Origin of the sequence: Streptomyces sp. NPDC014889, from assembly GCF_043081205.1 — a bacterium.
GTDB lineage: Bacteria > Actinomycetota > Actinomycetes > Streptomycetales > Streptomycetaceae > Streptomyces.
Map to the genome: position 1 here is coordinate 1 of NZ_JBIBWH010000003.1, position 57,671 is coordinate 57,671.

A 57,671-nucleotide genomic window follows, 5' to 3' on the forward strand; every position below is an offset into this window, starting at 1 on the left:
TAGTCTGAGACCTGATGCCGAGCCGATTGTGGTGAAGTGGATGATCCTATGCTGTCGAGAAAAGCCTCTAGCGAGTTTCATGGCGGCCCGTACCCTAAACCGACTCAGGTGGTCAGGTAGAGAATACCGAGGCGTTCGGGTGAACTATGGTTAAGGAACTCGGCAAAATGCCCCCGTAACTTCGGGAGAAGGGGGGCCACGCCTGGTGATCCGTTTTACACGGTGAGCTGGGGGTGGCCGCAGAGACCAGCGAGAAGCGACTGTTTACTAAAAACACAGGTCCGTGCGAAGCCGTAAGGCGATGTATACGGACTGACGCCTGCCCGGTGCTGGAACGTTAAGGGGACCGGTTAGCTCCATTTCGGTGGGGCGAAGCTGAGAACTTAAGCGCCAGTAAACGGCGGTGGTAACTATAACCATCCTAAGGTAGCGAAATTCCTTGTCGGGTAAGTTCCGACCTGCACGAATGGCGTAACGACTTCTCGACTGTCTCAACCATAGGCCCGGTGAAATTGCACTACGAGTAAAGATGCTCGTTTCGCGCAGCAGGACGGAAAGACCCCGGGACCTTTACTACAGTTTGATATTGGTGTTCGGTTCGGCTTGTGTAGGATAGCTGGGAGACTTTGAAGCGGCCACGCCAGTGGTTGTGGAGTCGTCGTTGAAATACCAGTCTGGTCGTGCTGGATGTCTAACCTGGGTCCGTGATCCGGATCAGGGACAGTGTCTGATGGGTAGTTTAACTGGGGCGGTTGCCTCCTAAAGGGTAACGGAGGCGCCCAAAGGTTCCCTCAGCCTGGTTGGCAATCAGGTGTTGAGTGTAAGTGCACAAGGGAGCTTGACTGTGAGACCGACGGGTCGAGCAGGGACGAAAGTCGGGACTAGTGATCCGGCGGTGGCTTGTGGAAGCGCCGTCGCTCAACGGATAAAAGGTACCCCGGGGATAACAGGCTGATCTTCCCCAAGAGTCCATATCGACGGGATGGTTTGGCACCTCGATGTCGGCTCGTCGCATCCTGGGGCTGGAGTCGGTCCCAAGGGTTGGGCTGTTCGCCCATTAAAGCGGTACGCGAGCTGGGTTTAGAACGTCGTGAGACAGTTCGGTCCCTATCCGCTGTGCGCGTAGGAGTCTTGAGAAGGGCTGTCCCTAGTACGAGAGGACCGGGACGGACGAACCTCTGGTGTGCCAGTTGTTCTGCCAAGGGCATGGCTGGTTGGCTACGTTCGGGAGGGATAACCGCTGAAAGCATCTAAGCGGGAAGCCTGCTTCGAGATGAGGACTCCCACCCACTTGATGGGGTAAGGCTCCCAGTAGACGACTGGGTTGATAGGCCGGATCTGGAAGCACGGTAACGTGTGGAGGTGACCGGTACTAATAGGCCGAGGGCTTGTCCTCAGTTGCTCGCGTCCACTGTGTTGGTTCTGAAACCACGAACAACCGTCGTAGCCGTTGCTGCGGCTCCGGTTGATTGTTTCATAGTGTTTCGGTGGTCATAGCGTGAGGGAAACGCCCGGTTACATTCCGAACCCGGAAGCTAAGCCTCACAGCGCCGATGGTACTGCAGGGGGGACCCTGTGGGAGAGTAGGACACCGCCGAACAAATTGTGAGAAAACCCCCGTGCCATTCGGCACGGGGGTTTTCTGCGTTTACGACAAAGTCGGTGCTACGGCATGCGGGGAGGGGTTCACGCTCTCCGTGCCCCGCCCCGGTCCTTCGTACTTTTAAAGTCTTCCCGCCGTCTTCAGCGCCAGATACGCGTCTGCCAGCGCCGGCGCCAGGTCGTCCGGCGTGGCGTCGACGACGGTGACACCGTGACGCCGGAGTTGCTCCGCGGTGCGGTGGCGTTCGGTCTGCGCCTGGGCCGCGGCTGCGGCCTCGTAGACCGCGTCCACGTTTCCGCGGGCCCCGGCCATCCGTGCCACCAGCGGATCCGCCACCGAGGCCACCAGGACCGTGTGGCGCTGGGTGAGTTGAGGGAGGACGGGCAGCAGGCCTTCCTCGACCGGTGCCGCGTCCAGGCTGGTCAGCAGAACGATCAACGAGCGGCGCGGTGCCGTGCGCAGGGCTGTGGCCGTAAGGCCCCGTGCGTCCGTCTCGACGAGTTCGGCTTCCAGCGTCGCCATGGCGTCGACCAGCGACGGCAGCACGTCTCCCGCGGAGCGGCCCTGGACCAGGGCGCGCACCCGGCGGTCGTAGGCCAGCAGGTCGACGCGGTCGCCGGCGCGGGAGGCCAGAGCCGCCAGGAGCAGGGCGGCGTCCATGGAGGCGTCCAGGCGCGGTGCGTCGCCCACCCGCCCGGCGGAGGTGCGGCCGGTGTCCAGGACAAGCAGGATGTGCCGGTCGCGCTCGGGGCGCCACGTACGGACGGCGACCGCGGACTGGCGGGCCGTGGCGCGCCAGTCGATGGAGCGGGTGTCGTCGCCGGGGACGTACTCGCGCAGGCTGTCGAACTCCGTTCCCTCTCCGCGCATGAGCACACTGGTGCGGCCGTCCAGTTCCCGCAGCCGGGCCAGCTTCGAGGGCAGGTGCTTACGGCTGGTGAACGGGGGCAGCACCCGTACCGTCCACGGGACGTTGTGGGTGCCCTGGCGGGCGAAGAGCCCGAGGGGGCCGTAGGAGCGGACGGTCACGCGGTCCGCCCGGCGGTCACCGCGGCGGGTGGGGCGCAGGCGGGTGGTGACCCGGCGGCGTTCGCCCGGAGGCACGGTCAGGCGGTGCCGGGAGGCCGCTGTCTCGGTGCCCGGCTGCCAACTGCTGGGCGGCCAGGCGTCACGGAGCCGGGCGCGCAGCGGGCGGCGCGAGGGGTTGGTGACCGTGAGGGTGACGTCGGCGCTGTCGCCCAAGCGCACGGAGCTGTCCCCCGAGCGGGTCAGGCCGAGGCTCCGCACCGGCGCCGCCAGGGCGTAGTCGCAGGCGCAGGCCACGGCCAAGGGGGCGTTCACGGCGAGAATGCCCGACCAGCCCGGGTCCCAGATGCCGACGGGCAGGGAGCCGAGGGCCGCGAGGAGCGCGGCGCGTCCGGTGAGGGCCATCAGCGGGGGACCGGGACGTGAGCGAGGATCGCGTTGATCACCGAATCGGCGGTCACGCCTTCCATCTCGGCTTCCGGGCGCAGTTGTACGCGGTGGCGCAGGGTGGACAGGGCCAGGGCCTTGACGTCGTCGGGGATGACGTAGTCACGGCCGGTCAGCCAGGCCCATGCACGGGATGTCGAGAGCAGTGCCGTCGCTCCGCGCGGGGAGACGCCGAGGGCCAGGGACGGGGATTCCCGGGTGGCCCGGCAGATGTCGACGACGTAGGCCGTGATCTCCGGGGAGACCGTGATCCCGGCGATCGCGGCGCGGGCCGCGTCCAGGTCGGCGCGGCCGGCCACCGGGCGTACGCCGGCGGCGCGCAGGTCGCGCGGGTTGAAGCCGTCGGCGTGGCGGGTGAGGACGTCGATCTCGTCCTGGCGGGAGGGCAGCGGGATCGTGAGCTTGAGCAGGAAGCGGTCCAGCTGCGCCTCCGGCAGGGGGTAGGTGCCCTCGTACTCGACCGGGTTCTGGGTCGCGACGACCAGGAAGGGGTCGGGGAGCGGGCGGGGGGTGCCGTCGACGGTGACCTGGCGTTCCTCCATGGCCTCGAGCAGCGACGACTGGGTCTTGGGCGGGGTGCGGTTGATCTCGTCGGCGAGGAGGAGGTTGGTGAAGACCGGGCCGGGCTGGAAGGAGAACTCGGCGGTGCGGGCGTCGTAGACCAGCGAGCCGGTCACGTCGCTCGGCATCAGGTCGGGGGTGAACTGGACGCGCTTGGTGTCGATGTCGAGCGCGGCGGCGAGCGTGCGGACGAGGAGGGTCTTCGCCACTCCGGGGACGCCTTCGAGGAGTACGTGTCCGCGGCAGAGGAGGGCGACGACGAGACCGGTCACGGCGGGATCCTGGCCGACCACGGCCTTGGCGATCTCGGCGCGCAGGGCCTCCAGGGAGGACCGGGCGTTGCCCGTGTCCCCGGTGCGCCCGGCGATGTCAGTGGTCGGGTCCATCATGGACGGCGTACCTCTCTTTCGAGGGCGTCGAGTCGGTCGGCGAGGGTGACGAGGGCCGCGTCGTCGCCGGGCGGCGGGCCGAAGAGCAGGTCGTGCAGGGCCTGTTCCGCGCCGTGGAGGCGGGTGGACAGGGCGGGGAGGAGGGCCTCGGGCGTGTGCGCCTGGATGACGGGGACGCCGACGAGGGGGGCCAGGCGGGTGCGTGTGGTGGAGCGGAGAGCGGCGGCGGCGCGGTCGCGGGCGTTCGCCTTGCGGTAGAGGCGGGCGCGGCCCTCGACGGTTTCGGAGGCGCGGATCGCCACGGGGAGTTTTTCGGGCACGAGGGGGCCGAGCCGACGTGCCCGCCACAGGGCGGCCAGGGCCGCGGCGATGAAGAGTTGCAGGGTGCCCCAGAGCCAGCCCGAGGGGAGCAGATCGAAGAAGCCGCGCTCGCCGGTGTCGGCGGCGGACGCGTCGGAGAGCGAGGGGAGGTACCAGACCAGATGGGGGCGGGAGCCGAGGAGTTGCAGGGCGAGCGAGGCGTTGCCCTGTTTGGCGAGGCGGTCGTTGAAGAGGATGCCGGGGGCGCCGAGGACGACGGTGTCGCCGCCCTTGGTGCTCTGCGGTATGCGCAGCAGGGTGGGCAGGCCGTCGCTGGGGTAGCAGGCCTCGGCGTTCTTGACGGTGGTCGCGTAGCGGATGCCGCCGCCGGTGTCCGCGGTGCCCGCGCGCCGGGCGGCCGGCAGGGAGCAGCGGGGGGAGAGAGTGGTGTCGAAGCTGCGCGTGTGAGCGGCGGTCACGCCCGGGGCCAGGCCGCTGACGGAGGGAAAGTTGGGGGCGACGAGGACGGTGCGTCCGCCGGAGGCTTCGGTCGCGCGGCGCAGCCGGGACTGCTGCCCGTCCGACAGCAGGTCGGGGACGGCGACCAGCACGGTGGTGTCGGGGCCGGCGGCGGCGCGTGCCTCGTCGAGGGTGGTGACCACGCGTGTGGAGACGCCGTGGCCGGCGAGGAGCGCGGCGATGGCGCGGCTGCCGTGGGGGGCGGCGGAGCGTGGGTCAAGGCGGCCGTGCCGGGTGCCCGACTGGACCGCGGCGATCGCGATGCCGGCGGCGATGAGGAGGACGAGGGCGAGCAGGATCCCGCGCGTGCGGGTCCACACCTGGCGGCCGGTGGGCGAGACCGAGGTGGACGGGAGCGTGGCCTCGGTGGTCATCCGGCGGCCCCCTGGGAGCCTGCGGCCGTGCTGGTGCCGGTGCCGGTGAGCTGGGGCTTGGTGCGTTCCAGGTCGCGGTCGAGTTCGGCGATGCTCCGGTACGCCGCTTCGGTTGCCCTGCGGCCGCCGTATGTGACGTCGTCGAAGTCCCGGGCGGCGGCGCGCAGCCGGTCGGTGTGCGCGGGGAGGGCGCGGCCGGCCTCGGCGGCGGCCTCGTCGGCGGTGCGGCCGGGGCGTATGTCGTGCAGGGCTCGTTCCTCCAGGGAGCGGACGATCGCGCGCATGCGTTCCTGGACGGCCTGGTTCCAGTGGCCCTGGGCGGCGTGCGCCTCGGCGGCAGCGCGGTGTTCGGCGGCGCTGCGGGGGCGGTCGTCGAACAGGATGGCGGAGGACTTGGGTTCCCTGCGCGGGGTGCCCAGGCGCCACCACAGGGCCCCGAACACGGCGAGGACGGCCACGATGACGACGATCAGTCCGACGCCCCCGCCCGGGGTGGCGCCCGAGGCGGAGTCGAACAGCTTGCCGAGCCAGTCCCAGAGGGCGTTCAGAGCGCGTTGCAGCAGGCCCGGGTCGTGCTCGTGGTACATCGGCTTGGACAGTTCGCGCCCGGCCGCCTCCCGCGCCGGGTCGCGTGGGACGGTCACCGGCGGTTCGGCACCGGAGCGCGACTGCGCCACGACCGCGCCGTGGGTGCGCAGAGCGGTCCGCAGGACTCCGGACACGGCGCGTGGGAACGCCGGCAGTGCTGTGAGAACTCCCCCCGCCAGGCTCACGGCATCAGCTCCCGGAGGCTGGTGCGTCGGAGCCGTGGCCCTGGACGCCGGCGGCCCGGGCCAGGTCGAGGTCGAGCGCCTCGCGGCGGATGCGCAGGTCGACGTAGAGCAGCACGGTGACGCCGGCCGTGATCGGGAAGGTGACGGTGGAGCCGATCACGGACCCGATCCCGGTGATGATCAGGTAGGCCCAGCCGATGTTCGATGTGCCGTCGAGCAGGCCGGACATGCCGCCCCCGCCGAAGGCCGTGGCAAGGGCGAGGAAGGGGATGGCGATGACCGCGGAGATGAGGCCCGCGATGAGTCCCGCCAGGAGCTGGATGCCGAAGACGCGCCACCACGAGCCGCGGACCAGCTTGGCGGAGCGGCTCATCGACTGGCCGATGCCCTGCTTCTCCAGCATCAGGGCGGGCGAGGCGAGCGAGTAGCGGACCGCCAGCCATACGGCGGCCAGAAAGGCGCCCAGGCCGCCCAGGGCGGCCAGTGCTATGCCGCCCGCGGGGGACCCCGTGACGGCGACGAGGATGCCGGGCAGCATGCCGACGGCGAAGACGCCGAGGCAGATGACGAGGAGCAGGAGGACCAGCCCGAACAGCTTGAGCACCTGGGGGCGGGCGTCCCGCCAGGCCTCCGCGGTGGTGACGGGCTTGCCGAGGACCGCACGGCTGGTGACCGTCGTGAGCAGCGCGGTGGCGATGACGGTGAAGACCAGGGAGATGACGAGGACGGCGCCGGTACCGAGCATGGCGTCGCCCATGGCACGGCCGAGGTCGTCGGCGGTGGCGTTCGGGTCGTTGAGGACCTGGCTGTTCGCGGTGCTGTCGAGGGCCGGGCGTTGCATCAGGATGACGATGATCTGGGAGAAGACCGCGACGGCCAGGGTGATGCCCAGGACGGTGCGCCAGTGGGCGCGCATGGTGGAAACCGTGCCGTCGAGGATCTCGCCCACGCCCAGCGGGCGCAGCGGGATCACGCCGGGCTTGGCCGCGGGGGGCGGGCCGCCCCAGCCGGCGCCCCAGGCGCCGTAGCCGCCGGGGCCGTACCCGGGGGCGCCGTAGCCGCCGGGGCCGTGGCCGGGAGCGCCCGGACCGCCGGGGCCGTAGCCGGCCGGGGGTTGTCCGCCCCAGCCGGGGCCGGCGGGGGGCGGCGGCGCCTGGCCGGGAGCCGGGGCCCCCGTGGGCGCGGACCACTGACCCGGCGCCGGCTGCTCCTTGGACCACTTCACTCCGGGGCCCTGTGGCTGCTCGCCCGACGGGTCCGCGGGCGGGGCGGCGTCGGGGCGGCCGGCGGCGTCGGCAGGTCCGGACGTACCGGACTCCTGCCCGTCGGACGGGGCGGATCCGGGCGAGGCCCAGCCCGGAGTGTCAGTCATCGTCGCTCCTTCACGGTGCCCGTCCGCCGTCGCGGCGGCAGGTTGGCTGCCATCGTGCCATGGGGTGGACTTCGCGCGACCGGCGGTACTGACGGCTGCGTACCTTCAATTGTCCGCCGGATACGGGGCAGACTGACGGCATGGCTGATCTGTACGCGCAGACCCACGAGGACGACCGGGCGGCCGGTACCTCGGCGATCCGCTGGGAAGAGCCTCCCGAGGGGCCGGTGCTGGTCCTTCTCGACCAGACCAGGCTTCCCGCCGAGGAGGTCGAGCTGGTGTGCACGGACGCGCCCGCGCTGGTGGAGGCGATCCGGTCCCTGGCCGTGCGCGGGGCACCGCTGCTCGGTATCGCCGGCGCGTACGGCGTCGCGCTCGCCGCCGCGCGCGGTTTCGACGTGGACGATGCCGCGGCTGCGCTGGCGGCCGCCCGGCCCACGGCCGTGAACCTCTCCGTCGGCGTGCGCCGGGCGCGCTCCGCCCATCAGGCGGCGCTCGCCAGGACCGGGGACTCCCGGCAGGCCGCCTCGGCGGCGCTGGCCGCGGCGCGACAGCTCCACCAGGAGGACGCCCGGGCCAGCGCGCGGATGGCCGAGCATGGGCTCGCGCTGCTGGACGAGCTGCTGCCCGGCGGCGGGCACCGCGTCCTCACCCACTGCAACACCGGGTCGCTGGTGTCGGGCGGGGAGGGCACGGCGTTCGCGGTGGCGCTCGCGGCGCACCGTGCGGGACGGCTGCGGCGGCTGTGGGTGGACGAGACCCGGCCGTTGCTCCAGGGCGCCCGTCTGACGGCGTACGAGGCGGCCCGCAACGACATGGCGTACACCCTGCTCACCGACAACGCGGCGGGTTCGCTGTTCGCGGCCGGTGAGGTGGACGCCGTGCTGATCGGCGCGGACCGTATCGCCGCCGACGGCTCGGTGGCGAACAAGGTGGGCAGCTATCCGCTCGCGGTGCTCGCGCGCTACCACCATGTGCCGTTCATCGTGGTGGCCCCGGTGACGACGGTGGACCGGGATACCCCGGACGGTGGGGCGATCGAGGTCGAGCAGCGACCGGGGTACGAGGTGACCGAGTTCGTCGCGCCCCAGGCACCGGTGACGGGAGCCGGCGGCGGTCTCCCGGTCGCGCCGCTGGGCACCCAGGCCTACAACCCGGCGTTCGACGTGACTCCGCCTGAGCTGGTGACGGCGATCGTCACCGAGGAGGGCGCCGTCTCGCCGGTGACCGCCAAGGGCCTGGCCGAGCTGTGCGCCAGGTCGCGGGGAACCTCGGCCGACTGAGCACCGGGACCCCGTTCTCGGGCCGGAGGCAGACAGTGACGGCTCCGTACGACTATCGTCACAGGCCAGTGAGCTCTCTCACCTGGATCTTCGCCACCGTTACGAGAATGGGATGATGTCGTTTATGAAGGGACGAGTCCTTGTCGTCGACGACGACACCGCACTGGCCGAGATGCTCGGGATCGTGCTGCGTGGTGAAGGTTTCGAGCCGTCTTTCGTGGCCGACGGCGACAAGGCGCTGGCCGCCTTCCGTGAGGCCAAGCCTGATCTGGTCCTGCTCGACCTGATGCTGCCCGGCCGCGACGGTATCGAGGTGTGCCGCCTGATCAGGGCGGAGTCCGGGGTGCCGATCGTGATGCTGACGGCCAAGAGCGACACGGTGGACGTGGTCGTGGGCCTGGAGTCCGGCGCCGACGACTACATCGTGAAGCCGTTCAAGCCGAAGGAGCTCGTGGCCCGTATCCGGGCGCGGCTGCGCAGGTCGGAGGAGCCCGCGCCGGAGCAGCTCGCCATCGGCGACCTGGTCATCGATGTCGCCGGGCACTCCGTGAAGCGGGACGGGCAGTCGATCGCGCTGACGCCGCTGGAGTTCGACCTGCTGGTCGCGCTGGCCCGCAAGCCGTGGCAGGTGTTCACCCGCGAGGTGCTCCTGGAGCAGGTCTGGGGCTATCGGCACGCGGCCGACACCCGCCTGGTGAACGTGCACGTCCAGCGGCTGCGCTCCAAGGTCGAGAAGGACCCGGAGAAGCCGGAGATCGTGGTGACCGTCCGCGGTGTCGGTTACAAGGCCGGACCGAGCTGACGTGTCGGGGGACAGCGCCGCTTCGGCGCCCGGGGATACCGGGGCCCGCGCGGGGCGGCCTGTCGGCCGGACGACCGCCGGTTCCCGCTGGGGACGTCTCCTGGAGGGCGGTCTTCTGCACGGCGGTGTCCAGGGCAGCCCCGTCCTGCGTCTCTTCCTGCGCTGGGTGCGCCGGCCGCTGCTGCCCGTGATGCGGTTGTGGCGGCGCAACATCCAGCTCAGGGTCGTCGCCACCACCCTGCTGATGTCGCTGGGCGTGGTCCTGCTGCTCGGTGTCGTGGTCATCGGGCAGGTGCGCAACGGACTGCTCGACGCCAAGGTGAAGGCCTCGCAGAGTCAGGCCGCCGGCGGTTTCGCGGCGGCCAAGCAGCGGGCCGACGAGACGGCGACCGGTCCCGGCGACGACGCCTCCGCCGCGGACGGTCACTCCTCGCAGAACGTCATCCAGTGGATGAGCGACCTGGTGTCGTCGCTGTCCAGTGGCGGCCAGGGAGCCTTCGACGTGGTCACGCTGCCCGCCGGCGACGACAGCGGGGGCGGGCGCGGACCGCGCGCCTCCGGCGGCGTGGATTGGACGGCGAGCGTTCCGGAGGGGCTGCGCGCCCGCATCAACACGAGCATGGTGGCCGCGCAGAGTTACGCCCGTATCGTCTACCAGGACGGTGACAAGGGCTCCCAGCCCGCGCTGGTCATCGGCAAGCAGGTCAACGACCCCAACGGCGACCCGTACCAGCTGTACTACCTCTTCCCGCTCACCCAGGAGGAGAAGTCGCTCAGCCTGGTCAAGGGCACGCTGGCGACGGCGGGTCTCTTCGTCGTCGTACTCCTCGGAGCCATCGCCTGGCTGGTGGTGCGGCAGGTCGTCACTCCGGTGCGGATGGCGGCCGGGATCGCCGAGCGGCTGTCGGCCGGGCGGCTTCAGGAACGTATGAAGGTCACCGGCGAGGACGACATCGCGCGGCTCGGCGAGGCCTTCAACAAGATGGCGCAGAACCTCCAGCTGAAGATCCAGCAACTGGAGGAACTGTCGCGGATGCAGCGCCGGTTCGTCTCCGACGTCTCGCACGAGCTGCGCACGCCGTTGACGACCGTGCGGATGGCCGCCGACGTCATCCATGAGGCGCGCGAGGACTTCGACCCGGTCACCGCCCGCTCGGCGGAACTGCTCGCCGACCAGCTCGACCGGTTCGAGTCGCTGCTCGCGGACCTGCTGGAGATCAGCCGCTTCGACGCGGGCGCGGCGGCGCTGGAGGCCGAGCCGATCGACCTCAGGGAGGTCGTGCACCGGGTGGTCGGCGGCGCGGAGCCGCTCGCGGAGCGCAAGGGCACGCGGATACGGGTCGTCGGCGACCAGCAGCCGGTCGTGGCGGAGGCCGACACCCGGCGGGTGGAGCGCATCCTGCGCAACCTGGTCGTCAACGCCGTGGAGCACGGCGAGGGCAGGGACGTCGTCGTCAAGCTCGCCGCGGCGGGCGGCGCGGTCGCGGTCGCGGTGCGCGACTACGGCGTCGGCCTCAAGCCCGGCGAGGCGACTCGCGTGTTCAGCCGCTTCTGGCGGGCGGATCCGGCGCGCGCCCGCACCACGGGCGGTACCGGTCTGGGGCTGTCGATCGCCCTGGAGGACGCCCGGCTGCACGGCGGCTGGCTTCAGGCGTGGGGTGAGCCGGGCGGCGGCTCGCAGTTCCGGCTGACGCTGCCCAGGACGGCGGACGAGCCGCTGCGGGGCTCGCCCGTCCCGCTGGAACCGAAGGACTCGCGCCGCAACCGCGGGCTCGACGACGCCGGGCTGCCGAGCGGGAAGCGGGCCACCGTGCCGGTGCAGGCGACGCGTGAGCGGACGGCGTCGTCGCGTGACCCGATCGCGTCCCGGCCGGCGGCGGTGGCCCCGACGGCCGATCCGACGGCGCTGCCCGGCAACGGCGCGCGTGTGGTGCCCCGGCCGGCCGCGGGTGGGCGACGACAGGAGCAGGTGTCCGCCCTGGACGCGGCGGACGACGGGCCGGCGGACTCCGTGGCGGCCGAGGAAACCGGGCCGCTGGACGTGACACAGCAAGGGGAGGCATTTCGTGGGCGCTGACCGCGTGGGGGGCGTGCGGCGGCCGGCGCGCGCGGTGGCGTACGCCGCTTGCGGGGTCGTACTGCTGGCGGGGTGCGCCTCGATGCCGGACAGCGGGGATCTGCGCGACGTGGAGTCCACCCCGCGCCAGGACAGCCAGCTCCGGGTGTTCGCCATGCCGCCCCGGGAGGACGCCCCGCCCGCGGAGATCGTGCAGGGCTTTCTGGAGGCGCTGACCAGCGACGATCCGCAGTATGCGACGGCGCGTCAGTATCTGACGGGTGCGGCCTCGGGGCACTGGCGGCCGGAGGAGTCCACGACCGTGCTCGCGGGTGGCCCGGACATCCAGGTCGACCGCATCACGGAACGCGACAGCACCGACAACTACGCGTTCACGCTGACCGGCAGCAAGGTGGCCCGGGTGGACAGGCAGCAGTCGTACACGCCGATGGGCGGCCACTACAGCCAGCCGGTCCATCTGACGCGGGGCAAGAAGAGCGGGCAGTGGCGGATCGACGTGCTGCCGCAGGGCGTCGTCATGGGCCAGTCGGACTTCCAGCGCAACTACATGTCCGTCAACAAGTACTACTTCGCCTCCAACAGCGACGCGGACTCGGCGACGTCCGCGACCGCTGTCGCCGACCCCGTCTTCGTGCGCCGGCGCGTGGACGCGATGACGCAGGTGGTGCGCTCCCTGCTGAGCGGACCCACGCACTGGCTCGCGCCCGCGGTCAGTTCGAGCTTCCCGGCCGGGGCGGCGCTGCGTCGCGGCGTCACCTCGCTCGCGCCCGACGACCAGAACCGGCTGACGGTGCCGCTGAACGAGAAGGCCTCCGGGGCCGGGCGCGAGGAGTGCCGGAAGATGGCGGCCCAGTTGCTGTTCACGCTGCAGAACCTGACCCCCACCGTGGACACCGTCACGCTCCAGCGGGCCAAGGGGGGCACCCTGTGCTCGTTCGAGGAGAGCCGGGCCGAGTCCGTCGCCACGCGCGGGTCGGTGAAGCGGCCCGACTACCTGTACTTCGTCGACGACAAGCAGCGGCTGGTACGGATCGCCGACACCGGTACGGCCTCGGGCGCCGAACCCGTGCCGGGGGCGCTGGGCGAGGGCGTCCAGAAGCTCCAGTCGGCGGCGGTGTCGTGGGACGAGCACACCGCGGCCGGGGTGAGCTCCGACGGCAGGTCGCTGTTCGTGGGCTCGCTCGTGGCGGGCGGCGCCCTCGACGCGCCGGTGCTGCAGAGCCAGGGCAAGGCCGAGGAGGGCGACCGGCTGACGGCGCCCAGCTGGGACGCGCGCGGTGACCTGTGGGTGGCCGACCGCGACCCCGCCCGGCCGCGGCTGTGGATGCTGGAGCAGGGCGGGGGCGAACCGCTCGAGGTGAAGGTCCCGGGGCTGAAGGGGCGCGTCGACGCGGTGCGGGTGGCCGCCGACGGGGTGCGGATCGCCCTGGTCGTCAAGGCGGGCGACAACAGCAAGTCGCTGCTCATCGGCCGGATCGAACGCGACGAGAAGGCCGGGGAGCGGCCGGCGGTGTCGGTGCTCGGACTGCGTTCGGCGGCTCCGGAGCTGGAGGACGTCACCGCCATGTCGTGGGCCGGGGACAGCCGGCTCGTGGTGGCCGGGCGGGAGCAGGGGGGCGTGCAGACGATGCGGTACGTCCAGGTCGACGGTTCCACGCCGGAGGGCCCGCCACCGGCCGCGCTCACGGGGGTGCAGTCGATCGCCGCGGCCGAGGACGACCGGCTGCCGCTGGTGGCGTCCTCCTCGGAGGACGGGATCGTCCGGCTGCCGTCCGGGGCGCAGTGGCAGAAGGTGACCAAGGACGGAATGGCGCCCGTCTACCCGGGCTGACGCATCGCTCGGTCCCTCGTGCGGGTGAAGTCCCGTTGGCGGTGGGCGGAGTTGTCCACAGGGAGTTGTCCACAGGGCTGGCCGGGACGGCGCGCCGTCGGCACAGTGGAGTGCATGCACGGGTGGTGGCAGGACCTCGCCGACCTGGTGCTGCCGACCGAGTGCGGAGGCTGCGGCCGGCCTCGCACGGTGCTCTGTCCCCGGTGCCGTGCCGCCCTGAGCCACGGCGCACCACGGCGGGTGCGCCCGGTGCCGGAGCCGTCCGGACTGCCGGCGGTGTACGCGGCGGTGCGGTACGCGGACGCGGCGCGGGCGGCCCTGCTCGCCCACAAGGAGCGGGGCGCACTGGCTCTCGCCCGCCCGCTGGGCACGGTGCTGGCGGGTGCGGTACGGGCCGGGCTGGGCGCGGCCGCGGCGGGTGCGGCAGGAACAGGTGGAGGGACGGGGAGAACGGAAGCGGCAGCCGGGGCGTCCGGGGCGGCCGTGCTGCTCGTTCCCGTGCCGTCCGCGCGGCGGGCGGTGCGGGCCAGGGGGCACGATCCCGCGCGGCGGATCGCGCTCGCGGCGGCCGGTGAACTGCGGCGGTCCGGGACGCCGGCCCGGGCCCTGGCGGTGCTGCGCCAGCGGCGCGCGGTGGCGGACCAGTCGGGGCTGACCGCCCGACAGCGGCTGGAGAACCTCGCCGGAGCGCTGGAGGCGGCCGCCGGCGGTGCGCGGCTGCTGTTGAGCGGTCGGATCGTGCTGGTCGACGACGTCATGACGACGGGGGCATCGCTGACGGAGGCGGCGCGGGCGGTGACGGCGGCCGTGTACACGGCGCGGGTCCGGGAAGGGATGAGGAAACGGAAGCCGGGATCACGGCAGAAGGAGGGGAACTCGATGTACTGCGCACCGGAAATGGCGGGAGAGTACGGAGCCGGTGTTGTGATCTGCGGGGCGGTCGTCGCGGCCTCTCCGGATTCCTTCGGAATAGAACGGAACTGACTGAGAACTTGCATCGTTGCAGGTAATGAGCGGGTCAATTCACCTGAACGGAGGTACGCGGCAGTAGAGGGTGACGTCATCCGTCCGGGCGAGATATGTTCGGGATGTGAGGGAAAGGCGCAGGCCATCCCTGTCATAGCCGAATGCCGTGCTGCGGGTTTTTCGCCATCACCCGTACCGGCCGGGTGGAGATCTCGCCCGCGGGGGAGGAGGAGGTGGACGTCACCGAGTCCGAGGTTCCGGAGCTCACCGGAACCGGGTGCACAAGGGAGATGCTCCGCCGTCGGAGCGGAGCGATCCGGGAACGGAGTTCTGCGTGGACATCGTCGTCAAGGGCCGCAAGACCGAGGTGCCCGAGCGGTTCCGCAAGCACGTGGCCGACAAGCTGAACCTGGAGAAGATCCAGAAGCTCGATGGCAAGGTGATCAGCCTCGACGTCGAGGTGTCCAAGGAGCCCAACCCCCGACAGGCCGACCGCTGCGACCGGGTGGAGATCACCCTCCGTTCCCGCGGTCCGGTGATCCGGGCGGAGGCGGCGGCCAGTGATCCGTACGCCGCGCTCGACCTGGCGGCGGAGAAGCTCGGTGCCCGGCTGCGCAAGCAGCACGACAAGCGTTTCTCGCGGCGTGGCGCACGCCGGATCTCGGCCGCCGAGGTCCCCGACCACGTCCCCGGTGCGGCCACGCTGAACGGCAGCGGTCAGACCGCCACGGAAGCGGCTGCGGGCCAGGTGCCCACCAAGAAGGTCGGCTCGCTGGAGGTGCAGGGGGACGGACCCCTCGTCGTCCGCGAGAAGACCCACGTCGCCTCCCCGATGACCCTCGACCAGGCCCTCTACGAGATGGAACTGGTCGGGCACGACTTCTACCTCTTCGTCGACTCCGAGACCAAGGAACCCAGCGTCGTCTACCGGCGGCATGCCTACGACTACGGAGTGATCCACCTCCGGACGGACACGATGGTCACTCACGCGCCCGAGGCGGGCGGCACGCTGGGCGGTTGAGCAACCCCGGCCGGCAACAACGGCTGTGACGGTGCCCCTGGAGCGCGGTGTGCGCCCCCAGGGGCACCGATGTGCGCCCCCTTCACGCGCCGCTTGGTCACCGCAGTGCGGGCCGGGCATGGAATCATGGCGGCAACGGCCCAACCGATGGGTCGTTGCCTTGGGTTGGCCACCGCACCACAGACCGGGCCACAGCCTCAGGGGGAGGAACAACGATGGCGGACAGCTTCGGACCGATGCGGGTCGGGGACGCCGACGGTGGCGCCGTCGGCGTGGGACCGGAGGCGGGCACTGCGCGCAAGGAGCCGATCAGAGTCCTTGTCGTGGACGACCATGCCCTTTTCCGCCGTGGCCTGGAGATCGTCCTCGCCGCGGAGGAGGACATCCAGGTGGTCGGAGAGGCGGGCGACGGGGCCGAAGCCGTCGACAAGGCCGCCGACCTGCTGCCCGACATCGTCCTGATGGACGTCCGCATGCCCAAGCGCGGCGGGATCGAGGCGTGCACGTCCATCAAGGAGGTCGCGCCCAGCGCCAAGATCATCATGTTGACGATCAGCGACGAGGAGGCCGACCTCTACGAGGCGATCAAGGCCGGCGCCACGGGCTACCTCCTCAAGGAGATCTCCACTGACGAGGTGTCCACCGCGATCCGCGCCGTGGCCGACGGGCAGTCGCAGATCAGCCCCTCCATGGCGTCGAAGCTGCTCACCGAGTTCAAGTCGATGATCCAGCGCACCGACGAGCGCCGTCTTGTCCCCGCCCCCCGGCTGACGGACCGTGAGCTGGAGGTGCTCAAGCTCGTCGCCACGGGGATGAACAACAGGGACATCGCCAAGGAGCTGTTCATCTCCGAGAACACGGTGAAGAACCACGTCCGCAACATCCTGGAGAAGCTCCAGCTGCACTCCAGGATGGAGGCCGTGGTCTACGCGATGCGGGAGAAGATCCTGGAGATCCGTTAGCGCCCGGCGGAGCCGCCCGGAACGTCAGCCGGCGGCGCGGGCCAGCTCCAGTACGAGAGGCTCGCGCAGCTCGGGCGCTTCCACCCGCTCCACGCGAACATCCGTGCAGTCCACCCAGCTCGCCGCCTCCACGAGCGCCTGGGCGACGGCGGGCACGGACCGGACGCCGTCCAGGGTGACCTGCTTGGCCACGAGGGTGCGCCCCTCCCGGGCGGGGTCCACACGGCCGACGAGGCGGCCGCCGGCGAGCACGGGCATCGCGAAGTAGCCGTGGACCCGCTTCTGCCTGGGGACGTAGGCCTCCAGACGATGGGTGAAGCCGAAGATCCGCTCGGTGCGCGCCCGCTCCCAGACGAGTGAGTCGAACGGCGACAGCAGCGTGGTGCGGTGGCGTCCGCGCGGGGGTGTCGTCAGCGCCTCCGGGTCCGCCCAGGCCGGCTTGCCCCACCCCTCGACCGTGACCGGGACCAGCCCGGAGTCCCCGATCACGGCGTCGACCTGCTCGGCCTTGAGACGGTGGTAGTCCGCGATGTCCGCACGGGTGCCCACGCCCAGGGACTGGCCGGCCAATCGGACCAGCCGGCGCAGGCACTCGGTGTCGTCCAGCTCGTCGTGCAGCAGCTCCCCGGGGACGGCGCGCTCGGCGAGGTCGTACACCCGCTTCCAGCCCCGGCGCTCCACGCAGACCACCTCGCCGTACATCAGGGCGCGCTCGACGGCGACCTTGGCGCCCGACCAGTCCCACCACTCGCTGGTCCTCTTGGCCCCGCCCAGCTCCGTCGCCGTCAGCGGGCCCTCGGCGTGCAACTGCTTGACGACCTGGTCGTACGCCCCGTCGGGCAGCTCGTGGTTCCAGTGCGGGCGGCTCCGGTAGGCGCGGCGGCGGAAGGCGAAGTGGGGCCACTCCTCGATGGGCAGGATGCAGGCGGCGTGCGACCAGTACTCGAAGGCGTGGGGGCGCTCCGACGGTGCGCCCGTGGACGCGGCCGTCCAGTAGGCCCGCTCGACGGTCCTGCGGCCGACCGCGCCCAGGCGGGCGTAGGGCACGAGCTCGTGGGAGCGGGCGAGCACCGAGATGGTGTCGAGCTGGACCGCGCCGAGGTGCCGCAGGACGCCGCGCACCCCGGACCGCCGGTCGGGCGCGCCGAGGAAACCCTGGGCACGCAGGGCGATGCGGCGGGCTTCGTCCGCCGAGAGGTCGGTGGTGGGACGCGGGAGCGAGGTCATGGCTCGCACGATAGAGGGCGGCACCGACAACGCGGGCCGAGCTGCGCTTTCGCCGTCAGCCGTCAGCCGTCAGCCGTCAGCCGTCAGCCGTCAGCCGTCAGCCGTCAGCCGTCAGCCGTCAGCCGTCGGCGAGAGCGGACGCGACGGCCGGCAGGCCGACCGGCGACCGGTCCTAGGCGGGCGCGGGCAGGTAGGGCGCCGCCGAGGGCAGGCTCAGGTCGGACGGCAGCAGGGAGCCCACCCAGCAGTCCCGCCGCACCCCCTTGTTGTTGAGCCCCGAGCGGAGGATGCCTTCGACGGTGAAGCCGACCCGTTCGGCGACCGCGCGGGAGGCGTGGTTGCCGACCTCGGCGCGCCACTCCAGGCGGTCGACGGCGAGCTGGGTGAAGGCCCAGCGGGCGACGGTGAGGGTGGCCTCGGTCATATAGCCGTTGCCGCGGTGCTCCTTCGTGGCCCAGTAGCCGATCTCGGCCTCGCCCAGCGACCGCATCGTCATGCCGAGCGTGCCCACGAGGTCTCCCGAGGAGCCCGCCATGAAGAGGCCGAAGGTGAACATCGAACCGTTGGCCCAGCCCACCGGGACCATGTCCGCGGTGAAACTCCGTGCGTGCTCGGGCAGATACGGCGTAGGAAGCTGGGAGAGCCAGCGCTGGATGTCCGGGTCCTGCACGGCCGCGTACACGGCGTCGGAGTCCTCGGGGAGGAGCGTGCGCAGGAGCAGGCGGTCGGTGGTGAGCGTGACGGGTTCCATTTCCCGATTCTGCGCGGGGGCCGCGAGGGCCGCCATACCTTTTCCCGGTGTGCGAGGGGTCGGTCGCGTTCTCCCTGCGTGAGGAAGTGTTCACAATTCACGCAAATCGTCGCCGGAACACGGCACCATCCGCGCCCCCCGGACGTTGTTCCCGTGAGAGCCCCGCAAGCTGCGGACGGGTGGCCTTGCGGCAGGCCCTCCCGGCCCGGCCGTGTCCTCGCATACCATGGCCGTTGCTCAGTACGTCAATGGAAACCGACCGTCCCAGGCCCGACCGGCAAGGAGACCAACCCCCGTGTCCGTCCTCTCGAAGATCATGCGTGCAGGCGAAGGCAAGATCCTGCGCAAGCTGCACCGCATCGCGGGCCAGGTCAACTCCATCGAAGAGGACTTCGTCGCCCTCTCCGACGCCGATCTGCGCGCTCTCACCGACGAGTACAAGCAGCGGTACGCGGACGGCGAGAGCCTGGACGACCTGCTGCCCGAGGCGTTCGCCACGGTGCGCGAGGCGGCCAAGCGTGTCCTCGGCCAGCGGCACTACGACGTCCAGCTGATGGGCGGCGCCGCCCTGCACCTGGGCTATGTCGCCGAGATGAAGACCGGCGAGGGCAAGACCCTGGTCGGCACCCTGCCCGCCTATCTGAACGCCATCTCGGGCGACGGCGTGCACATCATCACGGTCAACGACTACCTGGCCGAGCGCGACTCGGAGATGATGGGCCGCGTCCACAGGTTCCTGGGTCTGTCCGTCGGCTGCATCCTCGCGAACATGACGCCGGCCCAGCGTCGCGAGCAGTACGGCTGCGACATCACCTACGGCACGAACAACGAGTTCGGCTTCGACTACCTCCGCGACAACATGGCGTGGTCCCAGGACGAGCTCGTCCAGCGCGGCCACAACTTCGCGATCGTCGACGAGGTCGACTCCATCCTCGTCGACGAGGCGCGCACGCCGCTGATCATCTCCGGCCCGGCCGACCAGGCCACCAAGTGGTACGGCGACTTCGCCAAGCTGGTCACCCGCCTGAAGAGGGGCGAGGCGGGCAACCCGCTCAAGGGCGTCGAGGAGACCGGCGACTACGACGTCGACGAGAAGAAGCGCACGGTCGCCATCCACGAGGCCGGTGTCTCCAAGGTCGAGGACTGGCTGGGCATCGACAACCTCTACGAGTCGGTGAACACCCCGCTCGTGGGCTACCTGAACAACGCGATCAAGGCCAAGGAGCTCTTCAAGCGCGACAAGGACTACGTCGTCATCGACGGCGAGGTCATGATCGTCGACGAGCACACCGGCCGTATCCTCGCAGGCCGCCGCTACAACGAGGGCATGCACCAGGCGATCGAGGCGAAGGAAGGGGTGGACATCAAGGACGAGAACCAGACGCTCGCCACGATCACCCTGCAGAACTTCTTCCGCCTCTACAGCAAGCTCTCCGGCATGACCGGTACGGCGATGACCGAGGCCGCCGAGTTCCACCAGATCTACAAGCTCGGCGTGGTCCCGATCCCGACCAACAAGCCGATGGTCCGCAAGGACCAGGCGGACCTGATCTACCGCACCGAGGTCGCCAAGTTCGAGGCGGTCGTCGACGACATCGCCGAGAAGCACGAGAAGGGCCAGCCGATCCTGGTCGGCACCACCTCGGTGGAGAAGTCCGAGTACCTCTCGCAGCAGCTCAGCAAGCGGGGCGTCCAGCACGAGGTGCTCAACGCCAAGCACCACGAGCGCGAGGCGTCGATCGTCGCCCAGGCCGGCCGCAAGGGCGCGGTGACCGTGGCGACGAACATGGCCGGCCGCGGTACGGACATCAAGCTCGGCGGCAACCCCGAGGACCTCGCCGAGGCGGAGCTGCGCCAGCGCGGCCTCGACCCCGAGGAGCACATCGAGGAGTGGGCGGCCGCCCTGCCGGAGGCGCTGCAGCGCGCCGAGGCGGCGGTGAAGGCCGAGAAGGACGAGGTCGAGAGGCTCGGCGGCCTGTACGTGCTCGGCACCGAGCGGCACGAGTCGCGGCGTATCGACAACCAGCTCCGCGGACGTAGCGGCCGTCAGGGCGACCCGGGCGAGTCCCGCTTCTACCTGTCCCTGGGCGACGACCTGATGCGTCTGTTCAAGGCGCAGATGGTCGAGCGCGTGATGGCGATGGCGAACGTGCCGGACGACGTGCCGATCGAGAACAAGATGGTCACGCGCGCGATCGCGTCCGCCCAGTCGCAGGTCGAGCAGCAGAATTTCGAGACGCGCAAGAACGTCCTGAAGTACGACGAGGTGCTCAACCGGCAGCGCGAGGTCATCTACGGCGAGCGGCGCCGCGTCCTGGAGGGCGAGGACCTGCAGGAGCAGGTGCAGCACTTCATGGACGACACCATCGACGCGTACGTCGGGGCGGAGACCGCCGAGGGCTTCCCGGAGGACTGGGACCTCGACCGGCTGTGGGGCGCCTTCAAGCAGCTCTACCCGGTGAAGGTGACCATCGAGGAGCTTGAGGAGGCGGCCGGCGACCGCGCGGGTCTGACGGCGGAGTTCATCAGCGAGTCCATCAAGGACGACATCCGCGAGCAGTACGAGGCCCGCGAGACGCAGCTCGGCTCGGAGATCATGCGTGAGCTGGAGCGCCGGGTGGTGCTGTCGGTGCTGGACCGCAAGTGGCGCGAGCACCTCTACGAGATGGACTACCTCCAGGAGGGCATCGGCCTGCGGGCGATGGCCCAGAAGGACCCGCTGGTCGAGTACCAGCGCGAGGGCTTCGACATGTTCACCGCGATGATGGAGGGCATCAAGGAGGAGTCCGTCGGTTACCTGTTCAACCTGGAGGTCCAGGTCGAGCAGCAGGTCGAGGAGGTGCCGGTCGAGGACGCGAAGCCGGTGGCCGACCTGGAGAAGCACGACGCGGTTCCGGCGCAGGCCGGCGCGCGCCCGGAGATCCGGGCCAAGGGTCTGGACGCGCCGCAGCGGCGTGACCTGCACTTCTCGGCTCCGACCGTGGACGGCGAGGGCGGCATCGTCGAGGGCGAGTTCGCCACGGACGGCGAGCCCGTGCGCTCGGAGGCCGACGGCCTCACGCGTGCGGAGCGGCGCAAGCAGGCGAAGGCCGGGCGCCGCCGCAAGAAGTGACCGACGCGTTCACCGGCGCTCTCTGAGAGCGCCGGCAGCGGACAGGAGGGAAGGGCCGGGCACCCGAGGGTGCCCGGCCCTTCGGCTTGGCCGCGGTCCGCGGTCAGGGCAGGTCGTCCCTTGTGCGGGGCATACGGGGGCCGCCCAGTTCCACCGCCGTGCAGCGCCAGCGTCGGTCCCGGCCCTGCTCCAGGCGGAACGCCATCGCGCGCAACTGGTCGCCCGCGCCGATGCGGGCGAAGGCCTCCACGGCGCCCGGGCGGGGCTCGTAGTAGCCGATGTCGCGCACGACGGGGCGGACGCCGCGGGTGCGCAGCGCGCCGCGCTCGGCGAGCCACGCGAGCTCGTCGTAGGCGCGGCCCGCGGTGTGCCGGAGCATCCAGTGCACGGGGCGCTGCCCGCTGAGCACGGCGAGCAGCCGATCGGCGAACAGATCGGTGGCCACAGGCAGCGAAACGGCCCGCACGGCACCGGGAGCGCCGGCCCCGGCCGGGGACGCCCCGCCGGCGTGGACCCCCGCTGCGCCGACGGCGGCTGCGGCGCCTGCGGCGCGGGCCGCGCCCGCTGTGCGACCCGAGGCGGTCCCGGCGGTTGGGCCCGCCGTCCGGGCGGCGGCGCGGGCCGTGGGCCCGGCGTTGGCGCCCGGATGCGCCGCACCGGTGGCACGGCCTGGAGCCGCTCCGGCCGTTGCGGCGGCCGTGCGGGCCGCCGCGCCGCCTGTCGGTGCCGGACCGGCACAGGGGTGCCTCGTGCCCGTGCGGGCAGCGCCTGCCGGGGCGGCCCCGTCGGTGCGGGTGCCTGCCGCACGGGTGACCTCACCGGTGCGGATGCCCGCCGCGCTGTCCGCTCCGCGGGCACGGACGCCCGCCGCGCCGCCTGTCGGTGCCGGACCGGCACCGGGGTGTCTCGTGTCCGTGCGGGCAGCGCCTGCCGGGGCGGACCCGTCGGCGTGGACCCCTGCCGCGCGGTCCGCTCCGTGGGCACGGATGCCCGCCGCGTGGGTGGCCCCGTCGGCGTGGGGCCCCGTCGCGCCTGCGGCGCCTGCGGTGCGGGCCGTGCTCGCGTCGTCGGCCCGCGTGGGCCTGTGGGCACCCACCCGGCGGGGGGCCGATGGGGGGCGGGTGTCGCGGGGGCCCGTCGGGAGAGTGGGGCTGTGGCGGGGTGGGGGGTTGTCGTCGGCTGTGCGGGGGAGGGCTCCTCCTGGGGTGCGTGGCGGGTGGCCACCGGGGCGGCGGGTGTCGCGGCGGCCCGGCGGGTGGGTGCCTGGGCGGCGCTGGGTCCTGGTCATGACCTTGTTCATGAGTCCCCGTTCGGTGTCGTTGTCCGGTGCCGGCGCCCAGAGGCATGGGACGGCCCAGGGCGAACCGGTTCGTACCGGGCAGTAACTTCCTGCTGGGGCTCTTGTACGGGTCCGAGGCCTTCACGGCAAGGAAGGCGCGGCGCGCGTCGGACCGTGGACGAGTTCACCCCTCCGTGTGATCGCGAGGGCCGCGAGCCGTGCGACGACTGGGGTGTACCGGGTGAGGTGAGGGGCGCGCGGTGGACGGACAAGGAGGTGTGGCCGGGGACTCGAAAGGGGGCTCCCGCACGTATCCTGAAGGCCGTCCGGGCGGCGAGCCCTCCGACCACGAAAGCGGCCTGCCATGCGTGTCTACGTCCCCCTGACCCTCTCGGGCCTCGCCGAGGCGCACAAGTCGGGGGAGCTGGGGACAGGGGCGTTCACCGCGTACGCCGTGACGCCCGCGCTGCGCGAGTGGTACCTCTCCGACGACATCGAGGAGCTGGAGTACGCCGCCCTGAACCGGGCCGCGCTCGCCTCGCTGCGCCTGCTGGCGCTGGAGCCGGGCGCACCGCGGCGCCGCGTGGTGGTCGCCGTGGACGTGCCCGACGGCGCCGCGATGGCCGACCCCGACCGCGGGCTCGACCCGGCCGCGCTCGGCGAGGTGCGGGTGGCGGGTCCGGTGCGGCTGGCCAAGGCGGCCGCCGTGCACGTCGACTCGGATGAGGCGGAGACGGACGTGACCGCCGCGACCGAGGCCCTGGGGGCGGCGGACGCGGGCGACGACGACGCCCAGTTCGTCGTGGACGGCGCCGAGGACCACGAGCTGCTCTGGTACGCCACGCAGGAGATCCCGAACCTCGTCGGGCTCGGCGGCTGACGCCCGCGGACCGCGACCGCACCCGCCTCCGCACCATGAGTCGCGACCTGCCGTTCTCCTGATTGTCAGTGGCGGCGGGTACGTTTTCCGGTATGGGGAAACAGTCAGGGGCGCACATCGTCTGGGACTGGAACGGCACGCTGTTCCACGACAACGACGCGGTCATCGGCGCGACGAACGCGGCCTTCGCCGAGCTGGGCATGGAGCCGATCACACTGGAGCAGTACCGCGCGCTGTACTGCGTGCCGATCCCGAAGTTCTACGAGCGGCTGCTGGGCCGGCTGCCCACCGAGGCCGAGTGGGACACGATGGACGGCGCCTTCCACCGGTACTACTCCGTGCACCGCACCGCATGCTCCCTGACCGAGGGCGCCGTGGAGCTGCTCACCGGATGGACGTCGGCCGGGCACAGCCAGTCGATCCTCAGCATGTACGGGCACGAGGACCTCGTCCCGCTGGTCCGGGGCTTCGGGATCGAGGCGCACTTCCTCCGGGTCGACGGGAGGACGGGCAGATCCGGCGGCAGTAAGGCCGATCACATGGTGCGTCACCTGGGCGCGCTGTCCGAGACGGTGAACCCCGCGCGCACGGTGGTGATCGGGGACGCGGCGGACGACGCGGTGGCCGCTCGGCACGTCGGGGCGCGGGCGGTGCTCTACACCGGCGGTTCGCACAGCCGGGCCAGCCTGGAGGAGGTGGGTGTGCCGGTGGTGGACACCCTGCGGGAGGCGGTCGTGGAGGCCCAACGGCTGGCCGACTGAGCGGCGCGCGGCGAAAGGCAAGGGAGGCGTACGGGGGAGCACGGGAGGAGCACGGGGAGAAGCGCGGGGAGGCGCCAGGAAGGCGCGGGGAGCGACGGGGTGAGAAACGTGGAGTGGGAAGCGCGCAGAGGGAAACGCGGAACGGCGGGGTCCGGTGGAGTCATACGCCGCCTTCGCCGCCGCCACCCCTGTGCAGAACGTCAAACTTCCACCCCCGGTTTTGTACACATACGGCTCATGACGGGCCCCCCGTGAGGAGCGATAGCCTTGTGGCGTGATCAGCGCGATAGTTCGCGGAGGCACCGTCGCCTCCGCTGTGCGCCCGGTGAGCACGGACCGCATCCGTGTCCGGGCGGCGGTCGCTGGTCCTCGCGGGCGGGAAGGGGCCATGGCGGCCCCCAGGACGCCGTGTCATCCACGGGTACGGACGCGGCGGAGAGCAGCGTCACACCCGTCGGACGCGTCGAACATGGCTGATATCCCCCCGCTCATCTCACTTTCCGGCATAGCGTCGAAGCACACCGGACATCCCGGGCCGCGGCGTCACGCCGGAGGGGAAGAGACCGTACTTCCTTCTACGTCACGCAACGGCGCGCGACAGGAGCCAGAGGACAATGCAGACCAAGCTGGACGAAGCCAAGGCCGAGCTGCTCGAGAGGGCCGCCCGGGTAGCTGAGAACAGTCCGCTCGGGGGACACGCCCCGACCGGGTCGCCAGGCGAGGGCATGCCGGACCGGGAGTCCGTGCTCGCGTTCCTCCAGCGCTTCTACCTGCACACCGCGCCCGAGGACCTCGCCGGCCGCGACCCGGTCGATGTCTTCGGCACCGCCTACTCCCACTACCGCCTGGCCGAGAGCCGCCCGCAGGGCACGGCCAACGTCCGGGTCCACACCCCGACGGTCGAGGAGAACGGCTGGACGTGCAGCCACTCCGTCGTCGAGGTCGTCACCGACGACATGCCGTTCCTCGTGGACTCCGTGACGAACGAGCTGACCCGTCAGGGCCGCGGCATCCACGTCGTGATCCACCCGCAGTTCGTGGTGCGCCGTGACGTCACCGGCAAGCTCATCGAGGTGCTGCCCACCACGGCGCCTGGCGAGGAGCTGCCGCACGACGCGCACACCGAGTCCTGGATCCACGTCGAGACCGACCGCGAGACCGACCGCGCCGACCTCAAGCAGATCACCGCCGACCTGCTGCGCGTGCTGTCCGACGTCCGCGAGGCCGTCGAGGACTGGGAGAAGATGCGCCAGGCGGCGACCAGCCTCGCCGAGGAGCTTCCCGGCGAGCCGGCCCCCGGCGACCTGCGCGCGCAGGAGGTCGAGGAGGCCCGCGAGCTGCTGCGCTGGCTGTCCGACGACCACTTCACCTTCCTCGGCTACCGCGAGTACCGGCTGCGCGACGACGACTCCCTGGCCGCCGTCCCCGGCACCGGTCTCGGCATACTGCGCGCGGACCCGCCGCACGCCGGCGACGACAGCCACCCGGTCAGCCCGTCCTTCGAGCGGCTGCCCGCCGACGCCCGCGCCAAGGCGCGCGAGCACAAGCTGCTGGTGCTGACCAAGGCCAACAGCCGGGCCACCGTCCACCGGCCGTCCTACCTGGACTACGTGGGCGTCAAGAAGTTCAACGACAAGGGCCAGGTCGTCGGCGAGCGCCGCTTCCTCGGCCTGTTCTCCTCCGCCGCCTACACCGAGTCCGTGCGCCGGGTCCCCGTGATCCGCCGCAAGGTCGAGGAGGTCCTGGAGCGCGCCGGCTTCTCGCCCCACAGCCACGACGGGCGCGACCTGCTCCAGATCCTGGAGACCTACCCGCGCGACGAGCTCTTCCAGACCCCGGTCGCCGAGCTCCAGGCGATCGCCACCTCCGTGCTGTACCTCCAGGAGCGCCGCCGGCTGCGCCTGTACCTGCGCCAGGACGAGTACGGCCGCTACTACTCGGCCCTCGTCTACCTGCCGCGCGACCGCTACACCACCGGCGTCCGCCTGCGGATCATCGACATCCTGAAGGAGGAGCTGGGCGGCACCAGCGTCGACTTCACGGCCTGGAACACCGAGTCGGTGCTCTCCCGGCTGCACTTCGTCGTCCGGGTGCCGCAGGGCACCGAGCTGCCGGAGCTGTCCGACGGCGACAAGGAGCGCATCGAGGCCCGCCTGGTCGAGGCCGCCCGCTCCTGGACGGACGCCTTCTCCGACGCGCTGACCGCCGAACTCGGCGAGGAGCGCGCCGCGGAACTGCTCCGTCGCTACTCGGGCGGCTTCCCCGAGGGCTACAAGGCCGACCACTCCCCGCGCGCCGCGGTCGCCGACCTGTGCAACCTCGAGCAGCTCAATGCGGACAAGACCTTCGCGCTGAGCCTGTACGAGCCGGTGGGCGCCGCCCCCGAGGAGCGCCGGTTCAAGATCTACCAGAAGGGCGGCTCCGTCTCCCTGTCCGCCGTGCTGCCGGTGCTCAGCCGGCTCGGCGTCGAGGTCACCGACGAGCGGCCGTACGAACTGCGCTGCGCGGACCGCACGACGGCGTGGGTCTACGACTTCGGTCTGCGGATGCCGAAGGAGTCCGCCGGCACCGGCGACCACCTGGGCGACGACGCCCGCGAGCGCTTCCAGGACGCCTTCGCCGCCGCCTGGACGGGCAAGGCGGAGAACGACGGGTTCAACGCGCTGGTGCTGGGCGCCGGGCTGACCTGGCGCCAGGCGATGGTGCTGCGCGCCTACGCCAAGTACCTGCGCCAGGCGAGCTCGACCTTCAGCCAGGACTACATGGAGGACACCCTCCGCAACAACGTCCACACCACCCGGCTGCTGGTCTCCCTGTTCGAGGCGCGGATGTCGCCGGAGCGCCAGCGCGCCGGACACGAGCTCGTGGACGCGCTGCTGGAAGAGGTCGACGCGGCCCTTGACCAGGTGGCCTCCCTCGACGAAGACCGGATCCTGCGGTCCTTCCTCACCGTCATCAAGGCGACGCTGCGCACCAACTTCTTCCAGGAGGCGCAGGGCGGCGGGCCGCACGACTACGTGTCCATGAAGTTCGACCCGCAGGCCATCCCGGACCTGCCGGCGCCGCGTCCGGCGTACGAGATCTGGGTGTACTCGCCGCGCGTGGAGGGCGTGCACCTGCGCTTCGGCAAGGTCGCCCGCGGCGGTCTGCGCTGGTCCGACCGGCGCGAGGACTTCCGTACCGAGATCCTCGGCCTGGTCAAGGCGCAGATGGTGAAGAACACCGTCATCGTGCCGGTCGGCGCCAAGGGCGGGTTCGTCGCCAAGCAGCTGCCCGACCCGGGCGTGGACCGGGACGCGTGGATGGCGGAGGGCATCGCCAGCTACAAGACCTTCATCTCGGCGCTGCTCGACATCACCGACAACATGGTCGCCGGCGAGGTCGTGCCCCCGCAGGACGTCGTGCGGCACGACGGCGACGACACCTACCTGGTGGTCGCCGCCGACAAGGGCACGGCGCGGTTCTCCGACATCGCCAACGAGGTCGCCCAGTCGTACGACTTCTGGCTCGGCGACGCCTTCGCCTCCGGCGGCTCGGCGGGCTACGACCACAAGGGCATGGGCATCACCGCCCGCGGCGCCTGGGAGTCGGTCAAGCGGCACTTCCGGGAGCTGGGCGTGGACACCCAGACCCAGGACTTCACGGTCGTCGGCATCGGCGACATGTCCGGTGACGTGTTCGGCAACGGCATGCTGCTGAGCGAGCACATCCGCCTGGTCGCCGCCTTCGACCACCGGCACATCTTCATCGACCCCGACCCGGACGCGGCCGTCTCCTACGCCGAGCGCCGCCGCCTGTTCGAGCTGCCGCGCTCCTCGTGGGAGGACTACAACGCCGAGCTGCTGTCGGCGGGCGGCGGGGTGTTCCCCCGTACGGCCAAGTCGATCCCTGTCAACGCGCACATCCGCGAGGCCCTCGGCATCGAGGCAGGCGTCACCAAGCTGACCCCGGCCGACCTGATGCGGGTGATCCTCAAGGCCCCGGTGGACCTGCTGTGGAACGGCGGCATCGGCACGTACGTCAAGGCGTCCACCGAGTCCCACGCCGACGTCGGCGACAAGGCCAACGACGCCATCCGTGTCGACGGCCGCGACCTGCGGGTCCAGGTGGTCGGCGAGGGCGGCAACCTGGGCTTCACCCAGCTCGGCCGGATCGAGTGCGCGATGCAGGGCGCCCGGATCAACACCGACGCCATCGACAACAGCGCCGGTGTGGACACCTCCGACCACGAGGTGAACATCAAGGTCCTGCTCAACGGCCTGGTCGCGGACGGCGACATGACCGTCAAGCAGCGCAACAAGCTGCTCGCCGAGATGACCGACGAGGTCGGCGCCCTGGTGCTGCGCACCAACTACGCGCAGAACACGGCGATCGCCAACGCGCTGGCCCAGTCCAAGGACATGCTCCACGCCCAGCAGCGCTTCATGAAGCACCTGGTGCGCGAGGGCCACCTGGACCGGGCGCTGGAGTTCCTGCCCACCGACCGGCAGATCCGTGAGCGGCTGGTCGCCGGGAACGGCCTGACCGGTCCGGAGACGGCCGTGCTGCTGGCGTACACGAAGATCACGGTCGCCGAGGAGCTGCTGCACACCTCGCTGCCGGACGACCCGTACCTGCGCGGCCTGCTGCACACCTACTTCCCGGCCCCGCTGCGCGAGCAGTTCACCGAGCGGATCGACAACCACCCGCTGCGCCGCGAGATCACGACGACCGTCCTGGTCAACGACACGGTCAACACGGGCGGTACGACGTATCTGCACCGCCTGCGGGAGGAGACCGGCGCGTCGCTCGAGGAGATCGTCAGGGCGCAGACGGTGGCCCGCACGATCTTCCGCTCGGCCCCGGTGTGGGACGCGGTCGAGGCGCTGGACAACAAGGTCGAGGCCGACGTCCAGACCCGTATCCGCCTGCACTCGCGCCGACTGGTCGAGCGCGGCACGCGCTGGCTGCTGAACAACCGGCCGCAGCCGCTGGAGATCGCCGAGACCGTCGAGTTCTTCTCCGAGCGGGTCGGGCAGGTGTGGGCGGAGCTGCCCAAGCTGCTCAAGGGCGCGGACCTGGAGTGGTACCAGCAGGTCTACGACGAGCTGTCCGGCGCCGGCGTCCCGGACGAGCTGGCCACGCGCGTGGCCGGGTTCTCCTCCGCCTTCCCGGCGCTCGACATCGTCTCGGTGGCCGACCGCATGGGCAAGGACCCGATGGACGTCGCCGAGGTGTACTACGACCTCGCCGACCGCCTGCACATCACCCAGCTGATGGACCGCATCATCGAGCTGCCGCGCGCCGACCGGTGGCAGTCCATGGCCCGTGCGGCGATCCGCGAGGACCTGTACGCGGCGCACGCGGCACTGACCGCGGACGTGCTGGCCGCGGGCAACGGCACCGCCACGCCGGAGCAGCGCTTCAAGGTGTGGGAGCAGAAGAACGGGGCGATCCTGTCCCGGGCGCGTGCCACGCTCGAGGAGATCCGCAGCTCGGACGCGTTCGACCTGGCCAACCTGTCGGTGGCGATGCGGACGATGCGCACGCTGCTGCGCACGCACTCGTAACACGCGGAGGCCGACCCCGTACATGAGGGCGCCCCGGACCTGTCCGGTCCGGGGCGCCCTCATGCCGTCCCCGCACCCGCCCATGCCGTCGTCCGGGAAACGTGTCGCCGACCGGGAAACGCCGCACGCTGAATTTCCCCTTTCCTGCTAAACGGGATCATTCGTATAAAGTTGCCGCGTGATCTCCCTCGGCAGTCGCACCCGGCTCCTGCGGCACCATGCGCACCGCGCCGCCTGAGGCACCCTCAGCGGGTGCGGCCGTCGCCCGGCCGTCCACCGCCCCGGCAGGGGCCTACGCGCCCCGCGCGGCCGCCGCGTTCCTCGTCGCCCTGCTGCTCCTGGTGATCGTCCGGCTGCCCTGGGCCGGTGACCTGGGCATGCACGCGGCGACGATCCAGCGGCTGCGTCACAGCCTGCTCCAGCCCGGCAATCCGCTCGTCGCCGCCGACACCCCGAGCCCGTACTACTCGCCGTGGATGGTGCTGCTCGGCTGCGTCGCCCGGGCCGGCGGTCTTTCGGTGTTCGTGGTCCTGCGGCTCGCCGCGCTCACCGGGCTCGCGCTGCTGGCGACGGGCGTGTGGCGGTACGTCAGGACCTTGAGCGCACACCGGGCCGCGCCCGCCCTGGCCGCCCTGAGCCTGGTGCTCCTGTGGGGTACGGAGCTGATCAACTGGAGCGGGTTCCTCGCCCTCAACTCCCTCGCGCTGACGGTGTCGTACCCCAGCGTGTTCGCCCTCGGCCTCGCCTTCCACCACTGGGCCTGGCTCACCCGGGCGCTGCGCACGGCGGCCGGATGGGAGGTGTGGCTGGGGCTCGGGACCCTGTGGGCGCTGATCCTGCTGTGCCATCAGTTCACGGGGGTCGTCGCCACGCTCGGCGGTCTCGCCGCGGTGCTCGCGGCCCGGCCGCCGCGTGCCCTGTGGCCGCGGCTCGGCGCCGGAGCGGCCCTGGGGCTGCTGGTGCTGTGGCTGTGGCCGTACTACGACTTCTTCGCCCTGTTCTCGGCCGGAGGCGATCTGGAAGAGGTGCACCGGGCGCTCTACGAGCACTTCCTCGGCCGCTACTGGCTGGCCCTGCTCGGCGTGGCCGCACTGGTCCTGCGGTGGCGGCGCGACCGGCGGGACCCGCTGGCGATCTTCTTCCTGCTGGGCGCGCTGATGTGCGCGGCGGGCTTCGCCACCGGCCACTACGCCTGGGGCCGGACCCTGCCCGCCGCCCTCGTCCCCGCCCAGCTCGCCGCCGCGCTGGAGGTGCTGCGGCACAGCGGCCCGCGGACCGTGCGGATCCGCTGGGCGTGGCTGCTGGGCGGCGCGCTGGCCGTGGGTGCGTGGGCCCAGGCCGGCGTGCTCGGGTACGCCGTCGGACGGGCGGCGCTGCCGGACGTGCTCGCGGCCGGCTACACCCGGACGTGGAACGGGTACTACTGGATCACGCCGTACGTGAAGTACGGGGACGTGGTCATGGCCCGGGACCTGCCCTCCCGGCTGATCCCGGCCTACGGCCCCTACACGGTCGCCCCCGGCTACCCGGACTTCTTCCTGCCGGACGAGTCGCGGCGCGTGTGGGCCGTGCGGCGCTACTACACGCGCCGCACGCCGGAGGATGTGCGCCGGGACATCCTGCGCACCTACGACGTGCGCTGGGTCGTGGACCGGAGCACGCCCCGCCGCGACCCCGAACTGCGCGCGGTGACCCACGGCCCGGGCGGCCAGATCCTGTACGCGGTGAGGCCCTGACCGGCCCGCCGTGGGCAGGCCGGCACGGGCCGCGGCCGGCGCTGCCGGCTAGCGCTTGGCCTTCTTCTTGTCGGAGCCGCCCGTGAAGGCCTCGTAGGCCTCCAGGACCTCCTCGGTGGGGCCGTCCATGCGCAGTTCGCCGCGTTCCAGCCACAGGACGCGCTCGCAGGTGTCGCGGATCGAGGAGTTGCTGTGGCTGACCAGGAACACCGTGCCGGCCTCGGCGCGCAGCTCGCGGATCCGCTCCTCCGAGCGCCGCTGGAAGGAGCGGTCACCGGTGGCCAGCGCCTCGTCGATCAGCAGGACGTCGTGGTCCTTGGCGGCGGCGATGGAGAAGCGCAGCCGGGCGGCCATGCCGGAGGAATACGTGCGCATCGGGAGCGAGATGAAGTCGCCCTTCTCGTTGATGCCGGAGAAGTCGACGATGCCCTGGTAGCGCTCCCTGATCTCCTCGCGGGACATGCCCATGGCCAGTCCGCCGAGGAGGACGTTGCGCTCGCCCGTCAGGTCGTTCATCAGCGCCGCGTTCACGCCGAGCAGCGAGGGCTGGCCGTTGGTGTAGATCCTGCCGTTCTCCACGGGCAGGAGTCCGGCGACGGCCTTGAGCAGGGTGGACTTGCCGGAGCCGTTGGTGCCGATCAGGCCGATGGCCTCGCCCTTGTAGGCGACGAACGAGACCTTCTTGACCGCGTGCACCCGTCGTACGCCGGCTGCCTTCTCGGCCTGCTCGCGGCGGAGGATCCGGTTGAGGGCGGCGGTCGCCGAGCCCCGGCCGGAGCCGGTGCCGTTGACCCGGTAGACGATGTCGACGCCGTCGACGACGACGGTGGGGACCCTGTCGGTGTTCAGCTCAGCCACGGCCGTACGTCTCCTCAGCCTTCCAGAAGTAGATGAAGCCGCCGACCCCGGCGAGCAGGGCCCAGCCCAGCGCGAACGCCCACACGTGGTGGGGGAGCTGGTGGGCCTTGAAGCTGTCGATCAGCGAGAAGCGCATCAGGTCGATGTAGACGGCGGCCGGATTGGACTGCAGCAGCACCTTCAGCAGGTGCGGCATGTGACTGCGGTTCAGCGTCGTGTCGATGCTCCACATCACGCCGGAGACGTACATCCAGGTGCGCAGGATGAACGGCATCAACTGGGCGATGTCCGGCGTCCTGGCACCCAACCGCGCCATGACCATGGAGACGCCGGCGTTGAACATGAACTGGAGCAGCAGCACCGGGACGGCCAGCGCCCACGACATGGACGGTGTCATGCCGAAGCAGAAGAGGATCACCACGAGGGCGACCATCGAGAACAGCAGCTGCTGAAGCTGCTGGAGCGCGAAGGAGACCGGCAGGGCGGCCCGCGGGAAGTGCAGGGCCCGCACCAGGCCGAGGTTGCCGGAGATCGCCCGGGTGCCCGCCATGATCGAGTTCTGTGTGAACGTCCAGATGAACACGCCCGTCACCAGGAACGGGATGTAGTCCGCGACGCCGCGGCTGGTGCCCATGAGGATGCCGAAGATGAAGTAGTACACCGCCGCGTTCAGCAGGGGGGTCGCGACCTGCCAGATCTGGCCGAGCTTCGCCTGGCTGTACTGGGAGGTGAGCTTGGCGGTGGCGAAGGCGCTGATGAAGTGGCGCCGTGCCCACAACTGGCGGACGTACTCGGGCAGGGAGGGGCGGGCGCCGCTGACCGACAGGCCGTGGTGCACGGCGAGCGCCGAGAGGGTGTCGTTCTCGACCGCGGCCGGAGTGCGGGGCGGTGTGTGGAGGACCTGGCTCACATCCGCTGCTTTCGCTCGGGGGGAGGTGGTGCGGGGGTCCGGCTCCGGGGTCGCCGATCGTTTCCTTACGGTTCTCTTTACGTTTTCTTACGTCGGAACGGGACCGTATCGTCGCAACGCGAGCGTACGGCGAATGAGCGACGCAACGCAACCGTTGCGTCGTAACGCCCTATGCTGGGCCTCATGACGACGAACGCCGACGAGCCCCAGACGCGCCCACGCCGCCGGGTCCCCGCCGGAGCGGCCGTGCTTCGCGAGGATGTGACGGAGGCGATCCGCGCGGCGGTCTTCGAGGAACTGGCGTCCGTCGGCTACGCGCGGATGTCCATCGAGGGGATCGCGCGGCGGGCGGGCGTCGGCAAGACGGCCGTCTACCGCCGGTGGCGTTCCAAGCTGCACCTGGTCCTCGACATCGTCTCGGCGCTCGCCGTGCAGGGCCTGCCCGCGCCCGACACCGGCTCCCTGGAGAGCGATCTGCGGCTGCTGTACGAGGTGACCTCCCGCGCCCTGCGCCACCCCATCGCCTCGCAGATCATCCCCGACCTCCAGGCGGAGGCGGCCCGTAATCCGGACATCGCCGAGGCCATGCAGAAGGCCCTGCGCGACGGGCAGGAGAGCGTGGCCAGCAGCATCCTGGCGGCGGCCGAGCGGCGCGGCGAGATCAGCCCCGGTCTGGACCGTGACCTGGCCCTCGACCTGATCTCGGGCCCGCTGTACTGGCGCGCGGTCGTCATCCGCACGCCCAAGCTCCCCAAGGGCTACCTGAACGCCCTCGCCCACGGCACGGCCGAAGCGCTCAAGGCCCTGTGACAGTGACCACGGCCCCCGCACACGAGGACGCCACCGGATCCGCGCGCGGGGCGGAGCCGGTGGCGTCGGAGCGCGCGGTCAGGGCCGGGGGTGGTGGTGGAGCCAGCCCTGCCAGGCTGTGCTGATCATGTCGGAGAGGTCGCGGCGGGCCTTCCAGCCGAGTTCCGCGGTGATGCGGTCGGCGGAGGCGACGACGCGTGCCGGGTCGCCGCGGCGGCGGGGGGCGACCGTCGGGACGCTGTCGTAGCCGGTGACGGCGTTGATCGTGTCGATCATCTCGCGCACCGAGACCCCCTCCCCGCGGCCGATGTTCAGCGTGAGGTCGCGGCCGGGGGAGGAGCGCAGGGCGCGCGCCGCCGCCACGTGCGCCTCCGCGAGGTCCGCCACGTGGATGTAGTCACGGACGCAGGTGCCGTCGGGCGTGGGGTAGTCGTCCCCGAAGATGAGCGGGGGCATGCCCTCGGTCAGCCGTTCGAAGACCATCGGGATCAGGTTGAAGACGCCGATGTCCGCGAGCTCCGGGCTCGCCGCGCCCGCCACGTTGAAGTACCGCAGGGACGCCGTGGACAGTCCCGCCGCCCGACCGGTCGCGCGCACCAGCCACTCGCCGGCCAGTTTCGTCTCGCCGTACGGCGACATCGGCACGCACGGCGTCTCCTCCGTCACCAGGGCGTCGTCCCGCTCGGCGTGGGGCATGCCGTACACGGCCGCCGAGGAGGAGAACACGAACGCCCCGACCCCGGCCGCCGTCACCGCCTCCAGCAGGACCCGCAGGCCCTCGACGTTCTGCCGGTAGTAGCGCAGGGGCTGCTCCACCGACTCGCCCACCTGCTTCTTCGCCGCCAGGTGGACGACGCCGGTCACCTGGTGCTCGGCGAGGACACGTGCCACCCGGTCGCCGTCCAGCGTCGAGCCGACCACCAGCGGAACGCCCTGCGGGACGCGCTCGGCGATGCCGGTGGACAGGTCGTCGTACACCACCGCCCGCTCGCCCGCCTCGGTCATCGCGTGGACGACATGCGCTCCGATGTAGCCGGCGCCGCCGGTGATCAGCCAGGTCATACGGGCGTCTCCTCGTCAGTTGGCCCAGGTGGTCGTGGGGATGCGGATCGCGGCGTGCTCACCGGGGCGCGGCCCGGTGAAGCAGACGGCGCAGCCTGCCCCGCAGCACGGACGTCACTCCGCTCAGTCCCGCCGCCAGCCGCAGTGCCAGCGCGCCGGAGTGCGTGGCGTAGGGCTGGACCAGCAGGACGCCGTAGCGCACGCTCGGAGCGACACGGCGGCGCAGCAGACCGGCGCCGGTGCGCGCGTGCGCCGTCACCTCACGGCTCGTGCCGTCGGCGAAGCACACCCGCAGCCGCAGGTCCCAGGTGCCGGCGCCCAGCCCCGCGAGGTGCACGGCCGTCCCGGCCGACCAGGTGCCGTCCTCGGACGGCGTGAGCGGGACGGTGGCGTGCTGGACGGTGCGCCCCGCCTCACGGTGCCGCCACTCCACCTCCAGGGCCTCGGGCCCGGCGGACGCCACCCTGCCGTACAGATCGTGCAGGCGCAGCCGCAGCAGGCTGGTGCCCGCGTGGGGGCGCAGTTCCGCGTCCACGGCCAGGGGCAGGACGTGGACCGGCCGGACCAGGTAGGGCTCCAGGCTGATCCCGGGAAGGTCGTCCGCCCAGACGGGGGTGCCGTCCTTGTCGCGGGCGTAGGGCGGGCACAGCCGGGACGGGCGGGCGGCGAGCTCCTTCAGGCGCGGCAGATCGCGCGGCTCGGGCGACGCGAGAATCACCCGTCCGAGTAGGCGCCCGGAGGCCGTCGGGTTGACCTCCCAGTCGGCCGCGTCGTACTCGCCGAGGTACTTCCGTGTGTGCTCCCACCACGCGCGCCGGTACCCCGCGTCGCGAAGCCCCAGCTCACGGGCGTACATGCGCAGTTCGTGGTCGAGGAACTTGGCGCGGGCCGCCCGCGCGAGCTCCTTCTGCCCGGCGTTCAGCAGGATGTCGTACGCCGACCGGCTCGCCTCGGTGCGCGCCCGCCAGTTCTCGATGTTCGAGCGGTCCAGCGAGATCGACAGCTGCCCGGCGGAACGGCGCACGTTCCACACGTACACCTGGTCCGGAATGAGGGCCATGCGTGGCCCGGCGGCCAGCAAACGCGCGGTGAACACGAAGTCCTCGTACGGAAAGTGCCCCTCCGGGAAGCGGATCGCGTGCTCGCGCAGGAAGTCGGTGCGGTACAGCTTGTTGACGCACAGGGTGTCGTGCACGACGCGGGGGAGGTGCGCGGGGCGCGTGAGGACGGCGCTCTCGCTGTACAGCTTGCGCTGCCACGGCACTTCACGCCCCGAGGGCAGCTCACGGCGCACGCACAGCCCGCTCACGACCTCCGCCTGTTCCTCCCGGGCGGCGGCGAGCAGCGCGTCCACCGCGCCCGGCGGCAGGACGTCGTCGCTGTCGAGGAACATCACGTACGGCGTCGTGACCGCGTCGAGGCCGGTGTTGCGCGGGGTGCCGCAGCCACCGCTGTTGTCCTCACGCCGGATCACCCGCACTCTCGGTTCGGCCGCGGCCAGCCGGTCGAGCAGCTCGAAGGTGCCGTCGGTCGAGCAGTCGTCGACGGCGACGATCTCGGTGACGGAGGGGCCCTGCGCGAGCGCCGAGCGCACGGCGTCGGCTATGTGGGCGGCGTCGTTGTAACCGATCACGATGACGCCGACGTCGGTGGACTGGTGGGGGTGCAGAGGCATGGGATCCACGAGCGGGAATAGTAGGGGTGGTCGGTAATCTCCGGTTAAGACGGACTTAGCGTCCCGTGCGGAAGACGGTGTGTTCCCGGTTCGGGTTCCCCTTCCTGCCTCATCCATTTCGGAGATGTCGTCGATCGCCACAACCGGGCGAAAGAGAATAGCGCGGCGGCGGCCAGCAGAGCGTTGCGCATCACCATGAGCGCGCAGCCTGTCCAGGTGCAGGCCGCGACCTGCTGGTACAGCACGGGATAGGCGATCACGCTGACCAGGCTCGCCAGTGCGATCAGCGCGGCGACCGGCCGCTGTGTGGTCAGCGGCGACGTCAGGCACACCGCCGCGAGGCCGAGCAGCCACACCATGTACTGCGGGCTGATCACCCGGCTGGTGACGGTGAACAGCAGGACGGCGCTCAGCGCGGCGTCGTACGGGGTCGCGGGCGTCCAGTGCCGGGCCCGGATCCGCCACAGCAGCAGCAGTCCGAAGGCGCCGGCCGACAGGGCCAGCGAGAGGTGTGCGACGGTGGAGACGTACGGTCCGGTGAACTCCAGGGACCCGTACCGGTAGCGCACGCGGCCCGGCCAGCCGGCGTGCGTGGCCAGTGCGAGGGCGGTGCCGCCGAACGACTCGATCTGCACGCCCCGGCCGCCCTGCTGGCGCGCGAAGGCGAGCGGGTTTTCGAACAGGCCGGCGAGGACGGTCAGCAGGACTGCGCCGGTGGCGGCCGCCCAGGTCCACGCCGAGCGGGTCGGACGGCCACGGGGCGGTCCGAGCAGCGCCAGAGCGGGCCACACCTTCACCAGGGCGCCCAGCGCGGCGAGCGCGCCGCACGCGCGCGGGGAGCGCGGCAGGGCCAGCAGGGACAGCACGGCCAGAGCGGTGGCCTGGACGTCGTAGCGGGCCAGCGGGACGTGCAGCAGGAGCGGCAGGCCCAGCGTCCAGTAGCCGGCCCCGCGCAGGCTGCGCCCAGGCCGGGTGCCCGCGTGCGCCAGCGCCAGCGTGACCAGCGCGTCGACGGCGACGGTGAGCACCACGAAGGCCCGGAAGTAGGTCAGGCCCGGCAGCAGCGCGGGCGACAGCAGCACCGGACCGGCGCCCGGCGGGTACTGCCACAGCGTGTCGTGCGCCGGGAACGCGCCGTGGGAGAGCAGGCCGTACCAGTGCTGGTACAGCTTCCACACCTCGCGCGCCACCGAGCCCCCGCCGAGCAGGGGCAGCCCGTCGTGGGCGAGCAGCCACAGCATCAGGGCGCGCGTGAGGAGCCAGGCGGCCGTCAGGCCGAGGAGGCGGTGTCTCGTCGACGGACGCGTGAGAAGACGCGTCACGCTCTGGCAGGCACTCATCACGGCGGATCGTAATCCGACGGAAAGCTTTAAATAGGCTAATACGCGTCCTGGCATCGGCAAGAGACTGCCAAGTAGGACAAACCGGCCGCGGCGCCTTCACCGGCTGCGCCGGGTGCGCAGGGTCCGTCGGGGTCATCGCGTCACCGGGCTCCACTCGGCTGGCACGCTGCGAGGACGCGGGCCCGGGACGTCCGCCGCGGACCGGCGCGTCACACGCTCCAGCAGCAGCGGCACCCCCACCACCGGCAGCAGCCAGGCCAGCACGATCAGCCGTTCGCCCCACACGGTGATGTCGGGATGTGCGGCCTGGGTGAGGAACCCGGTGGACGCCGTCGCCACCACGAAGAGCCCGAACGCCCCCCGCCGCCGCAGCGCACCCCACGCGCCGGCCGCGAGCAGGGCGGCGAACAGCGGCTGCCAGAGCTGCCGGCGCAGCCACTCCAGCCAGAACGCGCCCTCCAGCCGCAGCAGCTCCGGCCAGGGACGGTCGCGGTCGGGCAGGGCGTAGTGGCCGGTGAGCAGGTCCTGAAGGCTGTCGGTCCAGGTCGGGTAGCGCAGCGCCCGCGCGAGGAGCACCGTGCCGACGGCCGCGCCGCAGGCCACCGCCGTGACCGCCAGGACACCCCGCCCCGCCGGTCGCCGCCGCGTCCACCGCCGTACGGCGACCGCCGCGCCCGCGGCCGCCAGGCTCAGCCCGAGGAACAGCGCCTGGGAGTGCTTGACGGTGAACAGCGCGAGCAGCGCGCCCGCGACCAGGGCGGTGCCGGCCCCCGTGCGGCCGTCCAGCGCCAGCGAGCACCCCCACAGCGCCGCCAGGGTCAGCGCCAGCATCAGGCCCTCGGTCATCGGCCGCATGGCCGTCGTGCCGCACGGCAGCACGTAGTAGAGCCCCTGGCCGGTCAGCGCCAGGGGCGCGGGCACGCGACGGCCGCGCAGCAGCAGGAAGACGAGGACGCCGCCCGCCGCCGTGACGACGACGCCCGCCGCCCACACGCCCCACGTCACGCCGAACACCGTGATGAAGGGGATCAGGAACGCCGGGTAGCCCGGCCGCGCCTCGAAGATCCGCATGAAGCGTTCCGGCATGAACGGCAGGGTGTGCCCGCCGGTCTGCCCGGCCCGCAGCCGTGCCTCCACCTCGCGCCGCAGCTCGGCCCGGCACGCGTCCGCCACCCGGGCCGCCGGGCTCGGCCCGCGGAAGCGCAGCACGTCCACGCTCCGCGCGCGGCTCGCCCGGGCCGCCCTGCCGGCGCACACGTAGTCGATCGTGACGGCCGCCGCCTCCCACTTGTCCGCTCCGCGCAGACTCAGCGCGTACGACAGGTAGTTCTTGGTGTCGGGGGTGTCGCGGCCGGTGACCGTGCCGAGCTGGAGCAGCGCGAAGAGGGCGGCCAGGACCAGCACCCAGGTGCCCGGCCGTCCCGCGCGCGGTTTCCACCGGGGCCGTCTCACGAGGGCGCCAGCAGGTCGCGGCCGGAGGCCTGGGAGGGCAGGTGGGCGACCGCTCCGGGGGCCGCGGGCGCCGCCGCCGGATCCGGTGTCCACTCCGCGTCGCCGAGGATCAGGGTCCGTACCACCCGTTCGGCCGCCCAGCCGTCGTCGAACTCGCAGAAGCGCTCCCGGAAGCCGGACCGCAGCCGCGCCGACTCGGCGTCCCGCCAGCTTCCGGAGGCGAACAGCCGCGCCAACTGCTCGTAGGAGCGCGTCACATGTCCCGGCGGTTCGGCGGTGATGTCGAAGTACGTGCCCCTGCTCGCGGTGTACGCGCCCCAGTCGTCGGCGTGCACCACGATCGGCCGGTCCAGGTTGGCGTAGTCGAACATCAGGGCCGAGTAGTCGGTGACCAGCACGTCGGAGGCGAGCATGAGCTCCTCCACGTGCCGCTCGTCGGTCGCGTCGACGAGCACTCCGCGCCGGTGCAGCTCGGCCAGTCCCATGCCGCGCGCCGGTCCGGTGGCCAGCGAGGGGTGCAGGCGTACGACGAGGGTGTGGCCCTCGCCGAGGTCCGCGGCGAACCGGGCCAGGTCGAAGCGCTCGACGTGGCCGCCTCGCCGGTAGTCCCTCCGGGTCGGCGCGTACAGCACCATCGTGTGCTCCGGCGGGACGCCGAGCCGGTCGCGGAGGGCGGCGCCGTCGTCCGCTTGCGCGGTGACCAGCACGTCGTTGCGCGGGCTGCCGGTGCGCGCGGAGGCGAACCGGCAGGGGTAGGCCCGCTCCCACACCAGCTCGGAGTGGCGGTTGGCGACCAGGCTGTGGTCCCAGCGGTCGGCGCGGTCCAGCAGGCCCGGCACGTCGACGCCGTGCCGGGCGCCGGGCTTGCCCAGAAGGTCGGCCCCCATGAACTTCAGCGGGGTGCCCTGATGGGTGTGGATGTGCGTGCTGCCGGGCCGTTTGGCCTGGCTGGAGGGCCAGTTGACGTTGTTGACGAAGAACGCGGCCCGGGCGGCGAGCTGCCGGTGGCGCAGGGTGCCGGGCAGGACGTACTCCACGTCCGGCGGCAGCAGCGCGGCCTGCTCCCGGTCCCGCACCACCCACACCCCGCGCAGATGCGGCGCGATCTCGCGTGCCTTGCGGTGGACGGCCGCCGGGTCGCCGAGCATGCCCCGGTGCGAGAACGCCGAGTACAGGACGAGGTCCTGGTCCAGCGTCCGGCGGGTGTGCAGCGCGGCCCAGCCGCCCTTGACCCGCCCGGCCGCCGCGCGGCGGACCCGCAGCGCCCGGCGCCCGAGTTCCCGGCCGGCCCGCCCCGCCTGCCGCCTGACCCGGTAGGCGGCCCAACCGCCCTCCAGCCACCGGACCTCACCGCTCGTGTCCGCGTCCGGGGGCCGGTGGGCCCGGAACATCCGCGCCGTGCGGCGGAAGAACTCGGCCTTGTCCGACGGGGGCAGCCGGTCCGGCTTGGCGAGGATGTCCAGGCAGTGCTCGCCCATCTTCCGGTGCAGGTAGGGCCGCCAGCCCGCCAGCTCCGGATGGGAGTCCAGATGGGTGAAGACCCGCTCGTACTGGTCGTGGATGTCGAAGTGCTTGCGGCTGGTGGTGGACAGGATGTTGCCCTGCCGGCGCTGGCGGTAGTACAGGCAGATCCGGTCGAGCGTGGCGATCCGCCGGGCCGTGAGCAGGACCGGGAACGTCCAGGGTGTGTCCTCGTAGTAGCCGGGCGGGAAGGCGAAGCCGTGCTCCTCGACGAAGCCGCGCCGGTAGACCTTGTTCCACACCACCATCAACAGGTCCAGGATCCTGGGCTGTTCGGCGGCCGTGAAGGTGCCGGGGCCGGCCTCGGCGAGCACAGCGGCCAGTACGTTGCGCCGGGTTCCACCCCACCAGTAGGTGCGGGCGTAGTCGAAGACCAGCACGTCCGGGTCGCCGGTCTCCTCCAGCCGGTCGGCGATGGCGCGCAGCGCGCCCCGGGTGAGGGTGTCGTCGCTGTCGAGGAAGAACAGGAAGTCGCCGGTGGCGAGCGGCATTCCGGCGTTGCGGGCACGGCCGAGCCCGACGTTCTCCGGCAGATGCAGCACCCGGACGCGCGGGTCGCGGGCGGCGTACTCGTCGAGGATGGCGCCGCTGCCGTCGGGGGAGCAGTCGTCGACGGCGATCACCTCGACGTCGTCGAAGGACTGCGTCAGGACCGAGTCCAGGCATTCGCGCAGGAACCCCTGCACCTTGAAGCAGGGGACGATGATGCTGAAGCGGGGCACGGCTGCGTCAGCTCCTTAGTGCGTGGCGGCGGGGGCCGGGGCGCGCTCGGCGAGCGGGATCACGGGCGGGAGCGCCTCGGGCGGTTCGCCGAGGAACACCCGGCGGACGGTCCGCTCGGCGGCCAGCCCGTCGTCGAACTGGCAGAACCGCTGCCGGAACCGGGCCCGCAGCGCCGCCGACTCCGGGCCCGCGTACCCGCCGTCGCGGAAGACCGCCGCCAGTTCCCCCGGGGTGCGGACGACCGGGCCGGGCGGTGTGTCCATGAGGTCGAAGCAGACCCCGCGGATCTCCCGGTAGACCTCCCAGTCGTCGGCGTACACGACGATCGGGCGGTCCAGGTTGGCGTAGTCGAACATGATCGACGAGTAGTCGGTGACCAGCGCGTCGGCGGCCAGGCACACGTCCTCCGAGGAGCGGTGCGCGGTGACGTCGATGATCCGGCCGCCGCTGCGCGGCCCGCCCTTGTCGTAGAAGTAGTGGGCGCGCAGCAGGACGACGACGTCCTCGCCGGCCGCCGCGCAGAAGGCCTCCAGGTCGAGGCCGGGCTCGAAGCCGGTGTGGTGGTCGCGGTGGGTGGGCGCGTACAGGACGGCGGTCTTCCCGTCCGGGACGCCCAGTTCGCGGCGGACGCGGGCCACGTCCTCGGCGCGGGCCGTGCAGTAGACGTCGTTGCGCGGGTAGCCGTACTCCAGGGGCTCGTAGGAGCCGGGGAAGGCCCGCTCCCACATCTCGGTGGAGTGGCGGTTGGAGGAGAGGTTGTAGTCCCACCGGTCCACGCGGCGCAGCAGCTTGGTGAAGCTGCCGGACCGCGCCGCGACCACCGGGTACGTCGACTGGTCGCAGCCCATCGTCTTCAGCGGGGTGCCGTGCTGGGTCTGGAGGTGCACGCTGCCGGGGCGCTTGACGACGGCGTCGGCGAAGTTGGCGTTGTTCACCAGGTACTTGGCGCGGGCCAGCACCTTCCAGTAGCGGCGGCTGCCGATCACCGCGTACTCGACGTCGTCGGGAACGGTGTCCTCCTTGCCGGGCTCCACCAGGAACACACCGCGCAGGTGCGGGGCGAGTTCGCGGGCCTTGGCGTGCAGGGCGGCCGGGTTGCAGGCGTAACCGCGGCCCCAGTAGGCGCAGTACACGACGAGGTTCTCGTCGAGCGGCCGGAGCAGGTGCAGGCGGTAGGCGAGGCGTGAGCGCAGCCGGCCCCCGCGCGGCAGGCGCCGGGCGGCGGCCGCGGCCGTACGGCCGGCGGCGCACCGTACGCGGAACACCGTGTACGCGCCCGCCGCCAGCAGCCGGTGCGGCGTGCCGGACGAGCCGCCCGGGGCGCGGTGGCCCGCCGGGCGGTGGCGTCGGTACAGGCGGTGGGCCCGGCGGAAGAACGCGCGGCGCCGGTGCGAGGGCACCGTTTCCGGATCCGCGGCCACCGCCAGCACCGTGTCGAAAAGCTGCTCGAACAGGGGTGTGAACCGCTTCCTGGGCAGTCCTTCGGCGGCGGCCCGGACGAGCACTCGCTCGGTCTGGTCGAGGAGGTCGAACTGGTGCTCGCCCGGAAGGTCGAGCCGGCTGCCCTGCCGGCGCAGCAGATGCCGTACGACGACGCGGCGCAGCACCGCGACGCGCTCGGCCGCGACGGTGACCAGGCCGCCCCAGCCGACGTCGGTGCGGTGCCCGGCGGGGAAGGCCAGACCGTGTTCGGTCACGAAGGAGCGGCGGTAGGCCGCGCTCCACGCGGGCAGGGGAACGCCCGTCAGACGCGGGGCCTCGGCGGGGGAGAAGGCGGACCCCTCGACGGTGACCGGCGGCGGCCCGGCCGTGGTGGCAGGCTCGCCCTCCCACCAGGGACTGCGCTCGTGCTCGAAATACAGCACGTCGACGTCGCCCGTCTCCTCCAGGCGGGCGGCCAGCGCGGACAGCGCGCCCGGCACCAGGACGTCGTCGCCGTCGAGGAACAGCAGATAGGCGCCGCTCGCCGCCCGCGTCCCGGCGTTGCGCGCCGCGCCGAGGCCCTCGGACGGCGGCGAGTGCACCAGGACCACCCGCGAGTCCCGCCCCGCGTGGTCGGCGGCGACGCCGGCGGCCGGGACGGCCGGACCGTCGCACACCGCGATCAGCTCGAAGTCTCCGAAGGACTGGGCGAGGACCGAGTCCAGCGCCAGGGACAGCCGGCCCGCGACGTCATGCGACGGGACGACGATGCTGAATCGGGGCATTCCGCTCTTTCTCGTGTTGATCCGGTCCGCTGCGTGCATACGGACTCCCAAAAGAGCAAACGGTGTTCAAAGGCTTCGGGTGACGGCCTGCCGGCCGGCGGGTTGCGGCACGGTTGCGAGCGGGCGTCGGATCGGGGGCGCGACCTGCGACGACACCCCACGGCACGGGAGGACGGCGACCGTCCCGGCCACGCCGTGCGCCGCCCTGCGCGCAGCACGGCCGCCCGCAGCAGCAGCACCGGCTTGACGGCCCGCTCGGCCGTCCGGCGGCACCGGGCCGCCATCAGCCGCAGCACCCGGAGCGCGCGGTGCGGGCCCAGCCGGACCAGGGCGTACCGCAGGCCGGTCCACAGCGCCCGCCGCAGGCCGAGGGAGCGGCAGCGGCGGCGGCACGCCGCGAGGCAGGTGCGCGGATACGCCGGGACCCGGTGCGCGGGGGCGATGACACTGAACCTGGGCAAGGGGCATCCAAGGGCCGGGCGGGCGTTCTGCCCGGGAACGGCCGGTGGAGTGGGTCGGTCACGGCCCGCTGAGGCATCCGGGGGACGGCACACCGGCGGCGGTGGAGGGCGGCCCGTTGCCGGTCCGCCCCCAACCGCCGGGGCCATGCGGTCATTTGACCGCGCCCGCCATCACGCCCGAGACGAACTGCCGCTGGAAGGCGAAGAACACGGCCAGCGGGATCACCATGGAGATGAACGCCCCGGGTGCCAGGACGTCGATGTTGTTGCCGAACTGGCGTACCTGCGTCTGGAGGGCGACCGTGATCGGCTGCGTACCGGACTTGGTGAAGACGAGCGCGACCAGCATGTCGTTCCACACCCACAGGAACTGGAAGATGCCCAGGCTGGCGATCGCGGGCCCGCCGAGCGGCATCACCACGCGGGCGAACAGCCGCAGTTCACCGGCGCCGTCGAGGCGGGCCGCCTCCAGCAGTTCACGGGGGATCTCCGCGAAGAAGTTCCGCAGCAGGAACACCGCGAACGGCAGGCCGAAGCCCGTGTGGAACAGGATCACTCCGAAGACCGTGCCGAACAGGCCGAGCTTGCCGAACAGTTCGGCGATCGGGATGAGCGCGACCTGCACCGGCACGACGAGCAGGCCGACCACGGCCAGGAACCACCAGTCCCGGCCGGGGAACTCCATCCACGCGAAGGCGTAGCCCGCGAGCGAGCCGACGAGCACCACCAGGAGCGTCGCGGGCACGGTGATCAGGACGGTGTTGACCAGGGAGTCGGTGATGTCCCCGTTCTCCAGGAGTTTTTGGTAACTGCCGAAGGTGAGCTGCGCTGGCTTGCTGAACACCGTCCACCAGCCGCTCGCGCTCATGTCCTCGGGCGTGCGCAGCGACGACAGCAGCAGGCCGATCGTGGGCACCAGCCAGAACAGGCCCACCACGATCAGGAAGACGCGCACCGCACCGCCGCTGACGGCCTCCGTCAGCCGCGACCCCAGGGACGGCCCGACCGTCACGGCCTCGGGCGTCTTCGCCGGACTCTCGACTCGCGCCGTCATCGCCGCACCTCCCGCCGAAGCCTGCGCATGTTGCTGTGTTCTTCCGGGGGGCGACCCCCGGACCCCCGGCCGACAGCGGGACGCGCCGTCATCGCCGCACCTCCCGCCGAAGCCTGCGCATGTTGAACAGCATCACCGGGATGACCAGAAGCAGCAGGAACACCGCGATGGCGCTGGCGATGCCGGGTTGTCCCTCCGAGAAGCCCTTGCGGTACAGCTCCAGGGCCAGCACGTTGGCGTCGTCCTGGGAGGAGCCCGGGGCGATGATGTAGACCAGGTCGAAGATCTTCAGCACGTTGATCATCAGGGTGACCGCGACCACCGCGAGCACGGGCGCCAGCAGCGGCACGGTGACCCTGCGGAACACCTGCCACTCGTTGGCGCCGTCGACCCGGGCCGCCTCCAGCAGTTCCCTGGGCACCCCGGCGAGCCCGGCGGAGATCAGCACCATCGCGAACCCGGCCCACATCCACACGTACGCCCCGATGATCGCCGGGGTCACCAGCGACGGGCCCAGCCAGTCCAGACCGTTGTACGGGGCCTCGAAGTTGCTCGCCGGGAGCCGGAGCCGAGCGCTGTCCGCCTGCGCGGGCAGGGTGAACGTGCCGTCGTCGGCGGCCTTCGCCGACGCGACCACCCTGCCGTCCTTGACCGCCTCGATCCGCATCCCGGCGTAGCCGAACTCCGCCGGGTCGACCGCGCCGAGCTTGCCGACGCCCTTGCCTCGCGTGAAGTCCTGCCAGGCCGTGCCGGTGATCTTTCCGGGCTCCGGCTCGGCCTGTACCGCCTTCTTCGCGCTCTTCGGCATCTGGTCGGGGGCGACGCCGACGAGGGGCAGCGCCACCGACTCGCCGGTGCGGACCGTGGCCGAGGTGATGAAGCCACCCTCGTCCGGCTTCAGCGGCGAGTCGCGGCCCGGGTGGGCCTTCGGAAACGCCGAGGACTGCGCGAAGGTGTCGTGCACCCCGACCCACACCGCGTTGGCGACGCCCCGGTCCGGGTCCTGGTCGTACACCAGCCGGAAGATGATCCCGGCCGCCAGCATGGAGATCGCCATCGGCATGAAGACGACCAGCTTGAACGCCGTTCCCCAGCGCACCCGTTCGGTCAGCACCGCGAAGACGAGGCCGAGGGCGGTGGCGACCGTCGGCGCGAACACCACCCAGATGATGTTGTTCTTCAGCGCGGTGCGGATGCCGTCGTCGGTGAACAGGGCCTTGTAGTTGTCGAATCCGGCGAAGCCGTCGCCGGAGGCGTCGTAGAAGCTGCGGACGACCGAGTACCCGATGGGGTAGACCACGAGCGCGCCGAGCAGCACCAGGGCGGGCAGCAGGAACAGAGCCGCCACTGTCCTGCGGGTGCCGGTCACGCTCTTGCGACGACGGGGCGCGGCGGTGCCCGTCCGGGCTCCCGCCGCCGTGGCCGGCGCCATCGCCGGATCAGCTCCCGCCGCCGTACGCCGCCGCCGCGTCCTTCTCCAGCCTCGCCTGGGTGCCCGCGACGTCCGACGGGTTCTTCAGGAAGTCCTGGAGTTCCTTCCACTCGCCCTTGCCCGGCGTGCCGCCGAACGCTTGCGGGGCCTGGTCGGACATGTCGAAGCGGAAGTCGTCGCCCGAGTCGATCAGCGCCTTGGCGATCTTCCGCTGGACCTCGTTCGGATACGCCGAGTCCGGAACGTTCTTGTTCGGCGACAGATAGCCGCCGAGCTTCGCCTGGATCGTCGCCGCGTCCGCCGAGGCCAGGAAGGTGACCAGGGCCTGGGCCGCCTTGGAGTCCTTCAGGATCACGGCCGCGTCGCCGCCGGAGACGACCGGCGGGGTGGAGCCCACGGCCGGGAACGGGAACACCTTCGCGTCCGTGCCCACCTCTGCCTTGGTCTCCCCGATGTTGACCTGGGCGAAGTCGCCCTCGTAGACCATGCCGGCCTTCGGCTGGTCGCCGCCGGTGAACGTCTGGGTCACCGAGGCCGGGAACTCGGTCTGCAGCGCGCCGTTCGGGCCGCCCGCGATGTAGTCCTTCTTGGACCAGATCTCGGCGAGCGTGGTGAGCGCGTCCTTGACGGACGGGTCCGTCCACTTGATCTTGTGCTGAGCGAGCTGGTCGTACTTCTCCGGGCCCGCCTGCGAGAGGTAGACGTTCTCGAACCAGTCGGTGAGGGTCCAGCCGTCGGCGCCGCCCACGGAGAACGGGGTGACCCCGGAGTCGTAGACCTGCTGCGCGGTGTTCAGCAGGTCCTTCCAGGTCTTGGGCTCGCTCGCGCCCGCGTTCTCGAAGACCGCGGCGTTGTACCAGATCAGCGACTTGTTGGCGGCCTTGTAGTAGGCGCCGTACTGGGTGCCGTCGACCTTGCCGATGTCCTGCCAGCCCTGCGAGTAGTTCTTGGCGAGCTGGGCCCGGGCCTCCGGGCCCAGCGGCTTGGCCCACTTCTTGTCCACGGCCTGCTTGATGGCGCCGGGCTGCGGGAGCAGCGCCACGTCCGGCGGCCGGCCGCCCGCGATCTTGGAGCCGAGGAAGTTGATGATCGGGTCCTGGGCGGGAACGAAGGTGACCTTGGCGCCCGTGCGCTTCTCGAACTCGGCGAGGACCTGCTTGAAGTTCTTCTGTTCGCCGCCGGTCCAGACGGCGGCGACCTCCAGTGTCGCGCCGTCCAGCTTGGGGAGGGTGACGACGCCGCTCGGCTTCGTGCCCATGCTCTGGTCGTCGCCGCTCTTCTTGTCGTCGCTTCCGCCGCCGCACGCGGTGAGGGAGAGGGCCAGTGCTCCCGCGGCGACGACCGCGGCGGTCCTGGCGGCCCTGTGGCTGAGGATGGTGCTGCTCGTGCTGCGCATGACTGCCCCGTTCTCCGTTGCCTCGTCGAACGTCCGAGCGCTGTCCCGTGGGCTCTGGTGTACGCCGGGGTCCGGGAGTCGGCAAGGGCGCCCACGGTGTCAACCGGGCGATCGTGACCACGTCGTGACTCACAGTCAGGTATTGATCACGGCGGCGAGGGATGGTGACGGGGCCGCCGGCGGTGAAGGCCGGGGGTGACTCGCGGCAACGGGGCCCTGGTTACAGCAACGGGGGAATCCGGGCCGCCGACACCTCCCGCGCCGCCCGCTCCAACGCGCTTGCCAGCAGCGCCAGATCCGTCGGCCCGTTGCCCAACTCCCGCACCGAGCGCCGGGTGGGCGGGTCGCCCATGCGGTGCCACTCCAGGGGGACGACCGTGGGGCGCTGGGTCGCGGTGCGGGGGATGCGGCCCGTGACGCGACCGCCCTGGAACGCCGTCACCCGGCCGTCCGCACAGGCCAGCCGGCCGCGTCCGGGCGCCGGCTCGTCCGGTCCCTGGGCCGGCGCCTCCAGCGTGACCCGCAGCGCGGCCCGGCGCGCCGGTTCGGTCTGCGCCGTACGGCCGCCGGGCGTGGTGGCCGCCACCAGGTGGACGCCGAGCCGTTCGCCCTCGCGGGCCACCGCTTCCAGCGCGCGGATCACCGACCCGGCGGAGGGCCGGCCGGGCGAACCGAGCGAGGGCGAGACCAGGGCGTCCAGATCGTCGACGACCACCACAAGACGGGGCAGCGGCGGCGCGGTCTCGGCCTGCCTGCGGGCGGCGGCGGGCCGAAGCCGCATCGTCGAACTGGGCGGGCTGTCGAGGTCTCCCGCACCCCCGCCGCCGCCCGGTCCGGCCGGGCCCGTGCCGGTGTACCCCGGGGGGAACGCGCCGTGGGCGGTCGCCGTGCGCTGGGGGGCGCGGGCCGTGTCGGGACCAGTGGGGTCCGTGTCGGTGCCGGTCGTGCGCGCCCCGGTCGTCCTCGGGCCGGGCAGAGCCGTGTGGGCCGTGCCCGTGCCGGTGGGGTCCGTGGGGGCGTACGCCGGCTCGTACGCGCCGCGGGCCGCCGTCCCCCCGGACGACGCCGGTGTGCGTTGGGGGACGAGGCGGCCGGAGATCTCGCGGCGGGTGTGCCACTCGGCGAAGTCCGTCAGCCCCACGAGTTCGGCCCGGCGTTTCAGCTCGGCGCTCAGCGACTGGGCGAACTCCCGCATGCGGACGGGGTCGTTGGCGGTGAGGTGGGTGGTCACGTGCGGCACGTCCGTGCAGACCCGCAGGCCGTCCCCGTGCCCGCCGCCCGCGCCGGTGCCGTCCCGGCCGTCCACCAGCACGATGCCGAGGCGGTCGGGGCGCTCGGCGGCGGCGAGCGAGGCGACGACGGATCGCAGCAGTTCCGTACGGCCGCTGCCCGCCGGACCCTCGATCAGCAGATGCGGTCCGTCCGCCACGAGGTCGGCGCAGACCGGCCCGCGCGGACCGGCGCCCAGTATCGCCCAGGCGCGCCCGCCCAGGGCCGTCGTGCCGTCGGCCGCGTCCGCCCAGCGGGACTGGAGCGAGGCCGGGGTGGCGCGGGCCAGCCCCAGTTCGTCCAGCAACCGCGCCGACAGGGGCAACGGCGCCGACACCCGGACCGGCCGGTCCGCTCCGGGCCCGTCCGTCCGCAAGGGCGCCAGGGCCCGGGCGAACCGCTCGGCCCACGCCGGGGACACCGCGTCGACGACGGCGACGGTGCCGGGGGGTATGGGGTCGCGGTACGGGCCCCGTGCCCCCGGCGCCCCGGAGGTCACGTTGGCGCGCAGGGCGCCTAGGTCGTCCGGGTGCCGCCGGATCCGCTCGGACCCGCTGTCCGGATGGGCCGCGGCCGGGTGTCCCGCGACGCGCATCAGCCGCAGCGCCGTCGCCACGTCACCGCTGAGCAGCGCGACGGCCCCACACTCCCCGAACCCCGGTGACACCGCGCACGCGGCCTCGTAGGTGTCCGTCACCGGGGACGCGGGCGAGGCGGGCGTCGTCTCGGCGAGACACACCACGTGTATCCCCGCCTGCGGACCCTCGTGCGCCAGGCGTGCCACCGCCTCGCGCACCGCCGCGCCGCCGGGGTCGCCGTCCACGACCACCACCGTGTACGGCCCCGGGAAGTTCCGTTCGCCCGCCGGATCGCCGTCCCGCGCCCACGAGGGCCGCCGGGCGCCGTCGCGCGCGTCCGACGCCGACGCCCGGTGGTCGCCGGCCGCGGGGTCCGTCCCGGCGGCGGGGGCGCCGCCGGGGTGGTCCGTCATGTGGTCCGTGTGGTCCGCGCGGTCCTCGACGCGCCGCAGGAGTTCGTCGGTGCGGGCCGCGGCCTGCTCGCGGTCGTAGGCGAGCAGGAGGCGGCAGTCCTGGCCGTGGGCCGGGCGGACGTGCGGCAGCCAGCCGAGCCAGGACCACTCGGCGGTGCGCTCCGCGAGCGGGCGGCCGCCGTCGGCGCTGAGCAGCACGATCTCGAGCGTGTCCGGGGAGTGCGCCGCGGCGAGCTGGGCGAGCACCGCGCGGGCCAGCCCCGACAGCCGGGCGCGCGGTCCGGCCAGGCCCAGTGCCCCCACCTCGCGCAAGTCGGCGGTGACCGGGACCGCGGGCAGCAGTCCCGAGCCGTCGGGCGCCGGCCGGTCGGCCGTGCCGAGCCGCACGGTTAGCGCCTCCGGGTGCCCCGGCCCGCGCTCCCACAGCCGCGGTCCGGGACCCAGGGCCGCCAGGAGCAGCGCCGCCGGGTCGGGCCAGGCCTCCGGCTGCTGCGGCGCGGAGCACCACGCGGGCGCGTCCTGCGCGCGCGTGTCCGCCGCGCCGTCGTCGTACGTCCCACGCCGGTCGGCCGCCTGCTCGCCGCGCCCGCCGGTCAGCCGGCGCGCCCACGCCCCGAGTCCGCCGCGCCGCCGCAGGACCTGCGGCACGCCGGTGCCGCCGTCGGCCGTGATGGCGAAGGGCACGGGCGGCAGCGCCGAGCCGTCAGGGCCGTGGCCGCTCTCGATCCGGGGCGCTCCGGCCTGCGCGGGAACCACGGTCGGGTCGGCGGGCCCGTGCTCCCGGGGTTCCGGCGGGTGGGGCGCGAACGTTCCCCGGTGGGCCACGGTCGGGCCCGCGGCATCGCCGTAAGCGCGCGTGGCCGCCGCCTGCGCGCCGCCGCCGGCCTCGTCGTCGTCCCGTACGCGCGTGTGTGCCGGGGTGGTGGCCGCCGGTGCGGGGGCGCTCTGGGCGGGGAGCCGCACATGGCCCTCCCCGTCGGGTGCCGTCCGTACGCGGGCGTCCGGCCCCGCGGCCGGTGTCAGGCGCAGGGCCGACTCGCCGATGCGCAGCAGCGCCCCCGGGGCGAAGCGGACCGGGCGGGACCCGACGGGCCTGCCGCCCAGCACCGTGCCGTTGGTGGAGCCCAGGTCGGCGACCGAGACGCCGCCGTCGGGTGCGACCGTCACCGCGCAGTGCACGCGCGAGACGTCGGGGTCGTCCAGCGGCACGTCGGCGTCGGCGGAACGGCCCACCGTGATCTGCCCGCCGTGCAGCAGGTGCACCCCGCCCGCGTCCGGCCCCGCGACCACGTGAAGCTGGGTCGGGGCGTCGTCGAGCTCGGGGTGCGGCTCGGGGTCCGCGGGGGCGCCCAGGGACAGGACCGCGCCGTCGAGCAGCGGGGGCTCGCCGAGGGTGCAGCGCTGGGCGTCGAGCCGCTCCGCGCCCGCGTACAGCACCACGGGGCCCGCGCCCGGCTCACGTCCGCCGGACGCGCCGCGCTCCCGGCCGCCCCGCTCGGACGCCGGGTTCCCCTCGCCGCAGACCGCCGCGGCCAGCGCCGCCGCCACCGCGGCCAGGGCGGTGCCGGCGGGGGCCGTGACCAGTACGTCGCAGCTCGCGGCGCGGCTCCGCGCGGGTGGACGGCCGCCCCGCTCCTGCGGGGCCGAGATCGTGGGGGAGGGCGGGCCCAGCGGATCTACGACGGTCAGCCGGATCTGCATCGCCGTCAGCGGTCCCTTCTGCGCGGGCGCCCGCGACCGGCGTCGGGCGGAACCGCCCCGCGGTCCCCCACCGCGGACTTTCCCCCACCACCGCACGAGCACGTCGGCCAGTTCTGGAGGCATCCTCGCACCTACCACCGACAGCGCGCCCGCCGCCCACCGCCAAGTGATCTTGATTGGTCGGCTCTGCCCGCAAAAGTTCCCGGCATGTGCCCATCGAATGTCCGCTCGATGCTTGCTTGAGATCGTTCATGTCCGTACGGGGCAACCAACCGACGCGAGCCGAGCGTCTTTCCATCGAACATGTACGGGCCCCCGTGCGTACGTCGCCGTGGAAGGAGCCGGCGCGGCGCGGCCGCGGCGCCGGGCGCGGCAGCTCGACCGCCCGGCATCGCGGAGGACGGCACTAAAGTGGGTCGGAACACCCGCGCGGCGGGTCGCGGCACCCGCGGGACGCCCCGGGAGCGCGGGTTCAGGCAAGCAAGCAGCAGGGAGCACATGACGTGCGGCCGGTAGGCAGCAAGTACTTCCTGGAGGAGCCGCTCGGACGCGGTGCCACCGGGACCGTCTGGCGGGCCCGCCAGAGGGAGGCGGCGGGCGCTGAGGCGGCCGTGCCCGGACAGCCCGGTGAGACCGTCGCCATCAAGGTCCTCAAGGAGGAGCTGGCGAGCGACGCCGACATCGTGATGCGGTTCCTGCGGGAGCGGTCCGTGCTGCTCCGGCTGACCCACCCGAACATCGTGCGGGTGCGCGACCTGGTGGTCGAGGGCGATCTGCTGGCGCTGGTCATGGACCTCGTCGACGGCCCCGACCTGCACCGCTACCTGCGCGAGAACGGCCCGTTCACGCCCGTGGCCGCCGCGCTGCTCACCGCCCAGATCGCCGACGCGCTCGCGGCGAGCCACGCCGACGGGGTCGTGCACCGCGACCTGAAGCCGGCCAACGTCCTGCTGAAGCAGGACGGCGGGCAGATGCACCCGATGCTCACCGACTTCGGCATCGCCCGTCTGGCCGACTCGCCGGGACTCACCCGGACCCACGAGTTCGTCGGCACGCCCGCGTACGTCGCGCCCGAGTCCGCCGAGGGCCGTCCGCAGACCTCCGCCGTGGACGTCTACGGCGCCGGGATCCTGCTCTACGAGCTGGTCACCGGCCGTCCGCCGTTCTCCGGCGGGTCGGCGCTCGAGGTCCTGCACCAGCACCTGAGCGCCGAGCCGCGCCGCCCGTCCACCGTCCCGGACCCGCTGTGGACGGTCATCGAGCGCTGCCTGCGCAAGAACCCCGACGAACGGCCCAGCGCGGAGAACCTCGCCCGGGGCCTGCGCGTCGTCGCCGACGGCGTGGGCGTGCACGCGGGCGCCGCGCAGATCGCCGCCGCGGAGGCCGTGGGCGCGCTGCTGGCGCCCGATCCGGCACCCGCGACCGTGCCTGCCCCCGACGTGCCCGGCGCCGCCGACCCCACGCAGGTGCTGCCGCAGGGCGCGGCGTCGTACGACCCGAACGCCGCGACCAGCGTTCTGCCGCACACGGGCGTGCCCGGCGCGGCCGATCCGACCACCGCGCTGCCCACCCACGGCGGCGCCGACGCCACGCGCGTGATGCCGCCGATGCCGCAGGGGTCGCCGGGCGACATGAACGGCGGCGGCGGGCCGTACGGGGACCAGCAGCCCGAGCAGCCGCATCCCTGGCAGAACCAGCTCCGCGCCGCCCGCGACCGCAACGAGCAGACGCAGGTCCAGTACCTGGACCCCAGCGAGGACCCGCTGCGCCGCCGCCCGCAGCGGCAGGTCGCCCGGCCTCAGCAGCAGCCGCCGCGCCGGGCGCAGGCCCCCCAGGCGCAGCCCGGCCGCGGCTATCAGCAGCAGCAACAGCCGCAGCGGTACGCACCCCAGCCGCAGCGGTACGCGCCGCCCGCCCAGCCGGAGCCCCGGCGGCCGGTCCGCGAGCCGAGGCCGCCGCGGCAGCGGAGCGCGAACCCGATGAAGATCCCCGGACTCGGCTGCCTCAAGGGCTGCCTGTTCACGATCATCATCCTGGTGGTGGCCGGCTGGCTCGTCTGGGAACTGACGCCGCTGCACACCTGGGTCGGCAACGGCGAGAGCTACTGGAAGCAACTGAGCTCCTGGGCCGACACGGTGGGCGGCTGGATCAAGGACCTCGGCGGCGGGGGCGGCGGCAACTAGGCGCGGGTCGGCGCGGGTCTGGGGATTTGTCGACAGCCGGCGGGTGAATTCCGGCTCCGTGGTGAGGGTTGGCTCGCCGGACGCGTAGCTTTGTCGGCAACACGCGTCTGTAGGAGCAGTCTTGGCACGGAAGATCGGCAGCCGGTACACCGCGAACCAGATCCTGGGGCGGGGCAGCGCCGGCACGGTGTGGCTCGGCGAAGGACCCGACGGCCCTGTCGCCGTCAAGCTGCTGCGCGAGGACCTCGCGTCCGACCAGGAACTCGTGGGCCGCTTCGTGCAGGAGCGGACGGCGCTGCTGGGTCTTGAGCACCCGAACGTGGTCTCCGTACGGGACCTGGTGGTCGACGGCAACGACCTGGCCCTCGTCATGGACCTCGTCCGCGGTACGGACCTGCGCACCCGGCTGGAACGGGAGCGGCGGCTGGCACCCGAGGCGGCCGTGGCAATTGTGGCCGACGTGGCCGACGGGCTCGCCGCGGCCCACGCGGCCGGGGTCGTGCACCGGGACGTCAAGCCGGAGAACGTGCTGCTTGACATGCAGGGGCCGCTCGGACCCGGCGGCGCGCACCCGGCGCTGCTGACCGACTTCGGTGTGGCCAAACTCATCGACTCGCCGAAGCGGACCCGCGCGACGAAGATCATCGGTACGCCGGACTATCTCGCGCCGGAGATCGTGGAGGGGCTGCCACCGCGGGCCGCCGTGGACATCTACGCGCTGGCCACGGTCCTGTACGAGCTGCTGGCGGGCTTCACTCCGTTCGGCGGCGGGCATCCGGGCGCGGTGCTGCGCCGGCACGTCACGGAGACGGTGGCGCCGCTGCCGGGCATCCCGGACGAGCTGTGGCGGCTGATCGTGCAGTGCCTGGCCAAGGCGCCGGCGTCGCGGCTGCGGGCCTCGGAGCTGGGCGCCCTGCTCAGGGAGCTCCAGCCGATGCTCGCGGGGATGCCGCCGCTGGACGTCGACGAGCCGGACGCGGAGGTTGCGGGGGAGGCGGCGGGCGAGGACGCGTCGCCGTCCGACCGGCCGGTTCCGCCGGCCGGGGCCGGCGAGCGGGTACGGCGGGGAGCGGTCCCGTTGGTGCCCGGGGCGAAGCCGGACTCCAACCGGGACACGCACACGTCGATGCGGGTGCCTGCGCCGGACGAGCTGGCGGGAGGTGCGCGGGGTACGGCCCGGGTGCCGCGAGCGGCGGGTGCGCCGCGGCCCGGCTCCGCCGCCCGCCACCGGGCCGCTGCGCGGCGGCGGAGGCTGACGCTGGGGGTGGCGGGGCTGGTGGTCGCGGGGGTGCTCGGGGCGGGTGTGTGGTGGGCGTCGTCGGAGGACGGGGCGGACGGGGCCCCGGGGACGCCGGGTCACTCGGCATCGCCGTGACGGCCCCGGCGCCCTGGGGCCGCGCCGCCTTGCCCACCCGCCCGCCCGTCTCGGTGGGCTGAGGGGGCTCGGCCCTGGGGCTCCGCCCCAGACCCCGGCGGGGGCTTCGCCCCCTGCACCCCCTGTTTCCCACCCACCCGCCCGACTCGGTGGGCTGAGAGGTCCCGGCCCTGGGGCTCTGCCCCAGACCCCGGCGGGGCTTCGCCCCCTGCACCCCCTGTTTCCCACCCACCCGCCCGACTCGGTGGGCTGAGGGGGCTCGGCCCTGGGGCTCTGCCCCGGACCCCGGCGGGGGCTTTGCCCCCTGCACCCCCTGTTTCCCACCCGCCCGCCCGTCTCGGTGGGCTGAGGGGTCCCGGCCCTGGGGCTCCGCCCCAGATCCCGGCGGGGGCTTCGCCCCCTGCACCCCTGCCCTTCTGCCCGTCCGTCCCGGGGGCTCTGCCCCGGGGCCCAGCGGGGGCTTTGCCCCCTGTGCCCCTGGGCTGGCCCCGGCTTCTCCTCCCTGGTGGCGCTTCCGGGTGTCCTGTCCTGCGCGGCCCGCGGCCCGCGGCCCTCTGTGATTCGGTGCATGCTCCGCCCCTCCGGGGCTTCTCACCCACCGAGTCGGGTGGGTGGGTGGGAAAGGCGTTGTGAGGGGCCCGAGGGGCCCTGGACCCCGAGGGCGCGGGGGTGTGCGGCGTTTGTCGGTTGGCGGAGCCGTTACGCTGGTTGCGTGGCAGTCGTCGATGTATCCGAAGAGCTGAAGTCCCTCTCCTCGACCATGGAGTCGATCGAGGCCGTTCTGGACCTCGACAAGATGAGGGCAGACATCGCCGTGCTCGAGGAGCAGGCGGCCGCGCCCTCCCTGTGGGACAACCCGGACGAGGCGCAGAAGATCACCAGCCGGCTCTCCCACCTCCAGGCGGAGGTCAGGAAGGCGGAGGCCCTGCGCGGCAGGATCGACGATCTCGACGTGCTCTTCGAGCTCGCCGAGGCCGAGGACGACCCGGACACCCGCGCCGAGGCCGAGATCGAGCTCGCCGACGTCAAGAAGGCGCTGGACGAGATGGAGGTCCGGACACTCCTCTCCGGCGAGTACGACTCCCGCGAGGCGCTCGTGAACATCCGGGCCGAGGCCGGCGGCGTCGACGCCGCCGACTTCGCCGAGCGGCTCCAGCGCATGTACCTCCGCTGGGCCGAGCAGCACGGCTACAAGACCGAGATCTACGAGACGTCGTACGCCGAAGAGGCCGGCATCAAGTCGACCACCTTCGCCGTGCAGGTGCCCTACGCCTACGGCACCCTCTCCGTCGAGCAGGGCACCCACCGCCTGGTGCGCATCTCCCCCTTCGACAACCAGGGGCGCCGCCAGACCTCCTTCGCCGGTGTCGAGATCCTGCCCGTCGTCGAGCAGTCCGACCACGTCGACATCGACGAGTCCGAACTGCGCATCGACGTCTACCGGTCCTCCGGGCCCGGCGGCCAGGGCGTGAACACCACCGACTCCGCGGTGCGGATCACCCACATCCCCACCGGCATCGTCGTCTCCTGCCAGAACGAGCGCTCGCAGATTCAGAACAAGGCCACCGCCATGAACGTCCTCCAGGCCAAGCTGCTCGAGCGGCGCCGCCAGGAGGAGCAGGCCAAGATGGACGCCCTCAAGGGCGA

At 72.4% G+C, this 57,671-nt stretch carries 36 protein-coding genes and 2 rRNA genes (1 of these 38 running past the window's edge); 18 read left to right on the top strand and 20 right to left on the bottom strand.

Going from position 1 to position 57,671, the window contains the following annotated elements; translation table 11 throughout:
* Both ACF09J_RS06140 and rrf read left to right on the top strand, forming a co-directional pair.
* Positions 1 to 1,396: ribosomal RNA gene (locus ACF09J_RS06140) — 23S ribosomal RNA — on the top strand; the annotation flags it as partial.
* Between the two features lie 87 nt (positions 1,397 to 1,483).
* Positions 1,484 to 1,600: ribosomal RNA gene (rrf, locus tag ACF09J_RS06145) — 5S ribosomal RNA — on the top strand.
* 123 nt (positions 1,601 to 1,723) lie between these two features.
* Here the strand turns inward: rrf and ACF09J_RS06150 are convergent.
* Genes ACF09J_RS06150 through ACF09J_RS06170 form a run of 5 tightly spaced genes read right to left on the bottom strand, consistent with a single transcriptional unit; the run spans position 1,724 to position 7,364 of the window.
* Positions 1,724 to 3,034: a DUF58 domain-containing protein gene (locus tag ACF09J_RS06150; RefSeq protein ID WP_392304187.1), complete on the bottom strand. Its 1,311-nt coding sequence runs from the start codon at positions 3,032 to 3,034 to the stop codon at positions 1,724 to 1,726.
* A complete protein-coding gene (locus tag ACF09J_RS06155) occupies positions 3,034 to 4,023 on the bottom strand; it encodes an AAA family ATPase (RefSeq protein ID WP_392304666.1) in 990 nt (329 codons plus the stop codon). Before ACF09J_RS06155 ends, ACF09J_RS06150 begins: the two co-directional genes overlap by 1 nt.
* Complete coding sequence (locus ACF09J_RS06160) at positions 4,023 to 5,219, bottom strand: DUF4350 domain-containing protein (protein ID WP_392304188.1); 1,197 nt, start codon at positions 5,217 to 5,219, stop codon at positions 4,023 to 4,025. Before ACF09J_RS06160 ends, ACF09J_RS06155 begins: the two co-directional genes overlap by 1 nt.
* The gene (locus ACF09J_RS06165; protein ID WP_392304189.1) at positions 5,216 to 5,992 is read right to left on the bottom strand and encodes a DUF4129 domain-containing protein; all 777 of its coding nucleotides are present in this window, start codon (positions 5,990 to 5,992) and stop codon (positions 5,216 to 5,218) included. The genes ACF09J_RS06160 and ACF09J_RS06165 overlap by 4 nt, the downstream gene beginning before the upstream one ends.
* Before the next feature lie 4 nt (positions 5,993 to 5,996).
* Entirely contained in the window at positions 5,997 to 7,364 is a 1,368-nt protein-coding gene (locus ACF09J_RS06170; RefSeq protein WP_392304190.1) for a glycerophosphoryl diester phosphodiesterase membrane domain-containing protein, read from the bottom strand.
* Between the two features lie 140 nt (positions 7,365 to 7,504).
* Here ACF09J_RS06170 and mtnA point away from each other — a divergent pair, with 140 nt between their 5' ends.
* The 7 genes from mtnA (at position 7,505) to ACF09J_RS06205 (ending at position 16,306) form a co-directional block, all read left to right on the top strand.
* Complete coding sequence (gene mtnA / locus ACF09J_RS06175) at positions 7,505 to 8,647, top strand: S-methyl-5-thioribose-1-phosphate isomerase (RefSeq protein ID WP_392304191.1); 1,143 nt, start codon at positions 7,505 to 7,507, stop codon at positions 8,645 to 8,647.
* 112 nt (positions 8,648 to 8,759) lie between these two features.
* The gene (gene mtrA, locus ACF09J_RS06180) at positions 8,760 to 9,449 is read left to right on the top strand and encodes a two-component system response regulator MtrA (protein WP_009188938.1); all 690 of its coding nucleotides are present in this window, start codon (positions 8,760 to 8,762) and stop codon (positions 9,447 to 9,449) included.
* Between the two features lies 1 nt (position 9,450).
* A complete protein-coding gene (mtrB, locus tag ACF09J_RS06185) occupies positions 9,451 to 11,526 on the top strand; it encodes an MtrAB system histidine kinase MtrB (RefSeq protein ID WP_392304192.1) in 2,076 nt (691 codons plus the stop codon).
* Positions 11,516 to 13,357 (top strand): LpqB family beta-propeller domain-containing protein, encoded by a 1,842-nt coding sequence (locus ACF09J_RS06190; RefSeq protein WP_392304193.1) that lies wholly within the window; start codon positions 11,516 to 11,518, stop codon positions 13,355 to 13,357. Before mtrB ends, ACF09J_RS06190 begins: the two co-directional genes overlap by 11 nt.
* A 114-nt stretch (positions 13,358 to 13,471) precedes the next feature.
* Positions 13,472 to 14,341: a ComF family protein gene (locus ACF09J_RS06195; RefSeq protein ID WP_392304194.1), complete on the top strand. Its 870-nt coding sequence runs from the start codon at positions 13,472 to 13,474 to the stop codon at positions 14,339 to 14,341.
* 316 nt (positions 14,342 to 14,657) lie between these two features.
* A complete protein-coding gene (gene hpf / locus ACF09J_RS06200) occupies positions 14,658 to 15,344 on the top strand; it encodes a ribosome hibernation-promoting factor, HPF/YfiA family (RefSeq protein ID WP_392304195.1) in 687 nt (228 codons plus the stop codon).
* A gap of 215 nt (positions 15,345 to 15,559) precedes the next feature.
* On the top strand, positions 15,560 to 16,306 hold the full coding sequence (locus ACF09J_RS06205) for a response regulator (RefSeq protein ID WP_392304196.1): 747 nt from the start codon (positions 15,560 to 15,562) through the stop codon (positions 16,304 to 16,306).
* A gap of 24 nt (positions 16,307 to 16,330) precedes the next feature.
* Here ACF09J_RS06205 and ACF09J_RS06210 read toward each other — a convergent pair whose 3' ends face one another.
* Both ACF09J_RS06210 and ACF09J_RS06215 read right to left on the bottom strand, forming a co-directional pair.
* A complete protein-coding gene (locus ACF09J_RS06210; RefSeq protein ID WP_392304197.1) occupies positions 16,331 to 17,533 on the bottom strand; it encodes a winged helix-turn-helix domain-containing protein in 1,203 nt (400 codons plus the stop codon).
* 172 nt (positions 17,534 to 17,705) lie between these two features.
* The gene (locus tag ACF09J_RS06215) at positions 17,706 to 18,284 is read right to left on the bottom strand and encodes a GNAT family N-acetyltransferase (RefSeq protein ID WP_392304198.1); all 579 of its coding nucleotides are present in this window, start codon (positions 18,282 to 18,284) and stop codon (positions 17,706 to 17,708) included.
* 295 nt (positions 18,285 to 18,579) lie between these two features.
* Between ACF09J_RS06215 and secA the strand changes: the two genes are divergently transcribed.
* Positions 18,580 to 21,396 carry a preprotein translocase subunit SecA gene (secA, locus tag ACF09J_RS06220; protein WP_392304199.1) on the top strand — a complete coding sequence of 939 codons (2,817 nt, stop codon included), beginning with the start codon at positions 18,580 to 18,582 and terminating at the stop codon, positions 21,394 to 21,396.
* A gap of 103 nt (positions 21,397 to 21,499) precedes the next feature.
* On the opposite strand, the gene ACF09J_RS06225 is transcribed toward secA, so the two are convergent.
* The gene (locus ACF09J_RS06225; RefSeq protein WP_392304200.1) at positions 21,500 to 21,841 is read right to left on the bottom strand and encodes an Rv3235 family protein; all 342 of its coding nucleotides are present in this window, start codon (positions 21,839 to 21,841) and stop codon (positions 21,500 to 21,502) included.
* 1,198 nt (positions 21,842 to 23,039) lie between these two features.
* Here ACF09J_RS06225 and ACF09J_RS06230 point away from each other — a divergent pair.
* The 4 genes from ACF09J_RS06230 to ACF09J_RS06245 all read left to right on the top strand — a co-directional run bounded on the left by ACF09J_RS06230 (position 23,040) and on the right by ACF09J_RS06245 (position 31,601).
* A complete protein-coding gene (locus ACF09J_RS06230; protein WP_392304201.1) occupies positions 23,040 to 23,555 on the top strand; it encodes a DUF6912 family protein in 516 nt (171 codons plus the stop codon).
* A 92-nt stretch (positions 23,556 to 23,647) separates the two neighbouring features.
* The gene (locus tag ACF09J_RS06235) at positions 23,648 to 24,316 is read left to right on the top strand and encodes an HAD family hydrolase (protein WP_392304202.1); all 669 of its coding nucleotides are present in this window, start codon (positions 23,648 to 23,650) and stop codon (positions 24,314 to 24,316) included.
* A 614-nt stretch (positions 24,317 to 24,930) separates the two neighbouring features.
* Positions 24,931 to 29,865: an NAD-glutamate dehydrogenase gene (locus ACF09J_RS06240; protein WP_392304203.1), complete on the top strand. Its 4,935-nt coding sequence runs from the start codon at positions 24,931 to 24,933 to the stop codon at positions 29,863 to 29,865.
* Positions 29,866 to 30,083: 218 nt separating this feature from the next.
* Positions 30,084 to 31,601 carry a hypothetical protein gene (locus ACF09J_RS06245; RefSeq protein ID WP_392304204.1) on the top strand — a complete coding sequence of 506 codons (1,518 nt, stop codon included), beginning with the start codon at positions 30,084 to 30,086 and terminating at the stop codon, positions 31,599 to 31,601.
* Between the two features lie 48 nt (positions 31,602 to 31,649).
* Here the strand turns inward: ACF09J_RS06245 and ACF09J_RS06250 are convergent, their stop codons facing one another.
* Entirely contained in the window at positions 31,650 to 32,459 is an 810-nt protein-coding gene (locus ACF09J_RS06250; protein ID WP_392304205.1) for an ABC transporter ATP-binding protein, read from the bottom strand.
* The gene (locus ACF09J_RS06255; RefSeq protein WP_392304206.1) at positions 32,452 to 33,369 is read right to left on the bottom strand and encodes an ABC transporter permease; all 918 of its coding nucleotides are present in this window, start codon (positions 33,367 to 33,369) and stop codon (positions 32,452 to 32,454) included. Before ACF09J_RS06255 ends, ACF09J_RS06250 begins: the two co-directional genes overlap by 8 nt.
* A gap of 171 nt (positions 33,370 to 33,540) precedes the next feature.
* Here ACF09J_RS06255 and ACF09J_RS06260 point away from each other — a divergent pair, with 171 nt between their 5' ends.
* Positions 33,541 to 34,179 carry a TetR/AcrR family transcriptional regulator gene (locus ACF09J_RS06260; RefSeq protein WP_392304207.1) on the top strand — a complete coding sequence of 213 codons (639 nt, stop codon included), beginning with the start codon at positions 33,541 to 33,543 and terminating at the stop codon, positions 34,177 to 34,179.
* A gap of 78 nt (positions 34,180 to 34,257) precedes the next feature.
* Here the strand turns inward: ACF09J_RS06260 and galE are convergent, their stop codons facing one another.
* From galE to ACF09J_RS06310, 10 genes are all read right to left on the bottom strand, one after another.
* Positions 34,258 to 35,241, bottom strand: a complete 984-nt coding sequence (gene galE / locus ACF09J_RS06265) for a UDP-glucose 4-epimerase GalE (RefSeq protein WP_392304208.1) — start codon at positions 35,239 to 35,241, stop codon at positions 34,258 to 34,260.
* Positions 35,242 to 35,299: 58 nt separating this feature from the next.
* Positions 35,300 to 36,916 carry a glycosyltransferase family 2 protein gene (locus ACF09J_RS06270; RefSeq protein WP_392304667.1) on the bottom strand — a complete coding sequence of 539 codons (1,617 nt, stop codon included), beginning with the start codon at positions 36,914 to 36,916 and terminating at the stop codon, positions 35,300 to 35,302.
* 44 nt (positions 36,917 to 36,960) lie between these two features.
* Positions 36,961 to 38,256 carry a glycosyltransferase 87 family protein gene (locus ACF09J_RS06275; RefSeq protein WP_392304209.1) on the bottom strand — a complete coding sequence of 432 codons (1,296 nt, stop codon included), beginning with the start codon at positions 38,254 to 38,256 and terminating at the stop codon, positions 36,961 to 36,963.
* A gap of 135 nt (positions 38,257 to 38,391) precedes the next feature.
* The gene (locus ACF09J_RS06280; protein ID WP_392304210.1) at positions 38,392 to 39,711 is read right to left on the bottom strand and encodes a hypothetical protein; all 1,320 of its coding nucleotides are present in this window, start codon (positions 39,709 to 39,711) and stop codon (positions 38,392 to 38,394) included.
* Complete coding sequence (locus ACF09J_RS06285) at positions 39,708 to 41,954, bottom strand: CDP-glycerol glycerophosphotransferase family protein (RefSeq protein WP_392304211.1); 2,247 nt, start codon at positions 41,952 to 41,954, stop codon at positions 39,708 to 39,710. Before ACF09J_RS06285 ends, ACF09J_RS06280 begins: the two co-directional genes overlap by 4 nt.
* Positions 41,955 to 41,969: 15 nt before the next feature.
* A complete protein-coding gene (locus ACF09J_RS06290; protein ID WP_392304212.1) occupies positions 41,970 to 44,162 on the bottom strand; it encodes a CDP-glycerol glycerophosphotransferase family protein in 2,193 nt (730 codons plus the stop codon).
* A gap of 612 nt (positions 44,163 to 44,774) precedes the next feature.
* On the bottom strand, positions 44,775 to 45,677 hold the full coding sequence (locus ACF09J_RS06295; protein ID WP_392304213.1) for a carbohydrate ABC transporter permease: 903 nt from the start codon (positions 45,675 to 45,677) through the stop codon (positions 44,775 to 44,777).
* A gap of 88 nt (positions 45,678 to 45,765) precedes the next feature.
* On the bottom strand, positions 45,766 to 47,109 hold the full coding sequence (locus ACF09J_RS06300) for a carbohydrate ABC transporter permease (RefSeq protein ID WP_392304214.1): 1,344 nt from the start codon (positions 47,107 to 47,109) through the stop codon (positions 45,766 to 45,768).
* A 7-nt stretch (positions 47,110 to 47,116) separates the two neighbouring features.
* Positions 47,117 to 48,505 carry an ABC transporter substrate-binding protein gene (locus tag ACF09J_RS06305; protein ID WP_392304215.1) on the bottom strand — a complete coding sequence of 463 codons (1,389 nt, stop codon included), beginning with the start codon at positions 48,503 to 48,505 and terminating at the stop codon, positions 47,117 to 47,119.
* Positions 48,506 to 48,725: 220 nt separating this feature from the next.
* A complete protein-coding gene (locus tag ACF09J_RS06310) occupies positions 48,726 to 52,466 on the bottom strand; it encodes an FHA domain-containing protein (protein ID WP_392304668.1) in 3,741 nt (1,246 codons plus the stop codon).
* A gap of 503 nt (positions 52,467 to 52,969) precedes the next feature.
* Between ACF09J_RS06310 and ACF09J_RS06315 the strand changes: the two genes are divergently transcribed.
* The 3 genes from ACF09J_RS06315 to prfB form a co-directional block, all read left to right on the top strand.
* On the top strand, positions 52,970 to 54,649 hold the full coding sequence (locus ACF09J_RS06315) for a protein kinase (protein ID WP_392304216.1): 1,680 nt from the start codon (positions 52,970 to 52,972) through the stop codon (positions 54,647 to 54,649).
* A gap of 121 nt (positions 54,650 to 54,770) precedes the next feature.
* A complete protein-coding gene (locus tag ACF09J_RS06320) occupies positions 54,771 to 56,024 on the top strand; it encodes a serine/threonine-protein kinase (RefSeq protein WP_392304217.1) in 1,254 nt (417 codons plus the stop codon).
* Positions 56,025 to 56,736: 712 nt separating this feature from the next.
* Positions 56,737 to 57,671, top strand: the 5' portion of a protein-coding gene (gene prfB, locus ACF09J_RS06325; RefSeq protein ID WP_392304218.1) for a peptide chain release factor 2. 178 nt of this gene lie beyond the right edge of the window; only the first 935 of its 1,113 coding nucleotides appear in the window; its start codon is at positions 56,737 to 56,739; its stop codon lies beyond the right edge, outside the window.

Excerpts from the sequence above, each read along its gene's own strand:
- ACF09J_RS06150 (WP_392304187.1), bottom strand. The coding sequence starts at position 3,034 with ATGGCCCTCACCGGACGCGCCGCGCTCCTCGCGGCCCTCGGCTCCCTG.
- ACF09J_RS06155 (WP_392304666.1), bottom strand. The coding sequence starts at position 4,023 with ATGGACCCGACCACTGACATCGCCGGGCGCACCGGGGACACGGGCAAC.
- ACF09J_RS06160 (WP_392304188.1), bottom strand. The coding sequence starts at position 5,219 with ATGACCACCGAGGCCACGCTCCCGTCCACCTCGGTCTCGCCCACCGGC.
- ACF09J_RS06170 (WP_392304190.1), bottom strand. The coding sequence starts at position 7,364 with ATGACTGACACTCCGGGCTGGGCCTCGCCCGGATCCGCCCCGTCCGAC.
- mtnA (WP_392304191.1), top strand. The coding sequence starts at position 7,505 with ATGGCTGATCTGTACGCGCAGACCCACGAGGACGACCGGGCGGCCGGT.
- mtrA (WP_009188938.1), top strand. The coding sequence starts at position 8,760 with ATGATGTCGTTTATGAAGGGACGAGTCCTTGTCGTCGACGACGACACC.
- ACF09J_RS06195 (WP_392304194.1), top strand. The coding sequence starts at position 13,472 with ATGCACGGGTGGTGGCAGGACCTCGCCGACCTGGTGCTGCCGACCGAG.
- ACF09J_RS06205 (WP_392304196.1), top strand. The coding sequence starts at position 15,560 with ATGGCGGACAGCTTCGGACCGATGCGGGTCGGGGACGCCGACGGTGGC.
- ACF09J_RS06210 (WP_392304197.1), bottom strand. The coding sequence starts at position 17,533 with ATGACCTCGCTCCCGCGTCCCACCACCGACCTCTCGGCGGACGAAGCC.
- ACF09J_RS06215 (WP_392304198.1), bottom strand. The coding sequence starts at position 18,284 with ATGGAACCCGTCACGCTCACCACCGACCGCCTGCTCCTGCGCACGCTC.
- ACF09J_RS06230 (WP_392304201.1), top strand. The coding sequence starts at position 23,040 with ATGCGTGTCTACGTCCCCCTGACCCTCTCGGGCCTCGCCGAGGCGCAC.
- ACF09J_RS06235 (WP_392304202.1), top strand. The coding sequence starts at position 23,648 with ATGGGGAAACAGTCAGGGGCGCACATCGTCTGGGACTGGAACGGCACG.
- ACF09J_RS06240 (WP_392304203.1), top strand. The coding sequence starts at position 24,931 with ATGCAGACCAAGCTGGACGAAGCCAAGGCCGAGCTGCTCGAGAGGGCC.
- ACF09J_RS06245 (WP_392304204.1), top strand. The coding sequence starts at position 30,084 with ATGCGCACCGCGCCGCCTGAGGCACCCTCAGCGGGTGCGGCCGTCGCC.
- ACF09J_RS06260 (WP_392304207.1), top strand. The coding sequence starts at position 33,541 with ATGCTGGGCCTCATGACGACGAACGCCGACGAGCCCCAGACGCGCCCA.
- galE (WP_392304208.1), bottom strand. The coding sequence starts at position 35,241 with ATGACCTGGCTGATCACCGGCGGCGCCGGCTACATCGGAGCGCATGTC.
- ACF09J_RS06270 (WP_392304667.1), bottom strand. The coding sequence starts at position 36,916 with ATGCCTCTGCACCCCCACCAGTCCACCGACGTCGGCGTCATCGTGATC.
- ACF09J_RS06275 (WP_392304209.1), bottom strand. The coding sequence starts at position 38,256 with ATGAGTGCCTGCCAGAGCGTGACGCGTCTTCTCACGCGTCCGTCGACG.
- ACF09J_RS06290 (WP_392304212.1), bottom strand. The coding sequence starts at position 44,162 with ATGCCCCGATTCAGCATCGTCGTCCCGTCGCATGACGTCGCGGGCCGG.
- ACF09J_RS06295 (WP_392304213.1), bottom strand. The coding sequence starts at position 45,677 with ATGACGGCGCGAGTCGAGAGTCCGGCGAAGACGCCCGAGGCCGTGACG.
- ACF09J_RS06300 (WP_392304214.1), bottom strand. The coding sequence starts at position 47,109 with ATGGCGCCGGCCACGGCGGCGGGAGCCCGGACGGGCACCGCCGCGCCC.
- ACF09J_RS06305 (WP_392304215.1), bottom strand. The coding sequence starts at position 48,505 with ATGCGCAGCACGAGCAGCACCATCCTCAGCCACAGGGCCGCCAGGACC.
- ACF09J_RS06310 (WP_392304668.1), bottom strand. The coding sequence starts at position 52,466 with ATGCAGATCCGGCTGACCGTCGTAGATCCGCTGGGCCCGCCCTCCCCC.